At 36.1% G+C, this 57,671-nt stretch carries 54 protein-coding genes and 3 pseudogenes (2 of these 57 only partly in view); 49 read left to right on the forward strand and 8 right to left on the reverse strand.

Features of this window, described 5'->3' with window-relative positions; translation table 11 throughout:
- From Ami3637_RS17685 to Ami3637_RS15400, 17 genes and pseudogenes are all read left to right on the forward strand, one after another.
- Positions 1-375: the 3' end of a hypothetical protein gene (locus tag Ami3637_RS17685; protein ID WP_243158040.1), read on the forward strand. It extends 447 nt beyond the left edge of the window; the window shows 375 of its 822 coding nt (coding positions 448-822); its start codon lies off the left edge, out of view; its stop codon occupies positions 373-375.
- 2 nt (positions 376-377) lie between these two features.
- Positions 378-890, forward strand: a complete 513-nt coding sequence (locus tag Ami3637_RS17690; RefSeq protein WP_243158041.1) for a hypothetical protein — start codon at positions 378-380, stop codon at positions 888-890.
- An 88-nt stretch (positions 891-978) separates the two neighbouring features.
- Positions 979-1,887, forward strand: a complete 909-nt coding sequence (locus tag Ami3637_RS15330) for a LysR family transcriptional regulator (protein ID WP_162363322.1) — start codon at positions 979-981, stop codon at positions 1,885-1,887.
- 215 nt (positions 1,888-2,102) lie between these two features.
- Positions 2,103-3,409: pseudogene (locus Ami3637_RS15335) on the forward strand (O-acetylhomoserine aminocarboxypropyltransferase/cysteine synthase family protein).
- Positions 3,410-3,543: 134 nt separating this feature from the next.
- On the forward strand, positions 3,544-4,230 hold the full coding sequence (locus Ami3637_RS15340; protein WP_162363323.1) for a DUF3298 and DUF4163 domain-containing protein: 687 nt from the start codon (positions 3,544-3,546) through the stop codon (positions 4,228-4,230).
- 51 nt (positions 4,231-4,281) lie between these two features.
- Entirely contained in the window at positions 4,282-5,034 is a 753-nt protein-coding gene (locus Ami3637_RS15345) for an N-acetyltransferase (RefSeq protein WP_162363324.1), read from the forward strand.
- Positions 5,035-5,086: 52 nt separating this feature from the next.
- Positions 5,087-5,548, forward strand: a complete 462-nt coding sequence (bcp, locus tag Ami3637_RS15350) for a thioredoxin-dependent thiol peroxidase (RefSeq protein ID WP_162363325.1) — start codon at positions 5,087-5,089, stop codon at positions 5,546-5,548.
- A gap of 457 nt (positions 5,549-6,005) precedes the next feature.
- A complete protein-coding gene (locus tag Ami3637_RS15355; RefSeq protein WP_162363326.1) occupies positions 6,006-6,956 on the forward strand; it encodes a GGDEF domain-containing protein in 951 nt (316 codons plus the stop codon).
- 157 nt (positions 6,957-7,113) lie between these two features.
- Complete coding sequence (locus Ami3637_RS15360) at positions 7,114-7,536, forward strand: YjdF family protein (protein ID WP_162363327.1); 423 nt, start codon at positions 7,114-7,116, stop codon at positions 7,534-7,536.
- A 19-nt stretch (positions 7,537-7,555) separates the two neighbouring features.
- The gene (locus Ami3637_RS15365; RefSeq protein WP_162363328.1) at positions 7,556-8,098 is read left to right on the forward strand and encodes a hypothetical protein; all 543 of its coding nucleotides are present in this window, start codon (positions 7,556-7,558) and stop codon (positions 8,096-8,098) included.
- Between the two features lie 141 nt (positions 8,099-8,239).
- Positions 8,240-9,916: a family 10 glycosylhydrolase gene (locus tag Ami3637_RS15370; RefSeq protein WP_162363329.1), complete on the forward strand. Its 1,677-nt coding sequence runs from the start codon at positions 8,240-8,242 to the stop codon at positions 9,914-9,916.
- Positions 9,917-10,041: 125 nt separating this feature from the next.
- Positions 10,042-10,530, forward strand: coding sequence for an RNA polymerase sigma factor (locus Ami3637_RS15375; protein ID WP_162363330.1), 489 nt, complete (start codon positions 10,042-10,044; stop codon positions 10,528-10,530).
- 16 nt (positions 10,531-10,546) lie between these two features.
- On the forward strand, positions 10,547-11,581 hold the full coding sequence (locus Ami3637_RS15380; protein WP_243158042.1) for a DUF4179 domain-containing protein: 1,035 nt from the start codon (positions 10,547-10,549) through the stop codon (positions 11,579-11,581).
- A gap of 108 nt (positions 11,582-11,689) precedes the next feature.
- Positions 11,690-12,826 (forward strand): exonuclease SbcCD subunit D, encoded by a 1,137-nt coding sequence (locus Ami3637_RS15385; protein WP_162363332.1) that lies wholly within the window; start codon positions 11,690-11,692, stop codon positions 12,824-12,826.
- A complete protein-coding gene (locus tag Ami3637_RS15390) occupies positions 12,823-15,594 on the forward strand; it encodes an AAA family ATPase (protein ID WP_162363333.1) in 2,772 nt (923 codons plus the stop codon). The genes Ami3637_RS15385 and Ami3637_RS15390 overlap by 4 nt, the downstream gene beginning before the upstream one ends.
- A gap of 102 nt (positions 15,595-15,696) precedes the next feature.
- Positions 15,697-16,035 carry a hypothetical protein gene (locus Ami3637_RS15395; RefSeq protein ID WP_162363334.1) on the forward strand — a complete coding sequence of 113 codons (339 nt, stop codon included), beginning with the start codon at positions 15,697-15,699 and terminating at the stop codon, positions 16,033-16,035.
- Positions 15,984-17,099, forward strand: a complete 1,116-nt coding sequence (locus Ami3637_RS15400; RefSeq protein ID WP_162363335.1) for a S8 family peptidase — start codon at positions 15,984-15,986, stop codon at positions 17,097-17,099. The genes Ami3637_RS15395 and Ami3637_RS15400 overlap by 52 nt, the downstream gene beginning before the upstream one ends.
- A 57-nt stretch (positions 17,100-17,156) precedes the next feature.
- Here the strand turns inward: Ami3637_RS15400 and Ami3637_RS15405 are convergent, their stop codons facing one another.
- On the reverse strand, positions 17,157-18,224 hold the full coding sequence (locus tag Ami3637_RS15405) for an HD-GYP domain-containing protein (RefSeq protein ID WP_162363336.1): 1,068 nt from the start codon (positions 18,222-18,224) through the stop codon (positions 17,157-17,159).
- 319 nt (positions 18,225-18,543) lie between these two features.
- On the opposite strand from Ami3637_RS15405, the gene Ami3637_RS15410 reads away from it, so the two are divergent.
- Positions 18,544-19,014, forward strand: coding sequence for a DUF6323 family protein (locus tag Ami3637_RS15410; protein ID WP_162363337.1), 471 nt, complete (start codon positions 18,544-18,546; stop codon positions 19,012-19,014).
- A 12-nt stretch (positions 19,015-19,026) separates the two neighbouring features.
- Positions 19,027-20,274, forward strand: a complete 1,248-nt coding sequence (locus Ami3637_RS15415) for a DUF6179 domain-containing protein (protein WP_162363338.1) — start codon at positions 19,027-19,029, stop codon at positions 20,272-20,274.
- Positions 20,275-20,627: 353 nt separating this feature from the next.
- Here Ami3637_RS15415 and Ami3637_RS15420 read toward each other — a convergent pair whose 3' ends face one another.
- Positions 20,628-22,217, reverse strand: coding sequence for a peptide chain release factor 3 (locus Ami3637_RS15420; RefSeq protein ID WP_162363339.1), 1,590 nt, complete (start codon positions 22,215-22,217; stop codon positions 20,628-20,630).
- A 183-nt stretch (positions 22,218-22,400) separates the two neighbouring features.
- On the opposite strand from Ami3637_RS15420, the gene Ami3637_RS15425 reads away from it, so the two are divergent.
- Both Ami3637_RS15425 and Ami3637_RS15430 read left to right on the forward strand, forming a co-directional pair.
- A complete protein-coding gene (locus Ami3637_RS15425; RefSeq protein WP_162363340.1) occupies positions 22,401-22,871 on the forward strand; it encodes an HD domain-containing protein in 471 nt (156 codons plus the stop codon).
- 36 nt (positions 22,872-22,907) lie between these two features.
- Complete coding sequence (locus Ami3637_RS15430) at positions 22,908-23,627, forward strand: B3/B4 domain-containing protein (RefSeq protein WP_162363341.1); 720 nt, start codon at positions 22,908-22,910, stop codon at positions 23,625-23,627.
- A gap of 31 nt (positions 23,628-23,658) precedes the next feature.
- Here Ami3637_RS15430 and Ami3637_RS15435 read toward each other — a convergent pair whose 3' ends face one another.
- A complete protein-coding gene (locus tag Ami3637_RS15435; RefSeq protein ID WP_162363342.1) occupies positions 23,659-24,270 on the reverse strand; it encodes an amidase domain-containing protein in 612 nt (203 codons plus the stop codon).
- Between the two features lie 168 nt (positions 24,271-24,438).
- Between Ami3637_RS15435 and Ami3637_RS15440 the strand changes: the two genes are divergently transcribed.
- From Ami3637_RS15440 to Ami3637_RS17705, 8 genes are all read left to right on the forward strand, one after another.
- Positions 24,439-24,633 (forward strand): hypothetical protein, encoded by a 195-nt coding sequence (locus tag Ami3637_RS15440; protein ID WP_162363343.1) that lies wholly within the window; start codon positions 24,439-24,441, stop codon positions 24,631-24,633.
- Positions 24,617-25,315 carry a Fic/DOC family protein gene (locus Ami3637_RS15445; RefSeq protein WP_162363344.1) on the forward strand — a complete coding sequence of 233 codons (699 nt, stop codon included), beginning with the start codon at positions 24,617-24,619 and terminating at the stop codon, positions 25,313-25,315. Before Ami3637_RS15440 ends, Ami3637_RS15445 begins: the two co-directional genes overlap by 17 nt.
- Positions 25,316-25,400: 85 nt before the next feature.
- Positions 25,401-25,622 carry a hypothetical protein gene (locus Ami3637_RS15450; protein ID WP_162363345.1) on the forward strand — a complete coding sequence of 74 codons (222 nt, stop codon included), beginning with the start codon at positions 25,401-25,403 and terminating at the stop codon, positions 25,620-25,622.
- Positions 25,623-25,664: 42 nt separating this feature from the next.
- On the forward strand, positions 25,665-27,065 hold the full coding sequence (locus Ami3637_RS15455) for an aminopeptidase (RefSeq protein ID WP_162363346.1): 1,401 nt from the start codon (positions 25,665-25,667) through the stop codon (positions 27,063-27,065).
- Between the two features lie 36 nt (positions 27,066-27,101).
- A complete protein-coding gene (locus tag Ami3637_RS15460; protein ID WP_162363347.1) occupies positions 27,102-28,178 on the forward strand; it encodes a M24 family metallopeptidase in 1,077 nt (358 codons plus the stop codon).
- Positions 28,179-28,357: 179 nt separating this feature from the next.
- Positions 28,358-28,705: a hypothetical protein gene (locus Ami3637_RS17695; RefSeq protein WP_243158196.1), complete on the forward strand. Its 348-nt coding sequence runs from the start codon at positions 28,358-28,360 to the stop codon at positions 28,703-28,705.
- Positions 28,591-29,010: an MFS transporter gene (locus tag Ami3637_RS17700; RefSeq protein WP_243158187.1), complete on the forward strand. Its 420-nt coding sequence runs from the start codon at positions 28,591-28,593 to the stop codon at positions 29,008-29,010. Before Ami3637_RS17695 ends, Ami3637_RS17700 begins: the two co-directional genes overlap by 115 nt.
- A 2-nt stretch (positions 29,011-29,012) precedes the next feature.
- Positions 29,013-29,762: an MFS transporter gene (locus tag Ami3637_RS17705; RefSeq protein WP_243158043.1), complete on the forward strand. Its 750-nt coding sequence runs from the start codon at positions 29,013-29,015 to the stop codon at positions 29,760-29,762.
- 17 nt (positions 29,763-29,779) lie between these two features.
- On the opposite strand, the gene Ami3637_RS15470 is transcribed toward Ami3637_RS17705, so the two are convergent.
- Together Ami3637_RS15470 and Ami3637_RS15480 are read right to left on the reverse strand one after the other, a co-directional pair.
- A complete protein-coding gene (locus tag Ami3637_RS15470) occupies positions 29,780-30,187 on the reverse strand; it encodes a C40 family peptidase (protein ID WP_162363348.1) in 408 nt (135 codons plus the stop codon).
- Positions 30,188-30,256: 69 nt separating this feature from the next.
- Positions 30,257-31,212 (reverse strand): annotated as a pseudogene (locus Ami3637_RS15480) (LysM peptidoglycan-binding domain-containing protein); the annotation flags it as partial.
- Between the two features lie 287 nt (positions 31,213-31,499).
- On the opposite strand from Ami3637_RS15480, the gene Ami3637_RS15485 reads away from it, so the two are divergent.
- The 5 genes from Ami3637_RS15485 (at position 31,500) to Ami3637_RS15505 (ending at position 38,008) form a co-directional block, all read left to right on the forward strand.
- Complete coding sequence (locus Ami3637_RS15485; protein ID WP_162363350.1) at positions 31,500-32,048, forward strand: lytic transglycosylase domain-containing protein; 549 nt, start codon at positions 31,500-31,502, stop codon at positions 32,046-32,048.
- A gap of 221 nt (positions 32,049-32,269) precedes the next feature.
- Positions 32,270-33,007 carry a ZIP family metal transporter gene (locus tag Ami3637_RS15490; protein ID WP_330586698.1) on the forward strand — a complete coding sequence of 246 codons (738 nt, stop codon included), beginning with the start codon at positions 32,270-32,272 and terminating at the stop codon, positions 33,005-33,007.
- 309 nt (positions 33,008-33,316) lie between these two features.
- Positions 33,317-34,285: a helix-turn-helix domain-containing protein gene (locus Ami3637_RS15495; protein WP_162363792.1), complete on the forward strand. Its 969-nt coding sequence runs from the start codon at positions 33,317-33,319 to the stop codon at positions 34,283-34,285.
- Between the two features lie 181 nt (positions 34,286-34,466).
- Positions 34,467-36,254: an ABC transporter ATP-binding protein gene (locus Ami3637_RS15500; RefSeq protein WP_243158044.1), complete on the forward strand. Its 1,788-nt coding sequence runs from the start codon at positions 34,467-34,469 to the stop codon at positions 36,252-36,254.
- An 8-nt stretch (positions 36,255-36,262) separates the two neighbouring features.
- Positions 36,263-38,008 (forward strand): ABC transporter ATP-binding protein, encoded by a 1,746-nt coding sequence (locus Ami3637_RS15505; protein WP_330586699.1) that lies wholly within the window; start codon positions 36,263-36,265, stop codon positions 38,006-38,008.
- Between the two features lie 96 nt (positions 38,009-38,104).
- Here Ami3637_RS15505 and Ami3637_RS15510 read toward each other — a convergent pair whose 3' ends face one another.
- The 3 genes from Ami3637_RS15510 to Ami3637_RS15520 form a co-directional block, all read right to left on the reverse strand.
- Positions 38,105-38,935 (reverse strand): undecaprenyl-diphosphate phosphatase, encoded by an 831-nt coding sequence (locus Ami3637_RS15510; protein ID WP_162363353.1) that lies wholly within the window; start codon positions 38,933-38,935, stop codon positions 38,105-38,107.
- 173 nt (positions 38,936-39,108) lie between these two features.
- Entirely contained in the window at positions 39,109-39,414 is a 306-nt protein-coding gene (locus Ami3637_RS15515; RefSeq protein WP_162363354.1) for an LPS biosynthesis protein, read from the reverse strand.
- Between the two features lie 84 nt (positions 39,415-39,498).
- Positions 39,499-40,464, reverse strand: coding sequence for a response regulator transcription factor (locus Ami3637_RS15520; RefSeq protein WP_162363355.1), 966 nt, complete (start codon positions 40,462-40,464; stop codon positions 39,499-39,501).
- Positions 40,465-40,755: 291 nt separating this feature from the next.
- On the opposite strand from Ami3637_RS15520, the gene Ami3637_RS17710 reads away from it, so the two are divergent.
- The 15 genes and pseudogenes from Ami3637_RS17710 to Ami3637_RS15585 all read left to right on the forward strand — a co-directional run.
- Complete coding sequence (locus Ami3637_RS17710) at positions 40,756-41,190, forward strand: Rossmann-fold NAD(P)-binding domain-containing protein (protein WP_243158045.1); 435 nt, start codon at positions 40,756-40,758, stop codon at positions 41,188-41,190.
- A complete protein-coding gene (locus tag Ami3637_RS17715; RefSeq protein WP_243158046.1) occupies positions 41,184-41,777 on the forward strand; it encodes a Rossmann-fold NAD(P)-binding domain-containing protein in 594 nt (197 codons plus the stop codon). Before Ami3637_RS17710 ends, Ami3637_RS17715 begins: the two co-directional genes overlap by 7 nt.
- A 24-nt stretch (positions 41,778-41,801) precedes the next feature.
- Positions 41,802-43,165 (forward strand): annotated as a pseudogene (locus Ami3637_RS15530) (APC family permease).
- A 29-nt stretch (positions 43,166-43,194) separates the two neighbouring features.
- Positions 43,195-44,289 carry an agmatine deiminase gene (gene aguA, locus Ami3637_RS15535; protein WP_162363356.1) on the forward strand — a complete coding sequence of 365 codons (1,095 nt, stop codon included), beginning with the start codon at positions 43,195-43,197 and terminating at the stop codon, positions 44,287-44,289.
- An 18-nt stretch (positions 44,290-44,307) separates the two neighbouring features.
- Positions 44,308-44,934: an amino acid kinase family protein gene (locus Ami3637_RS15540; protein ID WP_330586700.1), complete on the forward strand. Its 627-nt coding sequence runs from the start codon at positions 44,308-44,310 to the stop codon at positions 44,932-44,934.
- Positions 44,868-45,242 carry an amino acid kinase family protein gene (locus Ami3637_RS19270; protein WP_330586701.1) on the forward strand — a complete coding sequence of 125 codons (375 nt, stop codon included), beginning with the start codon at positions 44,868-44,870 and terminating at the stop codon, positions 45,240-45,242. Before Ami3637_RS15540 ends, Ami3637_RS19270 begins: the two co-directional genes overlap by 67 nt.
- Before the next feature lie 137 nt (positions 45,243-45,379).
- A complete protein-coding gene (locus Ami3637_RS15545) occupies positions 45,380-46,597 on the forward strand; it encodes a MalY/PatB family protein (protein WP_162363357.1) in 1,218 nt (405 codons plus the stop codon).
- A gap of 175 nt (positions 46,598-46,772) precedes the next feature.
- Positions 46,773-46,967, forward strand: a complete 195-nt coding sequence (locus tag Ami3637_RS15550) for a DUF1858 domain-containing protein (RefSeq protein ID WP_330586702.1) — start codon at positions 46,773-46,775, stop codon at positions 46,965-46,967.
- A gap of 77 nt (positions 46,968-47,044) precedes the next feature.
- On the forward strand, positions 47,045-47,599 hold the full coding sequence (locus tag Ami3637_RS15555; protein WP_162363358.1) for a hemerythrin domain-containing protein: 555 nt from the start codon (positions 47,045-47,047) through the stop codon (positions 47,597-47,599).
- Between the two features lie 201 nt (positions 47,600-47,800).
- Positions 47,801-49,492: a methyl-accepting chemotaxis protein gene (locus Ami3637_RS15560; protein ID WP_162363359.1), complete on the forward strand. Its 1,692-nt coding sequence runs from the start codon at positions 47,801-47,803 to the stop codon at positions 49,490-49,492.
- Between the two features lie 151 nt (positions 49,493-49,643).
- The gene (locus tag Ami3637_RS15565; RefSeq protein WP_162363360.1) at positions 49,644-50,774 is read left to right on the forward strand and encodes a hypothetical protein; all 1,131 of its coding nucleotides are present in this window, start codon (positions 49,644-49,646) and stop codon (positions 50,772-50,774) included.
- Between the two features lie 686 nt (positions 50,775-51,460).
- Complete coding sequence (locus tag Ami3637_RS15570) at positions 51,461-53,245, forward strand: C25 family cysteine peptidase (RefSeq protein ID WP_162363361.1); 1,785 nt, start codon at positions 51,461-51,463, stop codon at positions 53,243-53,245.
- 346 nt (positions 53,246-53,591) lie between these two features.
- Positions 53,592-55,028, forward strand: coding sequence for an amino acid permease (locus Ami3637_RS15575; protein ID WP_162363362.1), 1,437 nt, complete (start codon positions 53,592-53,594; stop codon positions 55,026-55,028).
- Between the two features lie 111 nt (positions 55,029-55,139).
- Positions 55,140-57,197, forward strand: a complete 2,058-nt coding sequence (locus Ami3637_RS15580) for an ATP-binding protein (protein ID WP_162363363.1) — start codon at positions 55,140-55,142, stop codon at positions 57,195-57,197.
- Positions 57,182-57,671, forward strand: the 5' portion of a protein-coding gene (locus Ami3637_RS15585) for a sigma-54-dependent transcriptional regulator (RefSeq protein ID WP_162363364.1). Its footprint extends 875 nt past the window's final position; only the first 490 of its 1,365 coding nucleotides appear in the window; it begins with the start codon at positions 57,182-57,184; the stop codon falls past the right edge of the window. The genes Ami3637_RS15580 and Ami3637_RS15585 overlap by 16 nt, the downstream gene beginning before the upstream one ends.

Consider the following 57,671-nt stretch of genomic DNA (forward strand, 5'->3'; position numbering starts at 1 on the left):
GCAGGAGTTGACACAATGGATAACTGTATGGGTGTACTAAAAATTGCTGATGAAATATCTAATAGGACAAAGATCCTTCTTCTTCATGTTACAGCACATGCAAATGTTCTTACCAGCGATAATTACCTTATATCGGCAGACTATTTTGGGGTTGCCCGGGAGTTGCTTGAAAAAGAGTATAGTTGTAAGGCCATGTTGGTTCAGGGGGCTGCTGGCAATGTTAAACCCAGATACCGTCAGCATAATGCTGATTTCCTGGAAATTCATCCCCTGGAAGCAGCAGAAATAAAAATGGATGAAAAAGAAACTAGAAAAATATTTGAAGAAAGTATGATGTCATTAGATAACATGGCCGGGAAATATTTACATCCGTAAATATGGTCTTTAACCAACTAGTACCAGAGCCCATTGATAAAATTACCATGCTTTCAGATTTTCACTACTTTCATGCTGATGTTCCTGGGATGGAGTACGCTGCAAAAATTGCTACTGAAGCCAGAAAAGAGGCAGGAATAGATGGGAAAGAGTGGCTTAAAGAGGTAAAAAGACTCAATGATGAAAAAATAAGTATTCAGTCAGTTAAAAAAGAAATCCAGTATTTTTTTATCAACAACGGATGCATATGCGGTATTTCAGATGAGCCTATGTGTGAAATAGCTCTGGATATTCGAAGCAAAGCAAAGAATCAATACATATTTTTTGGAGGATATATGAATGGCTATGAAGGTTATTTAGCCAGTGCTGAAGAATATGATAAGGGTGGTTATGAAGTATTATGGTCAAATTTAATTTATTTTAAGTATTTTAACAGGGTGATGTCCTTTAACAGAGATACGGCAGGTAGATTAGCGGATATAACAGCCCAAAAGTGCAAAAGATTATTGAAGTAAGAATAGATGATTTATCTTGACAAGAAGTAATTAGGAAGGTAGTATCATATAAAACATATAGAAATACTATGCAAAGGTGGGTGTGACTATGACACTTCAACAAATGAAATATGCAATTGAAATAGCGGACAAGGGTTCAATCAATCTTGCGGCAAAGTCATTATTTATTTCACAACCAAGTTTATCCGGGACTATTAAAGAACTTGAGGATGAAATAGGTATAGAAATTTTCAGCCGTACAAACAGAGGCATTACTATAACTCCAGAAGGAAGCGAGTTTCTGGGCTATGCAAGGCAGGTAGTACAGCAATATAATTTAATGGAAGAGCAATATATAGAAAAGAAGGTCAGAAAAAAGTATTTTAGTGTTTCTACCCAACATTACTCCTTTGCAGTCAAGGCTTTTGTAGAGATGGTTAAACAATTTGGAATGGATGAGTATGAATTTGCAGTTCATGAGACTAAAACATATGAAGTAATTGAAGATGTAAGGTCTTTTAAAAGTGATCTGGGGATACTTTATCTGGACAAATTTAATGAAAAGGTAATGACTAAAATTTTAAATGAAAATTCATTAGAATTTATAGAACTGTTCCCCTGTGACACCTACGTTTATTTATGGAAAGGACATCCTTTAGCTGATCAATCAATAATCAGTATGGAAGAGTTGGAAGAATATCCATGTTTATCGTTTGAACAGGGAAAGAACAACTCCTTTTATTTTGCAGAAGAAGTTTTAAGCACCTATGAGTACAAAAGAATCATTAAAGCTAATGACAGAGCTACCATGCTGAATCTTATGGTTGGGTTGAATGGCTATACCCTGTGCTCCGGAATTATCTGCCAGGAACTGAACGGAAGTGATTATCAGGCGGTAAAATTAGATTCAGATGAAGTAATGCATATAGGTTATATAAAGCACAAAAGGATTCCCTTAAGCATAGAAGGCACAAAATATCTGGAGGAACTAGTAAAATATAGAGAATTAGTGCTATAAACATTAATTTATTCAGGAAGTAGCTGTAAATGAGCAGCCACTTCTTTTTTTGCAAAAAACTGGATGCTTGAAATGCTATAAGTTTAGCTTATAACAGGCTGTATGTTATAAGTATTAACACATTTGAGACAGGTGGAATATAATCATAACCAGAAAAGGCGTTGGAAAAAACAATGATTCTTTATATAAATGATTTTAAAAGTGAGGTAATAATTATGAGCAAGAAAACAAGAGAAAATAGAAATTTTAAGTTTGAGACATTACAACTGCATGTAGGACAGGAAAATGCAGACCCGGTAACAGATGCAAGGGCAGTTCCCATTTATCAGACCTCTTCTTATGTATTCCATAACAGTGATCATGCAGCAGCCAGGTTTGGACTGACAGATGCAGGAAACATTTATGGCAGACTGACAAACCCTACGGAAGATATATTTGAAAAAAGAATAGCTGCCTTGGAAGGCGGCGTTGCAGCACTGGCAGTAGCATCCGGGGCAGCAGCAATTACATATGCCATTGAAAATATTGCAACGCTGGGGATCATGTGGTAGCTGCTAAAAATATATATGGTGGTACATTTAATTTCCTGGAACATACGATTAAGCAGTATGGGGTTGAAACAACTTTTGTAAATCCGTTCAATTATGAAGAGATTGATAAGGCAATTCAGGAAAATACAAAACTGGTATTCATTGAAACTCTTGGAAATCCAAATTCAGATGTGGTTGACATTGAAAGGATAGCGGGGATTGCACACGCCCATAAGATTCCGCTTATTGTGGACAATACCTTTGCAACACCATATCTGGTCAGGCCTATTGAGTATGGAGCTGATATTGTTGTTCATTCAGCAACTAAATTCATTGGTGGACATGGAACTACAATCGGTGGTGTCATTGTTGACAGTGGAAAGTTCGATTGGGAAGCCAGTGGTAAGTTCGCTTCACTGACGGAACCCAATCCGAGCTATCACGGAATCAGCTTTACAAAAGCTGTGGGTCCTGCTGCATATGTTACAAAAATCCGTGCTATTCTTTTAAGAGATACAGGAGCAACCCTTTCACCTTTTCATGCATTTTTCTTCCTTCAGGGACTTGAAACTTTATCGTTGAGAGTTGAGAGACACGTTGAAAATGCCTTGAAAGTTGTAGAATACCTTAACCATCATCCCCAGGTGGAAAAAGTTCATCATCCGTCCGTAACAGATGATTTAGAACAAAAAGAACTATATACAAAATATTTCTCAAAGGGTGGCGGTTCTATCTTTACCTTTGAAATAAAGGGGGATGCGCAAAAGGCAAAAGACTTCATAGACCAGCTTGAACTATTTTCGCTACTTGCAAATGTTGCAGATGTGAAATCTCTTGTTATACACCCTGCATCAACAACTCATTCTCAGATGACAGAGGAAGAACTTCTGGGTTCTGGAATCAAATCCAATACCATTCGTGTTTCCATAGGAACAGAAAATATTGAAGACATCATTGAAGATCTGGATGAAGCATTTAAAGCAGTACAGTAAACTACATAACTATGGCAGAAAAACTCATATCAGAAAAAGGTATGGGTTTTTATATTATCAGGAAAAACAAAGAGTATTATAAATGGTGTCATGAATGACATAATTCATCATAGGATTACTTAGAGGTGATGAAGTTGGATGCAAACATTATATATGTTAAAAATTATGTGATTCAGGATGAATTGAAATATAATGGGGAAACTGTGGTAACTTATAAAATAGAGTATCCCCAATTTTGTTGGTCAAATTATAAAAAGTCATTGAATACCATTAACAAGTTTTATTATAATAAAGCTAAGGAATTTCAGAGATTTTATACAAAAGAACTTTATAAGCCGGCAGTTGAACAATATATATATTCAATAGAAAATGGTTTCCCTGTCCGGGTTTACGAAGGGCTGGCAGTATATCAGATAACTTATAACATGGCTTGCATAATAAGTCTTTTCTATGATAATTACATTTATTTAGGCGGTGCCCACGGAAGCACCATCAGAACTTCGGAAACATGGAATCTGCAGAAAAACAGCATGATTAAACTTGGTGAACTTATGGAATGTCCTACAGATTACAAAGGTTTCATCCTGAAAGCTATAAATGATGAAATAAAAAAAGACACTAGTATCTATTTTGATGACTATGAAGAACTCGCAGAAAAAAACTTTAACAGTAACAACTTTTATTGTATACCAAAAGGAATCGTGATTTATTATCAGCAGTATGACATAGCTCCTTATTCCAGCGGGATAAGAGAATTTCTCATTCTTTATAATGACTGTGTAATAAACCCGTATAAAAAATGTTTATTTCTATGTGATTGATTTTATTATTAAAAGGATAAATTTATATGATAAACAAATGAGGAGGAAAAAATGGACATTATTACGATCACCAAAGATAATCTGGAACAGGAGCATATTTGTTGTGCCCTCTCAGGTAACAAGGATTGTCAGGTTGCTTCAAAGAAGGCGTGGATGCGGGAACGATTTGATGATGGACTCGTATTTAAAAAAGGCAATGTACGGGGAAAATGTTTTATTGAATATATACCCGCAGAAAATGCCTGGGTTCCTATTAAAGCAGAGGGTTATATGTTCATAAACTGTTTCTGGGTATCTGGCCAGCTTAAGGGCCAGGGAAATGCCAATCTGCTGCTTCAGGCGTGTATAGAGGACAGCAGGCAAAAGGGGAAAAAAGGATTGGTTATTCTATCTTCCACAAAAAAACGACCATTTCTTTCAGATCCAGAATTTTTGCGTTATAAAGGATTTAAAGAAGCAGATACTGCAGCTCCTTATTTTGAATTGTTATATTTACCTTTTGATGAAGAAGCTTTAATGCCTGGTTTTAAGGAGCATGTAAAAATACCAGAGACAGAGGATGCAGGATTTGTACTGTATTATACCCATCAATGCCCCTTTACAGCTAAGTATGTTCCTTTGATAGAAAATATTGCAAAGGGAAGAAGTGTTGAATTCAAATCAATCTTTATTGAAACAAGAGAACAGGCACAGAATGCGCCCACTCCATTTACTACATACAGCTTATTTTACAGGGGCAGATTTTTAACAAATGAAATATTATCAGAAAAAAAGTTTGAAAAAATTATAGATGAAATGAAATAAGTTAAAACAAGGGACAAGCTAATTTATAAGTGATGAAAGGAGACTAAATGTTATGTTAGAAGTAGGGAAAAAGGCACCAGATTTTAATTTACGTGATAAGGGCGGAAAAGAAGTTTCATTAAAGGACTTTAAAGGGAAAAAGGTGGTTCTGTATTTTTATTCTAAAGATAATACTGCAGGATGCACAAAACAGGCTTGTGGATTTGCAGAACTATATCCCCATTTTCAGGAAAAGGGAGCAGAGGTTATTGGAATAAGTAAGGATTCCCAGGAATCTCACCTGAAGTTTGCGGAAAAATATCAGCTTCCGTTTATATTACTTTCAGATCCGGAATTACAGGCAATAAAAGCTTATGATGTATGGCATGAAAAGAATAACTATGGAAAAACATCCATGGGCGTAGTGAGAACTACCTATATAATTAGTGAAGAAGGCGTGATAGAAAAAGCTTTTACAAAGGTTAAAGCAGCAGAAAACCCCGAAAAGATGCTGAGTCAACTGGTGTCTTCTTAGTTTGATATTGAAAGATTAATATATGAAAAAAGGAATAGATATAATCGGCACAACTAACTATACAATTGGTACATCTAAAATAAAATGTCTCTAAGAAATTACATTTTTTGCAGTAAAACGAGGTTTTGTGACAGAAAAATTCAAAATTTTTCTATAAAATACAAAAAATATGGGAAAAAATAGAACTTAGGTATATAATGATTGATATTTGCTTTATTTTGGATGAGAGGTGCTACAGATTACCAATATGAACTATATATATAGTATATATAATTTTTTTCATAGAATTTTTCTGAAAAAAACCACGGAAGAGTTTAATAAAAAGAAGTTTATGCATAATAACTTATGTATATTAGCTCTATCTTCTTACTTAACTTTCGAGCAATCGTATTATGGATTTTATACAGCAAAATATGGGGAAATGCTATATAAGATTTATTTTGGTACGGCGCTTATAATGTTATTATATGCTTTATTAAGTGGATATTTTCAAATTAAAAAAGTAAAAAAAATAACAGTACTTCATAAAATATATGAAATCAGTTTTGGGGGCTTTGGTTTTGCTGTTGCCATATCAAGGGCTTTACTTCTTCAAAACAGTGTTTTTGCCATACCTACAATTTATATTGCTGTTATTTATGGATTTGCAGTATTCTTTTATTTTTCTCCTGTCATAAGCTTATGTATGTATAGTATAACTTGTATTTCAATCACAGTTTTATTCCCTGTATTTCATCATGACCTGGTTCAACTGACCTTTGCACAGGATATATTATCCAATAATATTATTGCCTGGATTGCCTGTGTGATTAATTATCAGCGATATGCAAAGGAATATGAATCCCAGCGTATGATTTGTGATAAAAATGAACGGCTTCAGGCTAAAACCAGTAAAATTGAAAAGACAAACCAGGTATTACAATATATTTCAAATGTGGATGCATTGACAAATATTTATAATCGCAGAAAGTTAAATGAAATTCTGGAAACCGAATATGACAGATGTAAAATGCTCAGTAAAAATATTGCTTTAATATTGATGGACGTTGACTTGTTTAAATCTATTAATGACACTTATGGTCACAATGACGGAGACAGGGTCCTTGCCCAGTTAGGGCAAATCCTTAAAAACAACGTAGGAAAAAGTGATAAAGTGGGAAGATGGGGTGGCGAAGAATTCTTGATTATCTGCCCTGAAACAGATATTGAAGATGCATTTAATCTGGCAGAAAGAATAAGAAAAATCATTCAGAATTCCGAATTCAGACTGGGACGAAACATAACCTGCAGTTTTGGTGTAACTGAGAAAAAAGAACCAGACACCATTAATGATTTAATGCTTCGAGCAGATAAAGGACTTTATAAAGCCAAAGAAGGAGGAAGAAACAGAGTAGAGCAGGAGAAATAAATTACTTGACGTAGTTCACAAATTAGTTAGAATATAATTGCGAAGATAAAAACACAGTTCCGGTTGGTAGTCCGGACGCAGCATGCATATGCTGTCAGTAACCTGCCTCCTTTGGTTGTCCGTTCTTTGTGAATTTAAATTTAAAGGAGGATTTAGAATGGACAACAGCATTGTTTCTAAATTTACTGTATTTTTTGAAGAACCCTTCTGGGTAGGAATTTTCGAACGTCATGCAGGGGCAAAATATGAAGTTTGTAAAGTAATATTCGGACCGGAGCCAAAAGATTATACAGTCTATGATTTTATGGTTAAAAATCAGAAGCATTTAAAGTTCAGTCCAGGAGTTGAAGCAGACAGAACGGACAAAAACTGTACCAATCCAAAACGTATGCAGCGTGAAATTAAAAAACAGGTTGCAAATGCAGGAATCGGGACAAAAGCACAGCAGGCTTTGAAACTTCAACATGATCAAACAAAGACAGAAAGAAAAATCCGTAGTAAGGAAATGAAAGAAGCGGAAAAGGAAAGAATGTTTCAAATGAAGCAACAAAAAAGAAAAGAGAAACACAGGGGGCATTAAAAGAACAGGGGAGAGATTAATGATGAAAAAAATTGCAATCTTTATGATGGTTATAGTGATGGCGGGGGTTTTGATTTCAGGATGCGGTAAGGACAAAGCAGTAAGTCAGCGGGCACCTGAAAAGCATGATTATTATAAGATTTCCAATGATTCAGAAGGAAATCTGGCCGCTTTATTTTTCCTTGGATCTGATAAAGAGGAGATTGAAAAGAAAGCAAAAGAACTGATGGATCAATATGATGTGTCTGAAGAAGAAGCAAAAAAAACAGGGTATGAAATGGTTAACGTAGATAATGGCAGCGAATGGTATTTAGTGGTACCCAAATATGAAGGCTCCACCATCCAGATTGATTCAGTGAAATTAACCGAACAGGGAAATTTAGAAACGGACAAAGAGCTGTTAACTACAGATAAACCAGTGGTATTACAATGCAATATAAGTGACATTGCTCCATCTTCACAGGTAACTGTGACATTGAAGGATAAGAAGGTTGTATTTAATCCGGCCATCAGCTTAAAAGACGGGAAAATAGTTAAATTCAAAGGTGTTTATACAGAATAAATGCAGAAGGGGTTGCTTAGCAGCCCTTTTTTTATAATGTTATTAATTTGTAATTTGATTTTAAAGTGGCAAGGGTTGCATATTATGGTATAATTATTTGGAAAGACAAAGTTATTATGACATAATATGGGGGAAAATTGAATGATGAATGAGAAAGGAATTTATTTTAGTCGATTGGCAGGGGAAAAACTAACCATTGCAGCTTTTCTTCTACTGATAGTTTTATCAGTACTTATTTGGGGAATGTCTGCAAAAGCCGTATATGCGGATTCTAATACCAATATTGGAGTAAGCATTGATGGCACAGCTGTGGTACTTGACCAAAATCTGGGTACACCATTTATTGATGCCAATAGCAGAACACTGGTACCATTCAGAGGTGTGATGGAAAAGTTCGGTGGAACAGTTGACTGGGATAATGATAACAGAATTGCCAGTGTAATAAAAAATGGAACAACTGTTAAAGTACCAATTGACCAAAAATATATTCTGGTAAACGGACAAAAAAAGGACAATGATACAGCTGCTGTAATAAAGGATGGACGTACATATTTACCTATCAGAGCTGTACTGGAGGCTTTTGGAGCAGGTGTAGCATGGGACAATACAAACCGTATTGTTGTAATTAATACGGATGGAACTGTTGCACAATTTAACGATTCAGGCAATCAAAAAAATCAGGATACCAAACATGATGGTGAATTAAACGCAATGTGGATTTCATATCTTGAATATATGAGTATGCCAAAGGATGAAGCTGGCTTTAAGGCAGCTGTAGATAAAATGTTTGATCGTTGTAAGAATCTTGGGATGAATGCAGTCATTGTTCATGTCCGCTCTCACTGCGATGCTATGTATCCTTCAAAGTATTATCCGTGGGCTCTCTTTGCCAGTGGAAAACAGGGGGTTGATCCTGGGTATGATCCGTTAAAGTATATGATTGATGCAGCACACAGCAGAGGTCTTGAATTTCATGCATGGGTAAATCCTTACAGAGTGACAGGTTATGGTACTTACTGGAATCAGGTAGCTGCAAACAATCCAGTGAAAGTATGGCAGTCTGACAGTGATACTACAAATGATCGATGGGCTCTTTTACAAAAGGGTGAATATTACTTAAATCCTGCAATTCCTGAAGTTAGAGATATGGTTATTAATGGAGTAAAAGAAATCGTTGAAAACTATGATGTAGATGGGATACACTTTGATGATTATTTTTACCCGTCAGTCAATGACAGTGATCCATCATTATGCTTTGACAAGCCTGAATATGATAAATCCGGAAGCAGTTTAAGTATTGCAGACTGGCGTAGGAACAACGTGAATATGCTGGTAAAGGGTGTTTATTCAGCCATAAAATCTGCTAAACCAAACGTTGAATTTGGCATAAGTCCTGCAGGAAATTTATCTAATTTACGAAAAAACAATGCTTACTTTGTTGATATAGACAGATGGTTATCAGAAGATGGTTATGTGGACTATATCATGCCGCAGCTTTACTGGGGATTTGAAACAAAGGATTCTTCTGGAAACATAGCTCCGTATGCTTATGTAAACAATCTGAATTCTTGGATAAGTCTGGCCTCAAAAGGCAATGTAAAGCTATATGTGGGTCTTGATATGGCAAATGCCGGCACGAATGTTCCAGACAAAAATGCAACCTCGGAGTGGCTCAGATATAATGACATCATAGCAAGACAGGTTACAACTGGAAGGGCAACAGGAAAAGTTAAAGGTTATGCATATTTCAGATATGAATTCTTTAATAAGGATGTTACACAAAATGAAGTCAATAATCTGGTAAAAGTAATTAAATAATAATTCTTAATGTATGCAGATACTTAATGCCGCCGGTAGGCGGCATTTTTTTATCAGTATTTTTATTTTTTCTGTAGCTTTTTGTATGTCTCAGGGGTATTTCAAGTAAAAGGAGGATTTAATTTATGAAAACACAATCATTCAATTCAGATGATTGCATAGAACTTGTTGTAAAAAGGTATACAGATATGGTTTATCGTCTGGCTTTTGCCCAGACCAGAAATAAAAGTGATGCAGATGACATTTTTCAGGAAGTATTCATGAGATACATAAGAAAGAAGCCGGAATTCCAAACGGAAGAGCACCGGAAGGCGTGGCTTATCCGGGTAACAATAAACTGCAGCAAAAAGTTATGGGCATCTGCATGGAAAAGAAAAACTGAAGGACTGGATGAGTCTGCAATTTTCCAGGAACAGGATGAAAAATATCTGTACTTGGAACTGAAAAAACTGCCTGTCAGATACAGAGCGGTTATACATTTATTTTACTATGAAGATCTGAGCATTGAAGAAATCAGTAAGATTTTAAAACGAAAGCCATCAACTGTCAGAACCCAGCTTACCCGGGGAAGATATAAGCTGAAGGAGATATTAAAGGAGGAGTATGATGTTTAGAGAAAGATATAGCAGAATGAATGAAAGAATTTCACCGGAACCAGAACTGATAAAGAACATTATAAATTCAGACAACAAACAGGCAGAACAGATACATAAAAGAAAAAAGCTACAGAGGCCGGTTATTGTAATGGGGGCATTTATTATCTGTCTTTTTACAGCCATGCCTGCATTAGCAGCAAATGTGACTTCAATTTATGAACTGATGTATCTGGTTTCACCCAGTGTGGCCCAGTCTTTTCTCCCGGTTCAGAAATCCTGTGTTAGTAATGGGATAGAAATGGAAGTTATTTCTACATATATCCATGGAAAAACCGCAGAAATATACATTACCATGAAGGATCTGGAAGGAAATCGCATTGATGAAACCATTGATTTAAATGACAGTTACAATCTGCGCATACCTTTTGACAGTATAGCCCACTGTGAAAGAATAGGGTATGATAAAAAAACAAAAACAGCCACATTTCTTATAAGCATAACCAATTGTGAAAATAAAGAAATTGATGGACATAAGCTGACTTTTTCAGTCAATGAATTCCTCAGCCATAAAAAGGAATATAAAGACCTTTTAGTCAGGGATAATTTATCGGATGTGGAAGAAGCCATACAAACACAGAAGGCAGAATTAAGGGGATGGAGTGGCAAAAGCAGTGAAGCATATATAGCTGACAGCGAAAATGTGATAGTGCTCACTCCATCTAAACCCATGAAGTTCCCAGTCCAGGGTATACAATTGACCGGTATGGGCTATTTAGGCGGAAGGTTCCATGTACAGACTTCAGTGGTGAATAATTTATCCAAAGACAATCACGGCTATTTTGTTTTAAAAGATGAAAAGGGGAATGTGGTAGATTCTGATTATAGTGTAGCCTTCTCAAATGATTCAGATAAAAGAGAACGGGTTGATTATGATGAATATGTCTTCAACATTCCCAGAACTGAAATCCACAATTATGCTTTGTATGGGGATTTTGTAACAAGCGGAATGTTTACAGAGGGAAAATGGAAAGTAACATTTAATTTGGAAAAGTCAGAAGATCATAACTGAACAATCCTTAAAAACCCACACCAAAAGGTGTGGGTTTTATGGTAAAATTATAAGTAATTACAAAGAAGATATAACATTTTTTTATAGATTAATGGAACGGAGGCATTTATGAAGTTAATTCATCTTTCAGACCTTCATATTGGAAAAAGAGTCAATGAATTTTCTATGCTGGAGGATCAGGAATACATACTTAATGAAATCATTCATGTGATTCAGGATGAAAAACCTGAGGGTGTCATTCTGGCGGGAGATATTTATGATAAATCCGTACCTTCAGCTGAAGCTGTACAGCTATTTGATGATTTTCTGACTCAGTTATCTGAAAGAAAGCTTTCCGTATTTGTAATAAGCGGAAATCATGATTCAGCAGAGCGTATGGCTTTTGGGGGCAGGTTAATGAAAACCAGCGGAGTGTATATGGCACCTGTTTTCAATGGAAGGGTCAACCCCATAGAACTAAATGATTCTACAGGGGATATAAATATTTATATGCTGCCTTTTATAAAGCCAGTTTATGTGAAGAGATATTATCCAGAGGTTCAGATTGAAACCCATAATGATGCAGTGAAAACGGTCATAGGCAGCATGAAAATTGACACCAATAAAAGGAATATACTAATCTGTCACCAGTTTGTGACAGGAGCTGTATGCTGTGAATCAGAAGAATTATCCATAGGCGGGCTTGATAATGTAGATGCTGGGTTATTTGACGACTTTGATTATGTTGCATTAGGACACATTCATGGACCACAGAAAATCATCCGGGAAACGGTCAGGTATGCAGGAACTCCTCTTAAATATTCATTTTCTGAAATCCGCCATAAAAAATCCCTTACGGTTATAGAAATGGGGGTCAAGAGCGATATCACTGTCAGGACAGTGGAATTAATTCCCAAAAGAGATATGCGTGAAATTAAAGGAAGCTATTTGGAGATTACAGCCAGGGACTATTATAAAAATATGAATACGGATAATTATATGCATATCACTCTTACGGATGAAGAAGATATTCCGGACGCTGTCAGCAGACTGCGGGTCATTTATCCTAATATAATGAAGCTGGATTATGATAATAAGCGTACACGCAGTAGCACAGTAATTTCTGGGAACCATCAGATAGACAGGAAATCACCACTGGAGCTTTTTCAGGAATTTTATGAGAAACAGAACAATCAGGAAATGTCAGAAGAACAGCGCCAGTACACTTCACAATTGATTGAGAACATTTGGGAGGAGGAAGCATGAAACCGACCAATTTAATTATATCAGCATTTGGACCCTATGCAGACAAAGTGGAAATAGATTTGTCCAAGTTAGGGGAAAGGGGCTTATATTTAATAACAGGAGATACAGGAGCAGGAAAAACTACCATTTTTGATGCCATTACCTTTGCACTGTATGGAGAAGCCAGCGGCAATAATCGGGAGGCCAGCATGTTTCGCAGTAAATATGCCCATGAAAATATACCCACTTTTGTAGAGATGACTTTTATATATTGCCATAAAAAATATAGAATAAGAAGAAACCCTGAATACTTACGTCCCGCAAAACGTGGGGAAGGCTTTACTGCAGAAAAAGCTGAGGCAGAACTGGTATACCCGGATGGCAGGATTCTGACTAATGCCAAGAGAGTTACGGAGGCGGTTGAAGGGTTGATTGGACTGGACCGGGATCAGTTTAAACAGATTGCCATGATAGCTCAGGGAGACTTTATGCGGCTGCTTCTGGCTTCTACAAAAGAACGAAGTGAAATATTCAGAGACATTTTCAATACCAAGTTATATCAGAGATTGCAGGACAAATTGAAGAATGAGTCTGGAACTTTAAAAAATGAATATGAAAGTCTGAAGCAAAGTATATCACAGTATATAGAAGGTGTAGTCTGTGACAGCAACGACCCCTTAAATATGGAACTGGACAAAATGAAAACTCAGGGAAATATTGACACCATTAATGACACGGTAGAACTAATCGAAAAAATTATAAATCAGGATGAAAAACTACAGCAGCAGTATAAAAAGATGCTAGATGAAACAGAAAAAAAGATAGAGGTAATGAATGGAATCCTGGCTAAAGCAGAAAAAGAAACCATAGCATATAAAACTTTAGAGGAAGAAGAATTACGAAAGGGTCAAAAGTTACAAGAATTGACACTATACAAAAATAATCTGGATACAGAAGCTTTAAAACAGGCAGAAATTGAACAAATTGTTGGAATTATTCAGACATCAAAAGACAAATTGAAGGAATATGATGAGCTACAGCGTCTTAATGAAGAGATTGAGAAAAAGAATAAACTACTATATTCACATAAAACCAATGTGGTAAACTGTAAGGGGGACCTTGAAAAATCAACAATTATCTTAGATAATTTAAAAAAGGAATCAATAAATTTAAAGGATGCAGGAATAAACATAGAAAAACTTCATCATCAGAAAAAGGATATTCTGGAAAAGCAAAATATGGTGACGATATTACTCAATGCCCTTACTGATTTAGAGCTGTTGAATAAAAAGCTAAGTGAAACTCAGTTAAAATATAAAAATGCATTCCAACGTGCAGAAGACGCCAGAAATCTTTTTAACACCATGGAGAAGGCTTTTCTGGATGAACAGGCTGGCATTCTGGCATCAAGGCTGGAAGAGGGGGAAAGGTGTCCTGTATGTGGATCCTGTGAACATCCCCTAAAAGCACAAATGTCTGAAGCTGCCCCAACTGAAGAAGAATTGCAAAGGGCAAAAACAAATAGTGAAAAACTACAGACAGAGGTGATTGGTTACAGTACTGAAGCAGGAAAATTAAAAGGAAAGGTAGAAGTATCTAGGGCAGAAATAATAAAACAGGGAGCCCTTTTACTGGGAGAAAACCAGTCTGAAGAAATAAAAGACAAAACAATCATTAAAAAGGAGCAGTTAAAGAGCCAACTTACGGAAACGCTTAACCAGATTGCCAATGAAGAAAACCGTCTGAAGAGAAAAGAAAGACTGGAAGAAGAAATACCTCAGACAGAATTGAAAATTAAAGAATATGAAAAAGCTGTTTCAGAAAATCATCAACAGGTTATTTCACTTGAAATGGAGATGAAGGGACTGGAAGAAGCAAAAGATAAGATTCTTAGAACTTTAGAATTTAATTCAAAATCTGAGGCAGAAAAGAATATTAAAGAACAGGAATTAAAAAAGACCATGATACAGAACGCCTTCGAACGTGCCAAGAAGGTATATGAAGAATGTAATCTGGCTGTTGCTGAATGCAGTGCCAAGATAGAAACGTTGAGGGAACAGCTTAAAGATACAGAAAAAGTTAATTTAGATGAAGAAAATGGAAAAAAAGCTGCACTGCAACAGGAAAAAAACGAATGGAACAGATCTGTTACTCAGGTTGTGTCCAGGCTGGATAGAAATTATGTGGCATTACAACGGATTAATGCCCAAAGGGATCATTTGTCTAATGTAGAAAACCGCTGGATATGGATGAAAGCGCTTTCTAATACGGCTAACGGAAATATTTCAGGAAAAGAAAAGGTTATGCTGGAAACATACATTCAGATGAACTATTTTGACAGGATTGTGGCCAAAGCAAATACAAGAATGATGGTAATGACCGGAGGCCAGTATGAATTAAAAAGAAGAGCAGAGGCTGAAAACAGGCAGAGCCAGAGTGGACTGGAACTGGATGTAATAGATCATTACAACGGTACGGAGCGAAGTGTTAAAACTCTTTCCGGAGGGGAATCTTTTAAAGCTTCTTTATCTCTGGCTTTGGGACTTTCTGATGAAATTCAGTCTTCTGCAGGAGGAATTCAGCTGGATACCATGTTTGTAGATGAAGGCTTCGGATCGCTGGATGAAGAATCTCTGAATCAGGCCATTAAGGCTTTAGCCGGATTAACAGAGGGAAACAGACTGGTAGGTATCATTTCTCATGTGGCAGAATTAAAAGAAAAAATCGATAAACAAATTGTTGTCATTAAAGAGAAAACAGGAGGCAGCAAAGTAGAGATTTGCTGCTGAATAAAATTCACATAAATTTCATATTTTGCACACAAATGGATTGGAGCTTTATGGTAATATTAACGGAAAATAAAATAGCTAGCAGGATGGAGTGTGGTTATCTTGGCAAAAAATAATTTTTTAGTATTGTTATCTTCTACGGTTCTGATATCTGGACTTCTTTTTTCTGCCCAGACGGATATCAGTTTTGCCAAAACAAGTAGCAATGCGGTCAGCCCACAGTGTATATATTATGCCACTGGAATAAAAGAGTCAAAGGCTTTAACCAGCGATAAGCTAGTTTCAAGTCAGTGGGCTCTTTATAATGATGGTAGTTTTAAAATGGAAGAAGAGCAGAATCAGTATCCGGTATATGAAAAACCTTTTGATCGGCCAATGAAACCGGGGAAATGGCAGAAACCAACAGAACCCGGTGGGGCAGGAATTCTATGCCCAATATAACAAACAGAAACCAGCAGAAAAACCTGCATCAAAGGCAAAGCCAGAAGGAACGGGATAACAGAGGTTTCTTTCTGCCGTACAGCTTTACCCCAAAGGGAGCGGTTAAGACAGGAAGCATTTCCGCGGTGTCTGGAATCGATATCAATATATCTCCTGCCTGGAACTTATACAAAAGCCAGAGAAATGTGGTTATTGCCATGATTGATACGGGTATTGACTATAACCATGAAGATTTATCCAACGTTTTGTGGACAAATCAGGATGAGATCCCGGGAAATGGCATGGACGATGATGGAAATGGCTATATAGATGACATTTATGGATGGAATTTCTATAACAACGACAACAATATATATGTGGGGCAGGAGGACGATCACGGAACTCACGGGGCAGGTACCATTGCAGCCACCAGGAACAATTCAGTAGGCATTGCGGGAATTGCAGATGAAGATTCTGTGTCTATTATGAGTCTGAAGGCTCTGGGAGGAGAAGATGGCAGCGGGACCACAGAATCCATAATAAAGGCAATTGAATATGCAGAAGCAAATGGTGCATCAATTTGCAATCTGAGCCTTGGTACCACTTCATATGATAAGGAACTTTATGACGCAATGGCTCATTCCAAAATGTTGTTTGTTGTAGCTGCAGGAAATGGAGATTCAAATGGGGGGACAGATATTGATGAAACGCCTACCTATCCAGCGGCATTTGATCTTGATAATATTATTTCTGTCGCAAATATTTCATGTGACGGAAAGCTGTCCGACAGTTCCAATTATGGAGAAAAATCTGTTGATATTGCAGCACCGGGAAGTTATATATTAAGTCTCACTGCAGATAACGGGTATGCTTATATGTCCGGGACGTCAATGGCAGCACCGATGGTTACTGGCGTAGCAGCATTAGTATACAGTTCCAATGCAAATTTAAGTCTTGCAGGTGTTAAGAATGTAATACTGGCTACTGCAACACACCTGGACAGTCTCTCTCAAAAAGTAAGTTGTGGAGGAATGCTAAACGCTGGTGCAGCTGTTCAGAATAGTATAGAACAGACTAAAAAATAACAGAAAAAAAGAGATGATTTAAAAGTCTGAAAGAAGACTGTTTAAATCATCTCTTTTTTAGCTTATCATTTTAACAATGCTGATTTCAGGGGTTACTGCCAAATCCAGAAATTCCCCATCATCAATTTTTACAAGAGGTCTTGATTTAATATTTCTGTTTATCATAATTACTGTGGCTTCTTTTCCATTACTTAAAAGAACCTTTGTATGTAAATATGAATTTAATATCTTATTTATAAATTTCAATACGTATTTTGTTTCAAATTTATGTAATCCTTCTTTTTCAAAATAGTTTACAACAGTAAAAGGACATATTGGCTCCCGATAGGACCTTTCAGAGGTCATAGCTTCATAAGCATCAGCAATGGCTATAATCTTAGAATATTTGTCTAATTCATTGCTGCCAAAATGCATAGGGTATCCCGTTCCGTCACATCTTTCATGATGGAGCAGGGCAACTTTTTTAACACGGTAGTCGATATCGTCAAACTGATTTAAAAGTTCAAACCCCTTTGTTGTATGGGATTGCATGATTTTGTATTCCTCAGGGGTAAGTTTTCCGGGTTTGTCTAAGATTTCTTTGGGGATAAGAAGCTTCCCAATATCATGGAAAAGACCACAAGTCACAAGAAGTTTTATATCATCGTCTGGTAAGTTCAGCCAATGACCCAAGTGACTGGCAATCATACCTACATTTACAGAGTGGGTATATATGGTGTCTGAGTATTCGTGCATACTGTAAACCATATCGATTAGATTAAGATTGGTTTTATTGCTTTCATATAACAAGGTACTTAAATTTTTGACCATATCAATGTGAATATTGTCCGGATCATCCTGTAAAATCTTGTCAAGTGAAGAAGTTAAGCTTTCTTTTGCCTCTGCGCTTTCACTTTGAAAAGATTTAAAACCAGGCGTATTCCTTATATCAAAAATATTTACATCCAACTGATCTTCCAGACCGTCGGGATTCATTTCAACACAACTTATTTTAAATTTCTTCAGCTTTGCCAGTAATTCGGGCGTAACCAATGTATTGTTTGGTGTTATAAGCTGTCCACTTTCTGTGTATAAATCCTGACCTACAGACATACCGACTTTGATGGTTTCTAATGACATTTTCATATCTGATCACACCTCTGCATTATAAATTTAGAAATCATAGAATTTTCTATTTTTTCTGTATACAGTTTATTATAACATAAAAAATTTTTTTACAATTTATTTCAAATAAGGGACATTTTAATAAGAGTAGGTTTTTGGGAGATACACTAAAAAGATAAAATAAAAAGCAGAAAGTTAAGAAAGTAAGAAAAGTAATATTTAGAAATAATTAATAAACTTTTTTTATTTATTATATGTATATATTACCACAAAACGGCCTGAATTTCAAGTCTTGCAATGATATTGTCCAGGGCGTATTGTTAAAATCGGGGGTGATAGAATGAAACAAAATTTTCCACTGGAATTGATTCAGGTACAGAAAATCCAAGCAATGGAGGAGCTAAGAGAATGTAATGAGTTAACCATAGGATATGGATTGCAACTATCAGAGAATCAAATAAAAGAGCTGGTAGAAAAACGCTTTGAAGCTCTTCTGGAAAACGGCCGCATTGAATTTGGTCAGGGTATACTGAAAAAACTGGTCACTGAGTTCTGCGACTCACCATATATTTTCCAGGAAACCTATGAGGATACTCTGTTAGAGCTGCAGGACTGTTTTTACTATTTTAAAAATGAATCGATGGATTTAATTTCAGATGATGAACTTATCTCATTTATGAAACATCACTTTGATGGAAAATGTCAGGGGTCACTGGAATATTTAAGTGGAACATCACTGGAGGAACTGTGCAGAAATACTAGATATGGCTATGAAACCGATGATACAGATATATATGGGCATTCATTTTAGAAAGGACCAGGTATGAAGGAAAAAAATACAAATTATTTAGTATCGCTATTTTACCAGAATCCACAGGAAGAAAGCTTTACTGAAGCAGAAATGAAAACTGTCAGATATAACCTTATATCCCTGCTTGGAGAAAGAACCGACAGATATACCATGAATGAAAGCAGTTCTGTTCCCATAGAAAAGGCGGAGGAACTTTTAAAATCAATCTGTTTTACCATAGGATTAGTAGTTAAAAAACAGGGCAATTCTTCCCTTAAAACAGAGAATATGTCCACACTGCTTAAATCGGGGTGGAATATTATCGAAACCAAGCTTGAAGAAGGAAAAGAACTTCTTAAACAGGTGACAGAGAGCGGAGTAATAACAGAAAACATTTCATATAGGGATACAGTACAGGGAATTGAAAAATTCTTTACAAGATATGATTACCGTTTTTTTGCACATGAGATTCCATGTGACATTGATTATCAGCTTTGTATTCCCTTATCTGACCATGTGATGGGGGTAGAATATATTAATGAATATCTGTTCCGATTATTGATGGAAAATCGCTTCTGCAAACATTTTAAAAAAGAAATAATGGTCCAGCTTCTCCAGTGTTACTGCCCGGATTATAGAGAATTGCTTATCAATGTATTTGAACCTGTTGCTATGAATGCTATGGGGTGCGCCCTGGCAAACAAAGATGTAAGGGATTTGGATATCTCAGATTATGACAGAAAAAACATATTGAGGGTATTAGAAAATTGGCCAGAGGAGGAAGTTGATGAACAACTTAGCAAAGTAGTAGATGTCATTTGTAGTCAGCTTGATATAAAGGATGACCGTCTGCATAATTATTTATACCAGGCCTTGCTTGTTCAGTATCCAAGGGTTCAGAATCAGGTGCACTTAAAGAAGCTGGAAGGGATTTTTTTATCTCTGGCTGGAGAAAATCAAGAAGGTAAAATAACCAGTGAGTATGAAGATGGTGAAATGATGGATGATGAGCAACTGCGAGCATTAATTGATGCCATAAACAACTCTGGGCCTGCTTCAGATAAAATAAAACTAGTAAAACAGCATATTCACAGCCTGAGGGATATGACGGAAATTTTAAATATCTGCTTTTGGGAGGAGGAGATTATGGAACTGCTTCAATCATTCAGTGATACGGAACTGGTATTACTTCAGGAGTATGTTAAGAACAAACCTGCCCTTTGGAAATCTGAAACTGGTTGGGAAATTCAGCTAGAAAACCTGATAAATAATATAAGGTAGTAAACCTGTGGATAACTTTCTATTGACAAGCTTTAGACAAGATAGATATATTGAAAATAGTGAGGTTTAAGGATTGAGGTTGTCCACAGCCTGTATGGGATAAAATTGTATACAATATCTGAAATAGGTGTGGAAAAGTGCTTTGGTGGCTAAAATTACTTTGATATAAGGGTGTGGAAAATAAACTTTATAAGATGATTAAGTTAACATAATATCTAAAAAATAAAACTTCTTTAAAAATTTTTTCTAATAAAGTTGCAGTAATATCTGCTAACATAAAACAAAAGGCCGCTTGGGGCGACCTTTGTTTTTCTTAAAGTTTTCTGTATTCATGCAATATTTGTGGCAGCTTTTTATTTTAATGTGCTGTTTACATTGAGGGCTTCTATTAGTTCAATATCCTTATATCGTTCCACAAAATAATTTAGAGTAAACTGATTTGCAAAAAGTATCAGAGGACGTTCAAAGTGGTCAAACACCAGCATACATCTTGAATCCAGGCAGCTTTTTACATAATCGATATCCGCTGTATTTAACCAGCGGACTACACTGAAGTCCAGATTTTCCATAAGGATATCCGAGTTATATTCATTTTTCAGACGATACTCAAATACTTCAAACTGCAGTGCACCTACCGCTCCGATAATAATTTCATTATATTGATTATGATAAACCTGGATAGCACCTTCCTGTGCAAGCTGTTCTACTCCTTTTTGAAAATGTTTGGCTTTAAGAGAATTAGTTGGTGTAACCCTTGCAAACAATTCCGGTGGGAAGGTTGGCAGCGGCTCAAAATACACGGATTCCTTTTTTGTTGTTAAGGTATCTCCAATCTGGTAGGTACCTGTGTCATATATTCCTATAACATCGCCGGCATAAGCTTTGTCGATGGTTTCTCTTTCATTTGCCATAAGCTGGGTGGACTGACTCAGTTTAATAGGCTTTCCTGTTCGGGAAAGTGTAACCGTCATACCACGCTCAAAAGTACCAGAACATATACGAAGAAATGCAATACGGTCTCTGTGGGCAGGATTCATATTAGCCTGAATTTTAAATATAAAGCCACTGAACTCTTCTTCTGCTGGATCAATTACTCCTTCCGTTGTTTTTCGTGGTCCTGGAGCAGGTGACATAGCTAAGAAATGATTTAAAAATGGAGTCACACCAAAGTCTGCCAGTGCAGATCCAAAAAACACCGGAGATAATTTTCCATTACTTATTTCCTTTAAATCAAAATCATTTCCAGCCCCTTCAATTAATTCAATTTCTGAACGCAGATTGTTGAGGTTATTTATAGTCAGATATTCTTCCAGTTCAGGACCGAATACTCCAGATTCACCAAGTTCAATGGTTTTCCCAATTTTATAAAGATAAACCACATTTTCTAATCTGTCGTAAATGCCCTGGAAGTTCAGTCCACATCCAATAGGCCAGGTCACAGCTACAGAAGGCATGCCCAGAACTTCTTCCAGTTCTTCCATTGATTCCAGTGGATCCATGGCTTCACGGTCCATCTTATTTATAAATGTAAAAATGGGAATACCACGCATACTGCAAACTTTAAAAAGTTTCTTTGTCTGGGTCTCTATACCTTTGGCGCCGTCAATAACCATTACAGCACTGTCTACGGAAGTAAGAATACGGTAAGTATCTTCACCAAAATCGTTATGGCCGGGTGTATCCATAATAGAGATTACTTTTCCGTTATATTCAAACTGCATGACTGATGAAGTAACAGAAATTCCACGCTGCTTTTCAATTTCCATCCAGTCAGAAGTAGAAAATTTAGCATTATGACGGCCCTTTACAGCACCTGCTTCTCGTATTGCACCACCGTGCAGTAAAAGTTTTTCTGTTAATGTAGTTTTACCAGCATCTGGATGTGAGATAATGCCAAAGATGCGGCGTTTTTGAATTTCTTCAGTTAATTGCTTATTTGCCATGAAATAGCATCCTTTCTATGTGTTTATATATCTTTAAAACAAAATGTAAGCGTAAAAAATTGTGCTATATCTATTATTAAGCACAAAAACATTAATTATCATAACACATTTACAGTAAAATTAACAGATTTTTATTGCATACTTTTTTACAAAGCGGTAGTATCTTTATAAGGTGAAAAGGAAATGAGAAACAAGAATGAAAATCTGAACAAAAAAATACATTTTGAATCTTATTTAGAACAGATATGTTCCCACAGGAACTATGAACAATTAAAAAAGTATATTCAGCATGGAAACACTTCTGTTTATGATCATAGTGTAAAAGTAGCATACTACAGTTTAAGAACAGCAGAATCACTGGGAATTAATGGGCATAAAGAGGAATTAGTGCGGGGAGCACTGCTGCATGACTATTTTTTCTATGACTGGCATATCAAAGACAAATCCCACAGAATGCATGGCTTTAAGCATCCATATTCAGCATTAAAAAATGCACAGTGTGATTTTGAACTGACTGACAGAGAGAAAAACATCATCCTAAGACACATGTTTCCACTGGTTCCCATACCACCCACCTGCGTAGAGGGGTGGATTGTATGTTTTGTGGACAAATACTGTTCCTTGCTGGAAACGCTATTTATTAACGACCGGTAATTTGAGGTGTTGCATGTGAAATGGAGGTACTAATTCATGGGTAAGTTTATCATCAAAGAAGATTTCTGGGAGCTGTTTCCCCAGGCAGAAATAGCTATAATTCTGGCTAAAGGGATAAAAAACTCTATGGAGGATAATGAAGATATTTATCCTGACGTGATAGAAATGCTGGGAAAAAGCAACCAGGAGGCCAGAAAATTTCTTACGGAAGAAGTATTCAGCGAAAATAAGGTTATTTCAGTGTGGCGTAAAGCATATCAGCAGTTTAAAACAAAAAAGGGAGTTCGATGCTCTATTGAGGCTTTATTAAAAAGAGTTGATAAAGGGTCTGAGGTGGGACCAATCAATGCACTGGTAGATATTTACAACTCTGTGTCCCTTCGATATGGGCTACCTTGCGGAGGGGAAGATATAGATACTTTTGTGGGTGATATGATTTTAACCAAAGCAGATGGCACTGAACTTTTCCTGGCTTTAGGCGATGAAGAATATGAAAATGCTCTTCCGGGAGAAGTTGTCTACAAGGATGAGGAAGGTGTGGTATGCAGATGCTGGAACTGGAGGGACGGGCAAAGGACCATGCTTACAGAGGATACTGTAAATGCATTTTTAATCATAGAATCCGTAGATCCAGATAGAAGTCAGGATGTAAGAAAAGCCACAGAAGAACTTGCAGATCTTACAAAAAAGTTTCTAGGAGGAACTACGGAAATAACATATATGAATATTAATAACAGAGAATTAGTTATTAAGTAAGTATTTCATTTAATTCTAATATAAATTGATGTTAAAAATATGCTGGAACAAACTTCAAAAGTCTCATTTTGCAGGTTCCTATATCGCAATTTGCATTGAAAGCATCCACTAGTGGTCTGTAACTGAAGTCAGCGGAATGCTGAGCCACGAAGACGCCTTCCATGGAATCCACAATGTTTTGTTTGGTTTCAGATACTACAATGGCTGAATGAGCATATCTTTGAACATCTTCGTGGTAAAACTGAATAACATCCCCTTGTTCAACATCAACATCTAATTCAGTCCAGTGTTTCCCATTATTGTATCCTATGGCTCTGGGACCACTGCTGTCGTTATTGACCACATAATTCCAGAAATCTTCCACACGTATAAATGGCATTGATCCAAATTCCTCAAGAGATTTGAATTCAAGCCCATACCAAAGAGGGGTCTGACGATACATATTGGCAGCTCTGTTTCGGAGTGCTCTTATATCTTCAGGCCTTGACAGTGAATATCCATCTGTGCCCCCATATCCTGCCCAGATACATTGAGATATAAAGTTTGTGCAATCCTCTGTCATTCTTTTAAAAATTCTATTTTCAAATTTAGAACCAAATTGAATTCCATATCTGCTGGCATTTATTTTGTTATATTCTATCATATGTACCTCCATTATTTCATAAAGAATCTCATATATAATATTCCATGTTACCGGAATATGTGAAAACAAGGTTTATATGGATTGCAAGATAGCTCATATCTACTAGTATTCAGCGGATAAATATGGTATAATAACTATAAGTTTAAAAGTATGGTAATGAGGTGAATTTTGTTGAATAAAACCATTGAAAACAGAATAGAAAGAATTAACGGGACTATGGCGATTGAAGGCATGCCGCTGACCAGCGAAGACAGAAAAAGAATCGGAAGGCTTTTAGCTGGTAAAATCTCTTATGAAAAAGGAAAGGCTGAAATTATTGCTCAGATAAACCTAAGGAGAGCCCATAATGGAAGAAATCTATGATTATAGTTTTCAGGATGATAACCAATATTGTTATGCGGGCACCAATGTGCTCCGCAACAGATTTGACATTAAAGATTTAGAGGAATTGCATCAGGCTGAACGTGAATTAACAGCCTTTTCAATTGCTTATCTTGAATTGGATCCAATAAGTGGAAACCTTGATCTGAAGCATCTTCAGAAAATTCATCATGGAATATTTGAGGACATATATGACTGGGCGGGAAAATTTCGAAGAGTAAATATTTCAAAGGGCACTTTATTTTGTTTATATGAGAATATAGAAGAATTTGGAAATCAGATATTTAATCAACTGAAGGCTGAGAACTATCTCTTGAATTGCCCGGAGGATGCCTTTACGGAGAAACTTGCCTATTACTTTGGTGAGATCAACATGCTGCACCCTTTCAGAGAAGGAAATGGCAGAGCTCAGAGACTTTTTATACAGTATCTGGCAGGTATTTGTGGCTACGATGTACATTTTACAGGAATATCCCATCAGGAGATGATAGAGGCCAGTTTTTTAGCTGCGGACTGCGATTATACCATGTTAAAAGAATGTCTGGACAAAAACATTCAACCTATGACTATAGAAGAGCAGACTGAATTTATAAGAAATGTATGTGCAAAAGAATTGTGTACGTATGTATTAAACTTAGTGCAGAATAAACAGAACCAACCATAAAATAATTTGACTAAAAAGGCACCTAAGGGTGTCTTAATTTTGTGAAAAACAATCAAATTAAACTTGATAGCAGAGGTAGAAATAAATGAATACGTTTAAAGTAGAATTTTTCAGGCTGTATGACCGGAAAATAGCATCAGGAGAAATAAAATTCAGTGAACTGGGAATATCGAAAGAAGAGTTCACTATGTTATGTACTGACTCAGATTTTATATTTGGTGAAGATAAAGTCTCAGATTTATGTAAAAGAATGAAGCTGACTCAGGAAGAAACTGAAAGATTAAGGGGAAGCTTACAGAGCATTTAATTAATACATTCATCATACGATAGAATAAAGAAGGAGTTTCTCATGAAAAATATTAAAAATAATAATGAAAAAAAGAATCTAAGAAAATATGGATGGCAGGGTGCAGATGAAGTGCAAAAGTCTATGATAGGGGAGTTCTCAGAAGGGTATATGGATTTCCTTAACAGGGCTAAAACAGAACGGGAGTCTGTAAAGGAGATTGTAAGACTGGCGGAAGATGCAGGATTTGCAAATATATCACAAAAGAAAACTCTTGCCCCGGGAGACCGGGTATATGGTATAAATAAAGGAAAATCCGTTTTCCTTGCAGTTATAGGAACTCAAAGCTTACTGGAAGGTTTTCATGCAGTAGGAGCGCATATTGATGCCCCAAGGCTGGATTTAAAACAAAATCCTCTTTATGAAGATGGAGGTATGGCACTTTTTAAAACCCACTATTATGGGGGAATTAAAAAATATCAATGGACTACTACCCCTCTGGCCCTTCATGGTGTCGTAGCAAAGACAGATGGAACCATAGTGGATATAAAAATTGGAGAAGAGGAGGAAGATCCTGTTTTTCTTATTACTGATTTATTGCCTCATCTGTCAGGTAAACAGAATGCAAAGAAGTTCTCAGATGGTATTATAGCAGAGAATCTAAATATTGTAGTGGGATCCATGCCTCTTGAGGACTCGGAAGAAGAACCTGTGAAATCACAGATTCTGGCTATTTTAAAGGATAAATATGACATCGAAGAAGATGATTTCAGAAGTGCAGAAATAGAAGCAGTACCAGCAGTAAAAGCAAGGTCACTGGGATTTGATAAAAGTATGGTTGCCGCTTATGGACAAGATGACAGAGTCTGTGCGTATACAGGGTTGATGGCAATCCTCAATATGAAACAAACCGATAAAACGGCCGTGGGAATTTTTGCTGACAAAGAAGAGATTGGAAGTATGGGCAATACAGGCATGCATTCAAAAAACTTTGAATTATTTATGATGGACTTGCTGGAAAAGACAGGCATTGTACATCCTTATGCTATGCAGAGAATGTTTTCCGCTTCCTGTGCCCTGTCAGCAGATGTAACAGCCGCTTATGATCCGACCTTTTCAGAAGTAATGGAAAAAAATAATGCTTCAATGATGGGGAAAGGGGTAACCATCAAAAAATATACAGGTGCCAGAGGAAAATCGGGAGCATCCGATGCCAATGCTGAATTTGTAGGTTTTATAAGAGGAGTTTTTAAAAACGCCAGTGTTCATTATCAATCTTCTGAAATGGGTAAGGTTGATGAAGGAGGCGGCGGTACAATTGCTTACATACTGGCTGACAGGGGGATGGAAGTTCTGGATTGCGGCGTACCAATTCATTCCATGCATTCACCCTATGAATCGGCGAGTAAGTATGATATTTATATGGCATATCTGGGATATAAGGCGTTTTTAGAAAGTAAATAAATCATTTTAAGTGTATGAACGGAGGAAAACTTTAAGATGGAAGACAGAATTAAAAAAAGAGGCGATAGTGCTGTAAAGAAATTTAATCAATACGGAATAACCGCTCTGCTTTTAACAAAAGAAGCGGATATTCATTATATGACGGGGATTCCGGGAGATGATTGTGCCCTCTTGATTACTGAAAATAAGCGTTATATTATAACAGATTTCCGTTATATTGAGGCAGTTTCTGTTTTAAAACCAGAATTTGAAGTAGTGGTGACCAAACAGGGGTATGAACTGATTGATTTTATCAGAGAAATGAAGCTTGATAATATAGGTGTTCAGGATGAGCATCTTACTTTATGCGCATATAATGAATTCTGCACAGCGTTCCCAAGGGATAAAATTGTACCTGTAACTGGATTAACAGAGTCAATCCGTTTAATTAAAGATGAAGAAGAAATAAGTTTAATTGAGAAAGCAGAAGCTATTGGAGATCAGGCATTTGAGCATATATTAGGATTCTTGAAGCCGGGGGTTTCCGAAAAGAGAGTGGCTCTGGAAATCGAACACGCGATGAAACTCAATGGAGCAGATGGTTTTTCCTTCAGCACCATTTGTGTATCAGGGGTAAACTCTTCCAGGCCTCATGGTATCCCCAGTGATAAACTTCTGGAAGATGGTGACTTTTTAACCATGGACTTTGGATGCATTTATAATGGATATTGCAGCGATATGACAAGAACTGTGGCAATTGGCCATGCAAATGAGGAAATGGTGAAAGTATACAATACGGTTTTAGAAGCCCAGATTTACGCCTGTGAACATCTAAAGGCTGGAATGCATGTAAAAGATGGGGATTATCTTGCAAGAAAGATTATAGAAGATGCAGGATATGGGGAGTATTTTGGACATGGCCTGGGACACGGGGTCGGCCTGGAAATACATGAAGATCCTTTCCTGAGTTTCAGAGGTAATCATGTTTTAGAAGAAAATATGATTGTAACTATTGAACCAGGGATTTACCTTCCAGGAAAGTTTGGTGTGAGAATTGAAGACCTGGCCATTATTACTGCAGATGGGATTGACAATAAAACCCATTCCTCAAAGGAATTAATCATTATTAAATAAATCATTAACTGAATAAAAAGAAGGGTGAGGATATATAAGAATATTTTCACCTTTTATTTTTTATAAAATGAAATTTATGAAAAAAATTCTCGCATGTGACTATTATAAACAGATTAGCATATGTATAAGTGATTGAAAAAATTATAAGAATGAAAAACGGAGGGGAGGGTGATGAATCTTTGAGCCATAATAAATCAACAAAGTGGTGGATTTTCGCCATTACAAGTATGGCCAACCTGAGTGCTACTTTTGCCATGAACAGTGTGAATCTGGCACTTCCCATCATAGCAAAGGAATTTGGAGTTTCTCAGGGAGATGTCAGCTGGCTGACACTGATATATTCGCTGATTCCCTGCTGCATGCTTCTTATATGTGGCAAAATGGGGATTTGTACGGATATAAAAGACAATATATGGTTGGATTTGGTTTTTTCGCAATATCATCCTTTCTGGCTCCAGTTATTTCAAAAACACTTTTTGTCTTGTTCTTTTTCAGAGCATTACAGGGTCTTGGTTATAGCATCTTAATTTCCATAACTCAGGCAACAATTTCTAAAACTTTTGATGACAGGGAAAGGGGAAAGGCTCTTGGAATCAATTCAATTTTTGTATCAGTAGGGTTTGCGTCAGGTCCTACCATAGGTGGATTTTTATTATTACATTTTACATGGCATGCTGTTTTTTATTTTTCGATTCCTTTTTGTATAGCAGGCTTTATGGCAACTCTTCTGATTATGCCAGAAGATGTGCTTATTAATGACAAAGAGGATAAGCTAAAATTAGACTGGCCGGGGGGATTTTCTTTGCAATTTCTGTTGGTGCTCTGGCAGTAGGAATGAATTTCAGCGATGACTGGGGAATAAAATCCTGTTCTTTTACTTTATGCGTTGTCGTATTTGTTTTGATGATGGGGGTATTTATCTTTTGGGAAAAATCTGCAGCCGCACCTCTTATGCCATTAAAATTATTTCACAACCGGACCTTTTCACTGGCAAATGCTACTTGTGCATTGTCTTATATGACGCAACAGCTGACTGCATATCTTTTTCCTTTTTTTCTGATAAATATTTTGCTTATGGATACGGATAAGGCGGGACTGGTGTTGTTAGCTTCACCTATAGCTATGATGATTGCTTCACCTTTTGGGGGAGACTTCTCAGATAAATACGGAACAAAGAAACCAGCTGTGACCGGGCTGGTATTGATTGCATTAAATTGCATCCTGGTTGGATTTTTCAAAGAAAATATGAATATTCTACTGATTTTACTGGTGCTAATCATGGTAGGGGCGGGGAATGGATTCAGCGTATCAGCTATTAATTCTGCAATACTTGGTTCCGCACCAAAAGAATATTCCGGAGTGGCTTCCGGAATGCTGGCAACCATGAGAAATATAGGAAATACATTTGGAACAGCAGTTGGCAGTGCAATGCTGATTACCAGACAGGCTCATTATGCATCGCAATCAGAATTGAGCAAAAGTGTAATCTATTTATATGCACAAAGAGATACTTTTTTAGCAGGGCTGGGGATAACCCTGTTTGCCATAGTACTTGTCATGAAAATCCCCGAAAATAAACAGTAAATATACTTTTATATTTTTTACTGGGCTATTCTTACAGCACCACAGTAATTCAGGTTACTGGAAGAAAAGCTGCTGATTTTAACATGGTCTCCAGTCTGAGGAGAGTGGATAAACTTTCCGCCTCCAACATAAATTCCTACATGGCTGATGTTGGAGGAATTTGAGAAAAATATCAGGTCTCCTGGCTGAAGCTGTGATTTGTTCACTGTAGTACCGCAGCTATACTGGCTGGCAGAAGAATGGGGCAGAGATGCTCCGAAATTCTCATAGACGTACCGGGTAAAACCAGAACAGTCGAATCCTTCTGGGGTTGAACCCCCGTGACTGTAAGGAACACCAATAAACTTTTCAGCATAGGCAACAATCTGGCTGCCAGAAGCGCTTATAGAAAGAGATCTTTTCTGACCTCTGGTGGCAACATACACAGGCTCTGATTTAGTACCTTTTAACGCAATCTGAGTCTGAGGTTCAGCTGTTGTAATGGATTTAATTATTTTTGTTGCAGTAATCGTTCCATTTTCTTTTGTAATTTCTGAAGTGACATTTTGGAACCATATACACCAGCAGTTTTTATTTTAATTTCACCCTTATAGAGGGAACCTGATTCTTCATAGACTGTGTTAAAATCGATTTTTTCTGTTGAAGAGACTAATTCCCGGGTCTGAACGGTAACATAGGGTTTAAGGGCATATAAATTAAGCTGCTGCCCAATTTTTATCTGATTTGGATCAAAACCTGGATTGGCTTTTTCCAGTTCATCTACTGTAGTACCATTTTCAGAGGCAATGCCCCATATGGTATCTCCGTCCTTTACGGTATAAGATTCAGGCTTCTTTTCACCGGAAAGAAGTACAAGTACGGCTTTATCAGGCTTTACAAGATCAGATACATGTATAGCTGCCTGAGTAATCATAACCTTTTCTTTAAAATTGGAAGCAATTACATTGCTGTCTTTAGTCAGAAAGTGATTTTTTACATTGGCTAGAACAGTTTGGGCCTCTTTTTTAGATGTTACTGCAGCAACTGTTTTGCCACTGATATTAATAGCCCATCCCTTTAATGTGCATATATCTGAAGCAAGGATTTTTTTCTCTAACTTTTTAACGGTTAGAGGTGTTACTGCTTTTTTATCCAAATCAGTTGGTTCACAACTAATTTTATCCGTATTAACTGAAATCTGGGCATTTTTATTTTTATAATCTTTTTTTATCTGTTTTAGGGTGTCATTGATGACAGATTTGTCTGTTATATATCCAGATTTTTTACCAGCGATTAATACTTGATATACATCAGGAGTGGATAGTGTGATTAGAATAGTACTTAGAATAGTACATAGAATTATGCCTGATAAAATAGAAATTTTAGTACGTTTATTTAATTGGGTGATTTTATTATTTATAAGAAATTTATGCTCATTTAAAAATTGTTTTATATTCATTCTGAACCTCATTTATTTAATAGATTGTATTATAATACTATATTGTTGCTTACGAATCAATATAATATCATGAAAAATTCTGAAAAATGCAAAGAGATTATTCACATAAACGTTGAAAATCAAATGAATTACAAGGAAAAAATAAATTTTAAGAGGATAGATCTTTGATAAAGAATAATGATTAATTTGCTGTATGTACAAAGAAAAAATTTACTATTTTTGAGTTTTGACAAATGAGGAATAATCTTTTAAACTGTATAAGTCATGGAATAACGCATAAAAAGAAAAGGAAAAATGGGATGACAAGAAATAGAAAAATTATTGTGTTTTTAGTGTTTGTATTTGCATTATTTATCGCCAGAGAAATCGTTTATAATATTTCTTATCCGATGCTGTATAAGGATTATGTAATGAAGTATTCTAGAGAATATAATATTGATCCGTACTTTTTGATGGCTGTGATTAAAACAGAAAGCAAATTTGATAAGGATGCCACGTCGCATAAAGGGGCGATTGGTCTCATGCAGCTGACAGGTTCAACTGCTGAGTGGATAGCCGAATCTATGAGTGTGGAAGGATTTAACAGAACTGATTTATATAATCCAGAATTAAACATCAAAATGGGATCCTGGTATATTGATAATATCAGAAAAGAATTTGGGTCTACAGAACTGATTTTGGCTGCTTACAATGCAGGCAGAGGTAATGTAAACAAATGGATCAGTAATTCATTGATATCTGAAGATGGAGAAGATATTGATAACATCCCCTATAGTGAAACAGTCAAATACATAAAAAAGGTTAAATTGAACGAGAAAATATATAGGATTCTATATAGAATAAATTAAGAGATTATATGTATTTTTTAAAAGCTGTCTGATAAAATAGATAGCTTTTTTATTTTTATGATATTGATAAATAGTGAAAAAAATGGTAAAGTCAGATTGCAGTTAGCTTATACTAATTCTTCATTTTGATTGTATGAATAAATCATGATAAAAAGAAAGAGAGATTGATGATGATAAATACATTATTATGGGCGACAGGGGGAACGGCATTTACTTTTTCAATGACAACACTTGGCGCGGCCATGGTTTTTTTATTCAGAAATAATATGAACAGAAAGGTTCAGAAAATATTTCTGGGATTTGCAGCTGGGGTTATGATTGCCGCTTCTGTGTGGAGCCTGCTGATTCCGGCAATTGAAGAAGCAGAAGCCAATGGTCAGGTGGGATGGATTCCTGCAGCAGGAGGATTTATTCTTGGCATATTTTTTTTATATGGGCTGGATAAATGGATTCCCCATATGCATCCAGGTACCAATGTAACAGAAGGAATTTCTTTATCAATGAAAAGGACTTCCTTATTGGTACTGGCTGTTACCCTGCATAATATACCAGAAGGTATGGCTGTTGGACTCTCTTTTGCTCTGGCAGCACAGCATGGCTCTGGTGATTATCTGCCGGCTATGATGCTGGCTTTAGGAATTGGCATACAGAATTTCCCCGAAGGAGCTGCCATATCTCTTCCTTTACGTCAGGAAGGTGTAAGCGTAAAAAAGTCATTTGTCATGGGTAGTCTGTCTGGCATAGTGGAACCGATTTTTGGAATATTATCTGTACTGGTTGCCTGGCTGATTTTACCTTATATGCCGTGGCTTTTATCTTTTGCTGCTGGCGCCATGATGTATGTAGTGGTAGAAGAATTAATTCCAGAAGCTCATCTGGGGGAACATTCAAATGTTGGAACCATGGGCGTAATGTCCGGATTCCTTCTTATGATGATTCTGGATGTAGCTTTAGGATGAAATTTATATTAATTAAATAAGAAAACAGAAAAAGAGACAGGCTCGGGGTTATTCTGCCACCAGCCTGTCTCTGCTGTTTTTTGAAAAGCCATATGGTTATTGACAACCGATTACAGTTAGCATATACTAACTGATGAAATGTAGAAATTGAAACAAGAAGAAGGTAATAAAAATGAGTAATGAAATGAAATCACTTTTTTACGGAATTGTATCCTTTACAGCAATAATCTTAATTTTGTATGTATTGACCATTATAAAAACTACCTTAAAAAAATATATCCGGAATCATTATATCAGGAGGTGATTTTGATGCAGCCCACATCACTGGAAAAGTCATTATATGGAGATGATGTAAAAATCCTAAGCCGCAGGGATGACATGGCGGTCTATCTGGTGACAGACAAAACTGGAAGTGCTAAAATGACCAGCTATCAGGTATTTGAAGGAATCGACATCATATACAATGATGTACATATGCAAAAAGTTCACATTGATATAAAACCTTCCCAGGAAATGTTTGAGATTAATCACTGCAATGAGGGGCGGATTGAATGTGAGTTCCATAATGGAGATTATTTATATATGGCTGAAGGAGATTTTTCTGTAAACCGGAAAGACGGATACTGTCATAAGTCTTATTTTCCCTTATCCCACTATCATGGGGTTTCCATTGCCATCACACCTAAAACAGCTCAAAAAGAAATTGATTGTCAATTTGGTGAAAATAAAATTAACATAGAAAAAATCTGCAATAGTTTATGCGGCAGGAAAGGTTTTTTTCTTGCACGACAAAGAGAACGAATCAAACATATTTTTTTTGAACTGTATTGTGTTCCAGAGCAAATTAAAAAGGATATTTTCAAATTAAAAGTACTAGAAATAATATTGATTTTAAGCACGTTAGAAGGGGAATATCCTGAACAGAAAACTTATTTTCCTAGAATGCAAGTTGAAAAGATTAAATCAATACACAAACAGATTACGGAGCACTTAGATAAAAAATATACATTGGAACAGCTTGCAAAAGAACATGACATTGCATTAACTTCAATGAAGAACTGTTTTAAAGGCGTATTTGGAAGTGGTATCTATGCTTATGTAAAAAAGTATCGAATGCATGCGGCTGCACAAATGCTGCTGGAAACAGATCATAACGTTTTAGAAATTGCCAACTGTGTAGGATATGAAAATGGCAGTAAATTTGCTGCAGCGTTTAAAGACATAATCGGAGTCAGTCCTAGTGTGTTCAGAGAAAGTAAAAACGGATATTATATTTGAGGAGCCATTTTTTTAAGGGGTTATATTAATTGTCTGAATGGATTAGCAAATGCTGATTTGGAGTAGATAACAGATCTAAATGGAATTAAAATAAACAGGAAATAAAAAAATAAGCACCTATGAGAGGTGCTTTTAAAAACATAATGGGTTAGCGATAGCTAACGTGCGGAGGTGTCATAATTTGAAAGAAAAGAAAAAAAGAATCCTTGATTTTGCGGGGAAGTATAAATACCTGACTTATCTTGGATGTATACTATCGGGTATCAGTTCTATACTGGTTCTGGTACCGTTTATCTGTATATGGAAAATAGCATATGAAATACTAAAGGTATTGCCTGATGTAACCGGGGCATCCAATCTTACTTATTACGGGTGGGTTGCAGTTATTTTTTCACTGGCCGGGATTTTTATTTATTGTGCAGCTCTGATGTGCACTCATATCGCAGCATTCCGAACAGCCAGAAATATGAGAAGTCAGGCATTGCATCATATGTTAAAGCTTCCTATGGGATATTTTGACTTAAACGGAACCGGAAAATTGAGACGTATTATTGATGAAAGTTCAGGACAGACAGAAACATTCCTTGCGCATATCCTTCCAGATCTGGCAGGAGCCTTAGTAACTCCTGTGGCAATGCTAGTGATGCTTCTGGCTTTTGACTGGAGGATGGGGATAATCAGTCTGATTCCAATTGTAATCAGTGTAATTCTTATGCGGCAAATGATGGGCAATAATATGGCTAATGCTATGAAGGAGTACCAGAATGCTCTTGAAGATATGAATAATGAAGCAGTTGAATATGTTAGAGGAATACCAGTAGTTAAAACTTTTGGACAGACTGTTTTTTCATTTAAAAATTTTTATGAAGCAATCATACGATATAAAAGATGGGCAGTTAATTATACTATCAGTCTGCGTGTCCCAATGTGCAACTTTACGATTGCAGTAAATTGTGTTTTTGCTCTGTTAATACCTGCAGGAGTTTTATTAATAGGGTCTACAGTTAATCCAGAAAAGTTTTTGTCAGATTTTATTTTTTACTGTATCTTTACTCCAATTCTTACTGTTGTAATGAATAAAGTAATGTTTTCCAGTGAGAATCTTATGCTTGCTAAAGATGCTGCTAACAGAATCAACAGTATACTGGAGGAAGAAATTCAGGAGCAGCCAGCAGATGGTGATATAAAACTGCCAGCAGGCTCAGATATAGAGTTTCACGATGTAACATTTTCATACCCAGGGGCAGAGCGTGCTGCAGTTGAGCATTTATCCTTTTGTATAAAAGAAGGAACTACAGTAGCCCTGGTGGGCCCTTCTGGAGGTGGAAAAACTACAGTAGCGTCACTTATTCCGCGGTTTTTTGATGCTGACCTGGGTGAAATTACTATAGGAGGCGTTGATGTCAAGAGAATTCCAATAAAAGAACTGATGAATAAAGTGTCATTTGTATTTCAAAATACAAATTTATTTAAAATCAGTTTATTTGAAAATATAAAATTTTCAAAGCAAAATGCAACAAAAAAGCAGATATTAAGTGCTGCAACAGCTGCTCAGTGTGATGAAATATTTAACAAAATGCCAGAAGGGATAAATACCATTGTAGGAAGCAAGGGGACTTATCTGTCCGGAGGAGAAGCACAGCGTATTGCTCTGGCAAGGGCAATTTTAAAAGATTCTCCCATTGTTTTACTAGATGAGGCCACAGCATTTGCTGATCCGGAAAATGAGTATAAAATTCAGCAGGCATTTGAAGTACTTACCAAAAATAAAACCGTATTGATTATTGCTCACAGGCTTTCTACTGTAAGGCATGCGGATCAGATTCTGGTTATTGAGAACGGTCATATAAAAGAAAAAGGAAACCATGAACAATTATTGAGTCAGGAAGGACTATATTACAGAATGTGGGAAGAGTATCAGACATCTATAGAATGGAAAGTAAAAGAGGGGACGGTGAATGCATTATGATTCAATTTTTGAGAAATAAATTTGCATTAAGTGAAAAAGGAGCAAAAGATTTGCTGAAAGCAATCTTTGCATGCACCTTAACAGATTTGAGTTTTATGTTTCCTGTAGGACTTTTATATATGGTGGTAAAAGCCTTAAGTATCTCTTATACAGGGGGAATAGATAAAGTCCTGCCGGTTTATGTGTATATTGCTATATCTGTTTTACTTCTGGGCATAATCTGGATTTGTGAGCGGAGACAATATAACGCTACTTTTCTGGCTTCTTATGAAGAAAGTGCAGAACAGAGAATTTCCATAGCTGAAAAATTACGAAAAATTCCCCTTTCTTTTTTCGGAAAGAAGGACTTATCTGATCTGACAACTACAATTATGTCAGACTGTGCAGGAGTGGAAACAGCATTTTCACATTTCATACCAGAGCTCTTCGGGGCCATTATATCGTTGCTGTTTGTGAGCATTGGATTATTCCTGTGTGGATGGAAACTGGCGGTATCATTATTGTGGGTAGTCCCAGTAGCTTTTGCCATTACTATTCTGGGAAGAAAACAACAAGACAAAGTTAATAAACTACATGAAGATTCAAAACTGGAGCGGGCAGACAGTATTCAGGAGTGTCTTGAAACAGTCCGGGAAATAAAGGCAAATAATCAGTCTGAAAGTTATCTGGCCAAGTTAGACCAGATATTAAAAGAGTCAGAAAGAATTAATATTTCTGCAGAATTGAATACGGCAATATTTGTTATTTCTTCTCAAATGATGCTAAGAGTGGGAATTGCTACACTGATTCTTGTGGGAGCAAGTCAGATACTAACAGGAAATGCAGATTTTCTAACTTTACTAGTTTTTCTTATTGCAGCTTCCCGGGTTTTTGATCCATTGGCAATTGCGTTGCAGAATCTGGCAGCTATTTTTTCTACAGAACTTAAGATTAATCGAATGAAAGAGATTGAAAATGAAAAAATACAGATGGGAGAAAATCAACCTGAATTTTCCTGCTACGATATTTGTTTTGAACATGTGGATTTCTCCTATGATTCCAAAGATACAGAGAAAAAAGATAAAGTATTGGATGGTATAAGTTTTACTGCAAAGCAAGGAGAAGTCACAGCACTGGTAGGACCTTCCGGTGGGGGAAAGAGTACCGTCTCAAAGCTGGCAGCCCGTTTCTGGGATATACAGTCCGGAAAGATTACTGTTGGAGGTAACGACATTTCCCAGATAGAACCAGAAGAACTATTGAAAAATTATGCCATAGTTTTTCAGGATGTAGTTTTATTTAACAATACTGTTATGGAAAACATACGGCTTGGGAGGCGTGGTGCAACAGATGAAGAAGTTCTCAAAGCGGCTGCAATGGCCATGTGTGATGAATTTATTCAAAAAATGCCAAATGGATACCAGACCATAATTGGAGAGAACGGCTCAGCTCTTTCCGGTGGTGAAAGACAGAGAATTTCCATAGCCAGGGCCTTGCTGAAAGATGCGCCTATTGTACTGCTGGATGAAGCAACGGCATCACTGGATGTGGAAAATGAATCTAAAGTTCAAAAGGCCATATCCAGACTGGTAAAGAATAAGACTGTACTGGTGATTGCCCATAGGATGAGAACCATTGCTGGAGCAGATCATATCGTTGTTCTGAATGAAGGCAGAGTTCACGAGGAAGGAACCCATGAAGAATTACTGAAATCCAGAGGAATATACAATAAATTGTGGAATTTACAGACAAAATCAGCTGAATGGACGTTATAGCTGAAAAAACATAGAAAAATACCGCTGAATGGTAACATCAGCGGTATTTATTTTATAGTATTTAACGGAGATTCAACTGGGTATTGGCTATGATATTTAAAAGAAGTTTTTTACTGAAAAATATGCAAGAACTGCAATACCTAATATGATTCGATACCAACCAAAAACCTGAAAATTGTGCTTCTTTATGTAGCCCATCAGGAATTTGATTGCCAATATGGATACGAAAAATGCTACAACTGTGCCTGTAAGCAGAATAGCCATTTCCATACCTGTAAAATGGAAACCAAACTTTAATATCTTTAACAGGCTGGCACCAAACATTACCGGAATGGCCAGATAAAAAGTGAACTCTGCGGCAACAGTTCTGGATGTTCCGATTAAAATTGCTCCAAGGATTGTTGCGCCGGAACGGGAAGTGCCGGGTATTAAAGCAAGCAACTGGAATATACCAATCAGCAGTGCTGTCTTATAGGTAATCTGAGAAATTGTCTTGATTTGAGCAACTTTGTTTCGATTTCTTGCTTCAATTAAAATAAATAAAATACCATATAAAATTAAAGTGACGGATACAGTCTGATAATTAAAGAACAGTGCTTCAATCTGGTCATCAAACAAAAATCCAATAATTGCTGCAGGTACGCAGGCAACAAATATCTTAAACCATATGGTAATAATATCCTTTTGAATAACAGACCTTTTGCTAAAGGATATGGGATTTAGTTTCCTCCAATATAAAACCACAACAGCCATGATTGCTCCCAGCTGGATAACAACCAGAAACATTTCCTTAAAAGCAGCAGATGTGTTAAGTTTTAAAAATTCATCTACCAGAATCATATGTCCGGTACTGCTGATAGGAAGCCATTCTGTAATGCCCTCAACAATACCTAAGATAATAGCTTTTAATATTTCAATAAATTCCATAAGTTTAATTTTCCTCCTAATCCTGTTTTATTGCTGAAAAAGCCAATAGCTGCATAGAACCCCTTCTAAACATGCCTTATTATTTTAACATAAAAATTTACATAATCAAATAATATATGATGATAATTTCAATACAAAAGCAAGGTTTTTTAATACCTTGCTTTGGACTTCCATTATTTGTTTTTTAATTCATCTACTATGGTGTGTTCTGTTAACTCAGACAGATTTTCTATTTTACGATTTACCATCAACTGAAAACAGTTAGGCAGATGTTCCTGGTGAGCTCTATGTATGGCAACGCACTCTAAGCATTTCCCATGATATTTACAGGGCTTTTGACAGGAACAGTGGTCCTGTGTCTTTATAGCCTCATGCAGGTCTTTGATAAACTCATCCTGAATTTTAAGGCCTTCGTTCCTTTCCCCACGGTGAAAAGCTTCCATGGCTTCTTTTTCTTTTAGATTTCCATCGATTAACATTCTAACCCTCTTTTCTTGCTTATATATTGAATTTTAACATGTCCATTGAATAACTTATTTTTATTACAATTCATAAAGATTGAACTAGCTATCTGCTGCAAGAGTACATAACCAGTCGTTATACACCTTGATTAACTGATTTCTTTTTGTAACTTCCATTTTATGATATATGTTGTGAACGTGAGTTTTAACAGTACCAATTGAAATAAAAAGAATATCACTGATTTCCTGATTGCTTTTATCTTCTAAAAGGTATTTTAAAATATCCTGCTCTCTGGATGTTAGGTTGTGCATTTTAACGAACTGATAGAAATAATCATGATCTGCAGGCTTATCCATAGGGGCAGGTATATAAGTTGAATTGTCAGCTTGCAGCTCTTTAGATAAAAGGCAGATAACAAATAAACAATAAATAATACTTAAAATGTCTTCTGTAACACTTCTATTATTGATTTTTACCAAAAGGTTTGTATAAATATCAAAATTAAATATTACGATACTGTCTTCTATAACGATTAAAAAGGAGAACAAAAGAGTACATAAAAGAATTTTCCTATAATGCTTGATAAATGGAAGGTCTTTTGATATTTTCTTTTGTTTTTTTATAGTTAAAAGTCCATTTGTACTGATATACAAGGTGAAAAGCTGATATGGAAGATAATAAAGCCAAACCATCAGGGCACTGTCCGGCAGTAAAGGGACAAACAAATCCCATAGGGCTAAAGAAAACAGTACGATTCCATCCAATACAGAGACAGTTTTCTGTAGAATCTGTGCATTAATCTTGGTAATGCAAATGGAGGTTACTATGACGATTACTGTTTTAAATGCGGGAACAGACATAAACGAAGTGTTATATCCTTTTGAAAAATCATTAAGAAATTCTGTCATATAGATGACAGTGTTATCGAAAATATAAAATAAAAACAGAATGGTAAGGTAAAAACAGAATGGATATTTTTTTATGCGATAGGTGATAAAACTGTAAATCATAGAGGTTCCGTAAAGTAGAAGTAATGCTATGTTATATAAAAAAATAATGATGTCCATTCAGTATTTCTCCCTCCTGCCATTATAGGTTTAGTATAGCGTAAGAAGAAAATGAATACAAGATTATTTCAATAAACTCAACTAAACTCTGGGTATAATGCGAAAAGTTTAGAAAAGTTTATACGAAAAGTTTACAGGAGATATAAGAGTTATAAAAAAATCCTCCTTTTCAACCGGGGTAATCAAGATTATGGTCAAGTCACCAGGCAGGGACACGAAAATATATAAATGAGTGGCAGCCTGGAAATGTTATCAGCTAAATATTAATCATGAAAAGGAGAAATTAGAGTTATGGAGAAATTTAAGAAGGACTTTATCGACACAAATGATTTTACGAAGGAAGAACTAATGTATATTATTAATCTTTCCTTGAAAATTAAGAAATGTATTAAAGCAGGCTATTATCCGCAATTATTAAAGAACAAATCATTAGGCATGATTTTTCAGCAATCTTCTACCAGAACAAGAATATCTTTTGAAACAGCAATGGGACAGTTAGGCGGACACGCTCAATATTTAGCTCCTGGACAGATACAGCTGGGAGGACATGAAACAATTGAAGATACAAGTAAAGTTTTATCAAGATTAGTAGATATCGTTATGGCAAGAGTTGACAGACATAAAAGTGTTGCAGATCTTGCAGCAAATGCAACAATTCCAGTTATAAACGGAATGTCAGATTATAATCATCCAACTCAGGAAATGGGGATGTATGCACCATGTTAGAGCATCTTCCTGAGGGCAAAAAATTAGAAGACTGTAAGGTGGTTTTCGTTGGAGATGCCACACAGGTGTGTGCTTCTCTGATGTTTATTACAACAAAACTAGGAATGAATTTTGTTCATTTTGGTCCAAAAGGTTATCAGTTAAGAGAAAATCATATCAAAATTGCTGAGGAGAATTGCAAGAAATCCGGCGGAAGTTTTCTTATAACAGAAGATGAAAATGAAGCTCTGAAAGATGCGGATTTTGTATATACAGATGTTTGGTATGGCCTGTATGATGCAGAACTTTCAAAAGAACAAAGAATGGAAATTTTCTATCCTAAGTATCAGGTTACCGATGCAATGATGAAAAAAGCAGCTCCTCATGCTAAATTTATGCATTGCCTGCCAGCAAGCAGAGGAGAGGAAGTAGTAGATGAAGTCATTGATGCACAGTATTCCATTTGCTTTGATGAAGCAGAGAACAGATTAACTGCAATGAGAGGATTACTGGTTTACTTTTTGGAAAAGGTTAAAACACCAGTAGATGAAGAAAAACAGGCACAGGCTAAAGCAGACTTAGAAGTATTCCTAAAAAGAGCACTTTAAGCTTAAGTGAAAGGAGAAAACTCAATGTCTGAAGTTGATGGAAAGAAAAAATTTAGGCTGTTTGATGCCATATTAGCTGTAATATGCGTTGTATTTGTGGCGGAAGCAGCTGCGCCAGTTGCCGCAATAGGAAACTCACAATATTTCTGGTGGTTATTTCTAATTATTACGTTTCTGCTGCCATATGGTTTAATCTCATCTGAGCTTGGAACAACCTACAACAGTGAAGGCGGATTATATGACTGGATAAAAAGGGCCTTTGGAGGAAAATGGGGGCTAGAGCTTCCTGGTATTACTGGATTAATTTCCCGTTATGGATGGCTTCCCTGGCAGTCATGTTCCCGGAAATAATCGGTATGATTTTCGGACATGAATTGGGACTTATACCGAGCCTGATTATTGAACTTATTTTTATATGGGTGATTGTATTCATTAGCTTTTTTCCAGTATGTGACAGCGTGTGGATTCTGGATGGAGCAGCCATTATCAAAGTATTTCTGGCACTGGTAGTCGGTGGATTCGGTATTTATGGAGCCATGACAAAAGGGGTTGCTAATGATTATACTTTAGCTTCATTACTTCCATCTTTTGACCTGAACAGTTTGTCATTTATCTCTGTTATATTGTTCAATTTCTTGGGATTTGAAGTAATATGTACATTTGCTGACAGTATGAATAATCCAAAGAAACAGATACCACAGGCAATTATAGTTGGAGGAATAACTATTGCTGCTATTTACATATTCTCAGCTTTCGGAATAGGAGTTGCCATTCCAACCAAGGACGTAAGTACAAGCAGTGGATTAATCGACAGTCTTCAGCTTCTGACAGGAAAGACAACGGGGATTTTCATTAGTGTAATGGCTGTATTATTTCTTTTGACCTTGTTTGGAAATATGATTTCCTGGTCTTTAGGGGTAAATAATGTGGCAAAATATGCAGCTCTGAATGGTGATATGCCGTCCGTTTTTGCAAAGACCAGCAAGAAGAATGACATGCCTACTGGAGCAGCTATTATGAATGGTATAGTAGCAACCCTGATTGTTACCTTGTCACCATTTCTGCCTAATCAGGACTTGTTCTGGAGTTTCTTTGCACTTAACTTAGTCATGTTCTTAATGGCTTATTTACCAATCTTCCCGGCCTTCTTAAAGCTTCGAAAGATTGATTCTGAAGTAGAAAGACCGTTTAAGGTGGGAGGAAGTAAAACCTTTTTAAGAGTATTAGCTATTTTACCTATGGCCTTGATTATTATTGCTTTAATCTTTTTAGCAATACCATTGAGTTTTGATAAAGAGACATTAGCAGGAACATTGCCAATAACTATTGGCTCCATCGTATTTATTATTATCGGAGAAATCATTATTAAAGTAAAAAGAGTCGGATAAGAAATTTTAATTAGAAAGAAGGAATATATATGAAAACTTTGACTACTACTCCAAAACAGGATGGATTCAGAATGCCGGGAGAATTTGAAAATCATGAAGGCTGTTGGATTATCTGGCCAGAACGTCCGGACAACTGGAGACTTGGTGGAAAACCTGCACAAAAAGTATTTGCGGAGGTTGCAAAAGCTATAAGTGAATTTGAGCCTGTTACTGTATGTGTCAGCAATGCACAGTATGATAACGCAAGAAATATGCTTCCTGATTGTGTAAGAACTGTTGAAATGTCAAATGATGATTCCTGGATTCGTGACTGCGGGCCATCTTTTGTAACTAATGGCAAAGAAATCAGAGGAATTGACTGGACCTTTAATGCATGGGGCGGTTTAGTGGATGGTTTGTATTTTCCATGGGCCAATGATGATCATGTGGCGCGAAAAGTATGTGATATAGAAAGAATAGACCGATATCGTTTAGATGATTTTATTTTAGAAGGTGGTTCCATACATGTTGATGGGGAAGGAACTTTAATAACCACAGAAGAATGCCTGCTAAGCCAGGGCAGAAACTCAGATCTTTCAAAAGAAGAAATAGAAAATAAACTGAAAGAGTATTTAAATCTTGAAAAAATCATCTGGATTCCATTTGGAATTTATAATGATGAAACTAATGGACACGTGGATAACATTATCCATTATGTGGCACCGGGTAAGGTGGTTCTTGCATGGACAGACGACAAGAATGATCCACAGTACGATATTTGCCAGAAAGCTTTTGAGATTTTAAGTAATGAAACAGACGCCAAAGGCAGAAAACTAGAAGTAACAAAGCTTTACCTTCCTTCAAATATTTTAATTTCCAAAGAAGAGAGTGAAGGTGTGGATGCTATTGACGGAACATTACCTCGTATGGAAGGGGACAGACTTGCTGCTTCTTATGCAAATTTCTATATTGCAAATGGCGGCGTTGTATTTCCAATGTTCAATGATAAAAATGATGAAAAAGCAAAGGAAACATTACAGAAATGCTTCCCAACCCATAAGATAGTTGGCGTATATGCAAGAGAAATTCTTCTTGGAGGAGGCAACATTCATTGCATCACACAGCAGCAGCCTAAGATTAAATAGAAGTAAGGAGAAATACATATGTCAAGAATTGTAATAGCACTTGGCGGAAATGCCCTGGGTAATACACCTGAAGAACAGCAAAAAATGATTGAGAATGCAGCACCTTCTCTGGTGGGATTAATTGAGCAGGGACATGAAATCATTATTAGTCATGGAAATGGTCCACAGGTTGGAATGATTAACCTGGCATTTGATACGGCATCCAAGCAGCTTGAAAAGGTGCCTGGAATGGAGCTTCCTGAGTGCACCGCCATGAGCCAGGGTTATATCGGGTATCATCTTCAAAAGGGGATAAAAAAAGAATTACATAAGAAAAATATGCCTTGGCAGGCAGTTACTGTAGTAACACAGGTGCTCGTGGACAAAAATGACACAGCCTTTTTAAATCCGTCAAAACCTATTGGCAGTTTTTATACGGAAGATGAAGCAAATAAATTAATGAAAGAAAACGCTGACTTAATCATGAAAGAAGACTCAGGAAGAGGCTTTAGAAGAATGGTCGCCTCACCGAAGCCCATTGATATCGTAGAGAAAGATTCAATAAAAAGGTTATTGGACCACGAATTTATTGTAATAGCATGTGGTGGGGAGGTATCCCTGTCGTTCTGGATGAAAATGGAGATTATAAAAGTGTACCTGCAGTAATCGATAAGGATTATGCAACAGCAAAGCTTGCTGAACTGGTAGACGCAGATTATCTTTTTATACTGACTGCAGTGGATTATGTAGCCATTAACTTTGGCACTCCACAACAGCGGGATTTAACTGAAATTACTATAGAAGAAGCTAAAAATTACTGCCAGGAAGGACAGTTTGCATCTGGAAGCATGCGTCCTAAAGTAGAAGCCGCCATATCTTTTGCGGAAAGTAAAAAAGGCAGAACAGCCGTTATTGCATCCTTAGAAAAAGCACCCCTTGCTATGATGGGAAAAAGCGGCACTAAAATCGTATAACTTAAACCACTTATAAGAAAAGAAGCAGAAAATCTTTCATAGAAGGTATTCTGCTTCTTTTAATATTGAATCTCCTTTGTTGAAATAATTAGTGTACTATTATATACTTGATGTAATAAAACATAAGGAGGAGAAAGATGCAATATAATTTTGATGAAATCATAGACAGGAAAAATACAAATTCTCAGAATGTCGAAGGGTTCCGATCTTATATTTTTCGCGATCACCCTGATATTGAATTTCCATTTGCTGATGATGAATTTATTCGTATGTGGGTTGCGGACATGGAATTTGCTACTCCGCCAGAAATTTGTCAGGCAATAAAACAGAGAGTTGATAAAAGAATTTTTGGGTATACCATGATATATGATCCCGGTTATTATGAAGCTCTCGACGCCTGGTGCAGGAGACTTTATGACTGGAGCTTTCCCAAAGAAGAACTGGTTTTTTCTCCGGGGATAATTCCGGCATTATATGAACTGGTATCCGATACAGTTGCCCCAGACGAAAAATTGCTGATTACCACTCCTGCTTATGGCTTCTTTAAACGTGCAGCAGAGTTTAACAGCAGAGAACTGGTATGCTCTGATTTAAAATATGAAAAAGGACAATTTTCCATTGACTTTGATGATCTTGAAAAAAAGGCAGCAGATCCCAAAGTAAAACTGTTGCTATGGTGTAATCCCCATAATCCCACGGGGAGAGTCTGGACCGAAGAAGAACTGACAAGGGTTGCTGAGATAGCGAAAAAATATGATCTCTTTATTATTTCAGATGAAATACATTGTGATCTTATAAGGTCGGAAAAGAAGCATATTCCAATGGGAAAGATAATGCCGGATTACATAAAATTAGTAACCTGCATGGCGGCAAGTAAAACCTTTAATATGGCAGGTATGATGTTTTCCAACATTATCATAAGAGACACAAAGCTCCGAAAGACTTTTCGACATAACGACAAGACTCTTGGCTCTATTAATCCCATTTCACTGACAGCTAATCAGACGGCTTATGAAAAAGGTGCAGAATGGCTGGAGCAGCTAAAGATGTATTTAGACGATAATTTCCAGTACCTTGCAGACTTTCTAGAAGAGAAAATTCCTGATGCCGTCTATAGCATTCCTGAAGCTACATATCTTGCATGGGTAGATCTGAATAAGTGTCTCCCGGATATTGAAAATCTTCCTTTATTTTTCGCTCAGGAAGCGGGTGTATTGTTAGAAGGCGGAGATGCTTTGTTTGTAGGAAATGCAAAGGGGTTTGTGAGACTGAATCTGGCCATGCCCCAGTCTATGCTGAAGGAAGGGCTAAAGAGGATTGCAGATGCCATAGATAAATATAAAGGACATAAATAGCAGAAATCATTGTTTAGAATTTGTAAAAACCGAAGCAGGTCCACGTTGGGAAGGATTGGTTTCGGTTTTTTATATAGTCATTTTAAGGTAATATTATGTATGTTTTTATTAAAGTTACGGATAATATAAAGTTAGCAGACATACTGCAAAAGTTATTAAATTTACGGAGGTTGCAATGATGACAATAACAAAAGATATGACTATTGGAGAAGTGGTAAGGAACCACGGAGAAACGGTTAAAGTTCTGACAGAGTTTGGTATGGGATGCATAGGCTGTCCTTCTGCACAGGCTGAAACCCTGGAAGAAGCTGCACAGGTTCATGGCGTTGATATAGACAAGCTGCTTGACAATCTAAACAAAGCCCTGTAAGAACTTTTAAATTCAGGGGGAGCATTAAACAGGGAAGTAAAACATATCATATAAGGAATAAGGGGAGGGTAAACCAAATGAAATATATCGAAATGATGGTGGAAGAACATAGAAATATTGAAAGATTGCTTACAGTAATCCGAAAATATTGTTATAAAGTCTTACAAAATGATGAAATGGATTATGCAGACTTTTTTACATTAATTGATATTGTAAGGAATTATGCAGATAAACACCATCATGGTAAAGAAGAAAAACTGCTATTTGATATAATGATTAAGGAACTTAGCCCAATTGCCGAAAAGATAGTGAAAAATGGTATGTTAGTGGAACATGATCTGGGAAGATTGTATATTCAGAATCTTGAAAGCGCCGTGAATAGTGTAATAGCTGGAGATGATGAAGCAAGGCTTGATGTTATTGCTAATGCTATTTCTTATACAAAATTACTGGAAAGGCATATTGAAAAAGAGGATAATGTCATCTATCAGTTTGCACAAAAAAACTTATCAGAAAGAACTCAGATTAAACTTGAACGGGAATGTAATTTATTTGAACTGGAGGCCCAGGATAAAAATGTACAAAAAAAATATCTGGATCTGATTGCACAATTTGAGAAAAAAATAAAATGATTTGTTATAAATAATTAGCTATTTTAAAAGTCCTTTTTATAGGACTTTTTTATTTTTTTAATCTGTCTATTCTTACGAAAAAATATTTGTAATATTCTGTAAAATTAGAAAGAATTTGATTGACAAGTATTTTATAATATGCAACAATACACTTAAAAAGTCGATTTATAACTAAATATTGGGTGCGAAGGAGAAAAAGCCATGCTGAAGAATTTAAAGATTGGAAAGAAATTATTTGTTCTGGTTGTAAGTTTATTAGTCTGTTTATCCATTGTGGGAGGGTCGTCTATCGTATTAATGAAGCAAATTAATGGGGCCAGTACACAGATAACAGGTAACTGGCTTCCTTCCCTTGTACTTGCCGAAGAAATGAATAAAGGCATCTCGGATTACAGAAATTATGAAACAGATCATATTTTATCTCTGGATAGTGCATCCATGAAAAAATATGAAGATAAAATGGCTGCCCTGAAAGAAGAAATGAATCAAAAATTTACTGCCTATGAACCTTATTTTGTCAGTGATACAGATAGAAAAAACCTGGAGCAGGCTAAAACAGCATGGGAAAAGTATTTACAGACAAGCAGTAAACTGATTGAGCTTAGTAAAAAAAATCAGACACAACAAGCGTATGCTATTCTTACAGGAGAATCCAGTGACTTGTTTGAAAATGCCTCTAAACAATTTCTTACAATAGTTGAGTTTAATAAGACTGGAGCAGAAGATGCCAGCAACTATGGAGATTCATTATTTAATTTTTCCATGATTGCCATCAGTATTATTTTAGTTGGAGCAATTATTCTGTCTATCTTACTTTCTTCATACATCGTTAGATTAATTGTAAAACCAATTAATGAAATAAATCTGGCTGCAAAACAAATTGTTGAAGGAAATTTTGAATCTACTCTCAGCTACAATTCAGATGATGAGGTAGGGATGATGGCAAAGGCATTTGCTCAGATGACAATAAATTTGAAAACAATGATAGACGATATCAAGTACCTTCTGGGTGCATTAGCAGCGGGGGATTTTACAGTTACTTCTAAATGTGTTGAATTCTATGTTGGTGGATATGAAGAAATTTTAACCGCCATGAGAAGCCTTAGAGAAAATCTTAGCAGTACCCTTCTTCAAATAGATATTGCCTCCAAACAGGTAGAAACTGGTTCGGATCAGGTTTCCAGCGGAGCTCAGGCTCTTTCTCAGGGGACTGTTGAACAGGCTGCTGCCATAGAACAATTATCTGCTACAATCAATGAAGCATTAGCAAATATTAAAGGAAATGCTCAAAGCGCTCAGGAAGCCAATGAACTGGTTATTCATTCAGGAAATGGTGTAAAGAAGAGTAATAAATCCATGCAGGAAATGATTACTGCAATGGATACCCTTGCAAACAGTTCAAATGAGATTGAAAAAATAATAAAGACCATTGAAGATATCGCTTTCCAGACAAATATTTTAGCTTTAAATGCAGCGGTTGAGGCTGCCAGAGCTGGAAATGCAGGAAAAGGGTTTGCTGTAGTAGCGGATGAAGTACGAAATCTGGCTCAGAAATCTGCAGATGCAGCCAAAACCACAACATTACATATTCAAAGCGTATTAACTGCTATACAAAACAGTACAAATATGGCCAATGACACTGCCGCATCTCTTGAAACCGTTGTTCAGGATACGGGGGTTGTTGCTGAAAAGATAAAAGATATAGCAAGTACTTCGGAGCAGCAGGCAGATTCTATGGAGCAGATAACAATTGGTATTGATCAAATTTCAAGCGTGGTACAGACCAATTCTGCCACAGCAGAGGAAAGTGCGGCAGCAGCAGAAGAACTGAACGGACAGGCACACATTTTAAAAGATCTGATTAATCAATTTCAGTTAGGTGAAATGAAGTAACACTGTCATTTTGCAAAACGGCATAGATATTTACAAACCCTGATTCAGTATTTACCGGATTGGGGTTTTAAATTGCCATAAAAATGGATGTATAGTATAATGTTGACAATATTAAGGATGCAATAAGGTATAAAATATGAAGAATTATAAAATGATAAATTTAATCCTGGGCATATTTATAACACTGTGTCTAACCGGTTGTACACCAGGGACAGAAACAAATAACGTTGTTTATGAAGAACTGATAAACGAAGGAATCCCTGGGAATGTAAGGGTAATTTTGTTTTATAATCAATATAAAAGTGCCATGGGGATACAACATTCTGCAGCATATGAACTCAATAATGATGGAATTTCTGAAATAAACCAGCGTTACATAATGGGAGGGTATAATATTTTCCCAGAACAAGAATTAACCCTTTTGTCAGAAAATGTGGGTTACAAAAATTCAGACGATTTAATTCGACATTTTGGACAGCCTTTTCTCTATAAGAGTTATGAATCTGGTGAAATCTTTCTGCTGGAAGGGGCTACTGCCGGTAAAGATATTTTTACGGTATTCTTAAAAGTAGATGATAAATATAATATGATTAAAATCCAGCATACGGTGGGGGATACTGCTATTGGCATTTATCATGACAAAAATAACATGTATGTACTTTCCTCCAGTGGGGATCAGTCACAAATTGTATTATATGAAATAGATACCACTGATTTCAGTTTGACAAAGTACGTTATACCCGCAGCCGGTTTTGGTTTGGACAGAGTGGCTTTATATACAGATTCTAATCTGATATACAATAATATGTTATATGTAATCCCTAAATCCTCAGATGGTCATACCTCAAATATATTAATGTATGATCTAAAAACAAATGTATGTAAAAAGGTGATTAATAAAGAAGGGGTATCATCAAATATTTTTAACGAAGGGGATAAGCTTATGGTCTTAAATATAGGCAAGAGAAAAATTTCCAACCATTCAGACAGCCTTTACATTGATTATTATGACTATGAACTGAATTATTTGTCTTCAGAAGGCATCCCCATAGATATCGTTAATCCCACAGAATTTAAAACGAGAAACTTCTGCTATTTTTATGATAACAGAATAATGGGGTCCATCAACATTAAGAACAGAGAAAAGATGAACTGCATTTTTATTTATGACATCAGTAAAAAACAAGTGTTGTATCTTTCACGTTTAACCCATGAACGAATGATTTTAAATGATGATTTATTTATGTATAAAAAAGATAATGATTATTATCATATTTTTTAATACAAAAGAGCAGGACAAGATTGTTCATGTAAAATCACATTTCATGCTCCCCAGACAACATTTGATGCAGAAGGGGTTGAAATAATTATTCTTACCGTGTAGAACTTATATTATAAAGATAGAGGCAATTTATCAGAAAAATTGCTGAAAGTAGTACGAAATAAAAAAGACGTTATAATGATATTTAGAAGGAAAGGAGCAGGATATTTTCTCAGAATTTCAGAAGGGTAAATATATATAGGCATTCAGAGTTATATTTAAGCCAATATAACAGAAGAAGTATTGGTTTGCATAGAAAATTTTGTAATATTAAGGTAAAATAAGGGAAAAATGAAACGAATTGTGTGAAGTGAAAGATAAAAGGGGAAGGGGGAAAGAAAGAAAAATACGATTTATGAACGATGTACACAATTGTTTTAAATAAACAAAAAAGAGGTGAGGATATGAGAATCTGCGTGTAAAATGACAGTTCAAAGCGGAATAGTACGGAAGCATATGAATCTGTTATTGCAGATGGAGCAGTTCATAATAAACAAAGAGTAAATTCAAATGAATACGGAGTTGGAATCATAGGTGTAGATGAAGCATTGCATAAATGACAGAATCATAAGTGAATAGCTTAGAAGATCTGACAAAAGAGAGATCCAATAATTTATAGTCACAAATAGATTAAAGGAGGGATTTTTGTGAAAAAAATCTTTAAATTAAGAACTTTAATGTTTATGCTTATATTTATTATGATATGTACACAATGCAGTTTTGCCTTGGGAGAAGATCAAAACAACTCTGCAAATGAACCTGGTGACAATATGAAAGTAAGTGAAAATAGCGATTTGGACGGAGTAAATGCCACTGTTTTGGAATCTGATGATGATCATACCATAATAAAATTTGATGTGGGTAAGTTTGATAAAAATGCAGTGGATATAGATAATTCACAGTATTTTAATCTGGATTGCAAAGGGACAAGCTTTGTGGAAGAAGAAGGGTTCCCTGAACTGCCACGTATATGTCGCAGTATCACAATACCTTTCTCTGCAGATGCCAAAGTAAGTGTACTTACATCAGAATATACCGATTATCAGGAATGCCCTGTGGCACCATCTAAAGGAAGCCTTACACGTGATGTGAATCCTGAGGACGTTCCATATACATTCGGAGATGTTTACCAAAGAGAAGGATGGTATCCTGCGGACGAACTGGCTTCACTAAGTGATTCTTTCATTATGAGAGACCTGAAAGCGGTTACCGTCAAAGTCAATGCTTTCCAGTATGAACCTTCTACTAAAACATTGAGGGTTTATGATTCAGTGACTGTAGAAGTTAAAAATGGAAATAACAGTATGAAAAGCAATTATAGCTTAGATAATGCTGCTCCAGCTCATACCACTGATGCATTTGAAGCAGCATATCAAAACCTTTTTATAAATTATAATGGCAATCAGAATGTAAGAGGTATAAAAGCTCCGTCTGAAAAGGGCGATATGCTCATCATATCATATGACAAGTTCAGCAGTGCTATGACTCCTTTTATAGAGTGGAAGAATTCAAAAGGTATCAACACTACACTGATAGACATATCAAAGGTTTCATCTAGTAATAATCCGAATGAAATCAAAAAATTCATAAAGAATTACTTTAACCAGCATCCAAATTTGGTGTATGTACTTCTGGTTGGTGACTATCAACAGATATCATCACCAAAGTATTCCAGTGGAGTTTCAGATCCTGAATATACTAAAGTAGCAGGAAATGATAATTATCCGGATATCTTCGTAGGACGTTTTTCTGCTGAAAGTGTTGCAGATGTAGAGACTCAGGTACAGCGAACCATTGATTTTGAGAAAAATGGGGGTAATATGGCAGATTGGTATAAGACCGGTATAGGCATTGCGTCTGCTGAAGGAAGTAATGAATCTGATGCAGAGCATATAGATAATATTCGCAACAAGCTTTTAAATTCCGGATATACACAGATCGACAGAATATATGATCCGAATGCAACTGCTTCACAAGTTACAAAGAGCCTGAACCAGGGCCGAGGTATTATAAATTACTGTGGTCATGGTGCACAGACTTATTGGGTTACTACACGTTTCAGCAACAGTGATGTTGCAGCACTTCAGAATCAGGGTCAACTGCCATTTATAATAAGTGTATCCTGTGTCAGCGGAAAGTTCCAGTCAGGAACATGCTTTGCAGAAGCATGGCTGCGTTCTCAGGATAGCAGCGGAAATCCTGTAGGGGCAGTTGGCACTTATATGTCTACTGTAAACCAGGCTTGGAGACCTCCAATGGTAGGGCAGGATGCTATTATTGACCAGATTTGCAATAAAACAAAAACCTCTTTTGGAGGTCTGTGCTACACAGGTGCAAGTAAAATGTTGGATAATGGAACTTCCAGTGATATAGAGACTTTCAATACCTGGACTGTTTTCGGAGATCCATCTCTGCAACTGATAGCAAATTAGAAATGCATTTCTATAATTAAGGACTTAAACCCTGAACTCTTTGAAGTTCAGGGTTTTTAATTCTTGTTTTTAGATACAGAGTCTGAGTTATATAGTTTTGCAAAATAAAACAATATTCAAATTTGAAATTATTTTCAGTCAACTCTGAAAATAATTTCAGAAAAATTAGAGGGAATCTTCAGATTATTCATTTTAAATACAAAAAACGGTCCGAATTTTAAAGTTTTTTTCTTTTTTCTTCTAAAACATTATATGGCATAGTTTTTGCTGTATATAAGAATGTAAGCTTAATGTAATAAGTTTTTCTTTATATTTATATAAGGAAAGAGCTGTTTAGGAGGGAAAAATGAGTAGTGAAAAAAATGAAAAGTCTGAAGTACTTCAAGGAGAATTAAACCGCTCACTGAAATTAAGACACATGAATATGATTGCTATCGGAGGTGCTATAGGAACAGGACTTTTTCTTGCATCTGGATATACAATCAATACAGCGGGGCCAGGAGGGGCGCTGCTTGCGTATGGTGTAATGGGAATCATGGTTTACTTTCTTATGACCAGTTTAGGAGAGATGGCAACTTATATGCCGGTTTCCGGGTCTTTTGAAACTTATTGCAATAAATTTGTGGATCCCGCTCTTGGATTTTCTGTAGGTTGGCTGTACTGGCTGAACTGGGCTCTGACACTTTCTGTTGAAATGGTAGCTGCTGAAATCATTATGAAATATTGGTTCCCTGATGTTCCAGGATGGATATGGGTCATTACATTCACAGCGATTTTAAGCATTCTTAATGCAATTTCTGTGAAGGGATTTGGCGAAACAGAATTTTGGTTTGCAAGTATCAAAGTTGCTGCTATTATCATTTTCTTAATTGTAGGTGCCTTAATGATCCTGGGAGTTATAGGAGGACATGGAGCTTATGGTGTGGCTAATTTTAAAGATGCATTTCCAAATGGATCATGGGCAGTAGCTGTTGCAATGTTTTCTGCTGCATTTTCTTTTACTGGAACAGAGTGTATTGGAATGGCTGCAGGAGAATCTGAAGATCCGGAAACCAATGTTCCTAAAGCAATTAATACTGTATTCTGGAGAATTCTGATTTTTTATATCGGAGCGATTTTTGTTATCGGCTGTATTATTCCATGGCAGAGTGCAAGTGTTGATACCAGCCCTTTTACCCTTGTGTATGAAGCCAGCAATATTCCGGTTTTCTCAAAAGTAGCAGCAACCATTATGAATATCGTTGTACTTACTTCTGTACTTTCCTGTGCGAATTCAGGATTATATGTTGGAAGCAGAATGTTATGGTCTATGGCACGTGAAAACAAAGCTCCGGCTTTTTTAGGCAAAGTAACAAAAAACAGAGTACCTGTTAACGCACTAGTATTTACAATTATTTTTGGACTTCTGGCATTGACTACTCAGCTTTGGGCAGCATCCACTGTATATGTTGCACTTTTTGCTGCTGTAGGGGTTTCAACACTAATTGGCTGGTTAGGAATTTCTATTTCACATATACGCTTTAGAAAATGGTATTTATTGAAGGGATATAAGCTGGAGGATTTAAAATATAAAGCTTTGTTTTATCCATTCGGCCCTATTATTTCGCTGGTTTTATGTATTATTGTTATTGTAGGGCAGGCATCTGATCCGACAGCTGCATTGTCGCTTATTTATGGCATTCCAGTTTTCATCATTCTCTATGTTTTTTACAAAGTTAAATATAAATCAAAGCTTGTTAATCTGGAAGAAGTGGATATTGATCATTTGAAACATAAAGAGTAATTTTATAAATGAAATAGTATAATTTTTCAATAAGATTGCTTCAGTATACAAATGATGCTATACTAAAATCAGGGTATTTATTACCCTGATTTTAGTGTTTTTGAGGTTAAAATGAAAAAAAGAATTGTTGTTCTTATCTTTGTAACTTTAATTTTTCTGACAATATACGTTAACAAGTTTTTGGAGCTTCAGTATAATGTGAACATAGCAGAATATATTCACTATCAATCAGACTATACTGCCCAGGAACGAAAAATTTTGAAAAATTATAGCCCGCTGATATATGGGGGTAATATTAATGAACCACCCCTGGGTATTTATTATGAAAAATACAATCAATATACAGGAATAGTGGTAGACTATATTAATGCTTTATCTATTGAACTGGGTGTTGAAATTATGTCACAACCTATGATATGGGATCAGGCTTTAGAAGAATTAAAATCTGGAAAAACCAATCTTTGTGATATGATTCCTTCCCAATCAAGAAGCCGATATTATTTGTTTTCTAATCCTCTGTATACTTTACGAGGAATTATTACAGTAAAAAATGAAGATTCAACTCTTCTTCAGATTGATGATTTAAAAGGAAAGAAAGTTGCTGTACAAAGTGGTGATATTATTCTTGACCCGATTAGGAAGATTAATGGAGTCAAAATTGTTGAGACGAATAATGTTGAGGAAGCATTAGAGCTTTTAAAACATAACAAAGTAGATGCAGTGGGAGGGGACGAACCTGTCATTCGTTACTATTTAAATGAATTATCAAATGTGCATGATTACAGAATTCTGGAAAGTCCTTTGTATGAAAGCTCATGCTCTCTTGCCGTACCTAAAAATCAGGCAGAGCTAATCCCAATTTTAAATAAAGCGATTTTTCATATGAAAGAAAAGGGAATTTTAAATAATATAGAAAGCAAATGGGCGGGCCCATACACTGGATTCATGAATCAAGACAGTGAAATCCAGAAACAGAGGCTTATCATAACTTTGATTATTTTTATGGCAGCCGTTATTGGTTATCTGGTTTATTTATGGAACAGAAGCTTGAAAGTTTTAGTGGATTCCAGAACAAAAGAACTGAGTTTCATGAAAAACGAACTGGAAATTACATTTAATGGTATTAAAGACTTTATGGTGATTATCGGAAGTCAATATGTGATTAAAAATGTTAATGAATCTTTTCTTGAGTATTTAAAAATGAGCAGAGGGACAGTAGTGGACAAGCCTGCTAATCAATTTCCCATTTTAAAAGAATTTGAAGAGAAACATAATAATCAGATTCACAGAATCTTAAATTCAGACCACCAGCAGCTACAGACATATAATCCTCAAACCAAGCTGGAATTGAAATATGAAAGGCGTATCTTTGAATTTTCTATTTATCCATTGCCTATTGAAACTAAAACTCAATCAAGTGTACTTGTGATGATTTCTGACATTACTCTTTCAAAAATAGAAGCACAGAAATTGATTCAATCAAATAAAATGGAGACAATCGGACAACTGGCAGCAGGAGTTGCCCATGAATTAAAGAATCCTCTTGGAATCATAAGAAATTCTATTTATATATTACGTGAAGATTATGACAAAAAAGATCGGTATAAAACGATGGCACTGGATGGTATTGATCATTCGGTTACCAGAGCCAGCAATATAATCGATAATTTATTGAGATATTCCAAATTAACTGGAGAAAATAAAGAATGGGTGAATCTCTCCCATACGATTCAGATAATGCTGGAATTAAACAGCAAACAAATCAAAGAGCAGCATATACTTGTAAGAGTATGCTGTGAACAATCTAAACAAATTTATATGAATCGCGCATCGCTGGAACATATTTTACTTAATCTGATTAAAAATGCGTTGGATGCCATGCCGGAAAAAGGAGAATTATCTATTGTCTGTTCGGAAGAAAATGACCAGGTGATTATCCAGATTAAAGATACGGGGTCTGGAATTGATGAAGGCGTTTTGGAACGAATATTTGATCCTTTCTATACGACAAAACCGTTAGGAGAAGGGACTGGCTTGGGATTGTACATCGTTTACTCAGAACTGGAAAGTCTGCATGGAAAAATATGGGTAGAAAGCGAAAAAAATAATGGCACAACATTTAATGTTAGTATACCGAAAGAGGGTTGGCAAATATGGCAGGAAGATTAAGATTATTATTGGTGGATGATGAAGAAGAATATCGAAATTTACTTCAAATTATTTTAGAACGATCCGGATATACAACGGATACTGCGGAAAATGGAAAACTGGCTATACAAATGCTTTCGGAATATGATTATGATGTTGTCTTAACAGATATGAGAATGAATGGTATAGATGGGTTACAGCTGCTTGATTATATAGGAAATTTGCATAAAGATATAAAATGTATCGTCATTACAGCTTATGCTAGTGTTGAAAATGCAGTAGAAGCTATGAAAAAAGGGGCATTTTCTTACTTTATCAAGAGCAATGATCCTCAGGAACTGGTTCTAAATCTTCATAACTTAGAAAAAATGAAGAATTTAAGCGATCAGAATACCATGTTAAAGAATTCCCTGACCAAAGATAATTTCATGGAATCACAAAGCCCAGAATTCCAAAAGGTTCTTGATTATGCCTTTAAGGTGGCTAAAACTAATG

The sequence above is a fragment of the Aminipila terrae genome, from assembly GCF_010120715.1.
Lineage (GTDB): Bacteria > Bacillota > Clostridia > Peptostreptococcales > Anaerovoracaceae > Aminipila > Aminipila terrae.

Bases quoted from the DNA above. Each gene is read 5' to 3' on its own strand.
- Ami3637_RS15545 (WP_162363357.1), top strand. From the start codon at position 45,380: ATGCAATATAATTTTGATGAAATCATAGACAGGAAAAATACAAATTCT.
- Ami3637_RS15575 (WP_162363362.1), top strand. From the start codon at position 53,592: ATGAGTAGTGAAAAAAATGAAAAGTCTGAAGTACTTCAAGGAGAATTA.
- Ami3637_RS15565 (WP_162363360.1), top strand. From the start codon at position 49,644: ATGATAAATTTAATCCTGGGCATATTTATAACACTGTGTCTAACCGGT.
- Ami3637_RS15410 (WP_162363337.1), top strand. From the start codon at position 18,544: ATGAAACAAAATTTTCCACTGGAATTGATTCAGGTACAGAAAATCCAA.
- Ami3637_RS15485 (WP_162363350.1), top strand. From the start codon at position 31,500: ATGACAAGAAATAGAAAAATTATTGTGTTTTTAGTGTTTGTATTTGCA.
- Ami3637_RS15550 (WP_330586702.1), top strand. From the start codon at position 46,773: ATGATGACAATAACAAAAGATATGACTATTGGAGAAGTGGTAAGGAAC.
- Ami3637_RS15360 (WP_162363327.1), top strand. From the start codon at position 7,114: ATGGACAACAGCATTGTTTCTAAATTTACTGTATTTTTTGAAGAACCC.
- Ami3637_RS17705 (WP_243158043.1), top strand. From the start codon at position 29,013: ATGAATTTCAGCGATGACTGGGGAATAAAATCCTGTTCTTTTACTTTA.
- Ami3637_RS15495 (WP_162363792.1), top strand. From the start codon at position 33,317: ATGCAGCCCACATCACTGGAAAAGTCATTATATGGAGATGATGTAAAA.
- Ami3637_RS15375 (WP_162363330.1), top strand. From the start codon at position 10,042: ATGAAAACACAATCATTCAATTCAGATGATTGCATAGAACTTGTTGTA.
- Ami3637_RS15400 (WP_162363335.1), top strand. From the start codon at position 15,984: ATGGCAGAAACCAACAGAACCCGGTGGGGCAGGAATTCTATGCCCAAT.
- Ami3637_RS15520 (WP_162363355.1), bottom strand. From the start codon at position 40,464: ATGGACATCATTATTTTTTTATATAACATAGCATTACTTCTACTTTAC.
- Ami3637_RS15430 (WP_162363341.1), top strand. From the start codon at position 22,908: ATGGGTAAGTTTATCATCAAAGAAGATTTCTGGGAGCTGTTTCCCCAG.
- Ami3637_RS15385 (WP_162363332.1), top strand. From the start codon at position 11,690: ATGAAGTTAATTCATCTTTCAGACCTTCATATTGGAAAAAGAGTCAAT.
- Ami3637_RS15510 (WP_162363353.1), bottom strand. From the start codon at position 38,935: ATGGAATTTATTGAAATATTAAAAGCTATTATCTTAGGTATTGTTGAG.
- Ami3637_RS15370 (WP_162363329.1), top strand. From the start codon at position 8,240: ATGATGAATGAGAAAGGAATTTATTTTAGTCGATTGGCAGGGGAAAAA.
- Ami3637_RS15345 (WP_162363324.1), top strand. From the start codon at position 4,282: ATGGACATTATTACGATCACCAAAGATAATCTGGAACAGGAGCATATT.
- Ami3637_RS15450 (WP_162363345.1), top strand. From the start codon at position 25,401: ATGAATACGTTTAAAGTAGAATTTTTCAGGCTGTATGACCGGAAAATA.
- Ami3637_RS17710 (WP_243158045.1), top strand. From the start codon at position 40,756: ATGGAGAAATTTAAGAAGGACTTTATCGACACAAATGATTTTACGAAG.
- Ami3637_RS15490 (WP_330586698.1), top strand. From the start codon at position 32,270: ATGACAACACTTGGCGCGGCCATGGTTTTTTTATTCAGAAATAATATG.
- Ami3637_RS17690 (WP_243158041.1), top strand. From the start codon at position 378: ATGGTCTTTAACCAACTAGTACCAGAGCCCATTGATAAAATTACCATG.
- aguA (WP_162363356.1), top strand. From the start codon at position 43,195: ATGAAAACTTTGACTACTACTCCAAAACAGGATGGATTCAGAATGCCG.
- Ami3637_RS15445 (WP_162363344.1), top strand. From the start codon at position 24,617: ATGGAAGAAATCTATGATTATAGTTTTCAGGATGATAACCAATATTGT.
- Ami3637_RS19270 (WP_330586701.1), top strand. From the start codon at position 44,868: ATGTGGTGGGGAGGTATCCCTGTCGTTCTGGATGAAAATGGAGATTAT.
- Ami3637_RS15420 (WP_162363339.1), bottom strand. From the start codon at position 22,217: ATGGCAAATAAGCAATTAACTGAAGAAATTCAAAAACGCCGCATCTTT.
- Ami3637_RS15380 (WP_243158042.1), top strand. From the start codon at position 10,547: ATGAATGAAAGAATTTCACCGGAACCAGAACTGATAAAGAACATTATA.
- Ami3637_RS15415 (WP_162363338.1), top strand. From the start codon at position 19,027: ATGAAGGAAAAAAATACAAATTATTTAGTATCGCTATTTTACCAGAAT.
- Ami3637_RS17700 (WP_243158187.1), top strand. From the start codon at position 28,591: ATGGTTGGATTTGGTTTTTTCGCAATATCATCCTTTCTGGCTCCAGTT.
- Ami3637_RS15560 (WP_162363359.1), top strand. From the start codon at position 47,801: ATGCTGAAGAATTTAAAGATTGGAAAGAAATTATTTGTTCTGGTTGTA.
- Ami3637_RS15330 (WP_162363322.1), top strand. From the start codon at position 979: ATGACACTTCAACAAATGAAATATGCAATTGAAATAGCGGACAAGGGT.
- Ami3637_RS15405 (WP_162363336.1), bottom strand. From the start codon at position 18,224: ATGAAAATGTCATTAGAAACCATCAAAGTCGGTATGTCTGTAGGTCAG.
- Ami3637_RS15455 (WP_162363346.1), top strand. From the start codon at position 25,665: ATGAAAAATATTAAAAATAATAATGAAAAAAAGAATCTAAGAAAATAT.
- Ami3637_RS15355 (WP_162363326.1), top strand. From the start codon at position 6,006: ATGTTATTATATGCTTTATTAAGTGGATATTTTCAAATTAAAAAAGTA.
- Ami3637_RS15435 (WP_162363342.1), bottom strand. From the start codon at position 24,270: ATGATAGAATATAACAAAATAAATGCCAGCAGATATGGAATTCAATTT.
- Ami3637_RS15365 (WP_162363328.1), top strand. From the start codon at position 7,556: ATGATGAAAAAAATTGCAATCTTTATGATGGTTATAGTGATGGCGGGG.
- Ami3637_RS15390 (WP_162363333.1), top strand. From the start codon at position 12,823: ATGAAACCGACCAATTTAATTATATCAGCATTTGGACCCTATGCAGAC.
- Ami3637_RS15540 (WP_330586700.1), top strand. From the start codon at position 44,308: ATGTCAAGAATTGTAATAGCACTTGGCGGAAATGCCCTGGGTAATACA.
- bcp (WP_162363325.1), top strand. From the start codon at position 5,087: ATGTTAGAAGTAGGGAAAAAGGCACCAGATTTTAATTTACGTGATAAG.
- Ami3637_RS15425 (WP_162363340.1), top strand. From the start codon at position 22,401: ATGAGAAACAAGAATGAAAATCTGAACAAAAAAATACATTTTGAATCT.
- Ami3637_RS15515 (WP_162363354.1), bottom strand. From the start codon at position 39,414: ATGTTAATCGATGGAAATCTAAAAGAAAAAGAAGCCATGGAAGCTTTT.
- Ami3637_RS15460 (WP_162363347.1), top strand. From the start codon at position 27,102: ATGGAAGACAGAATTAAAAAAAGAGGCGATAGTGCTGTAAAGAAATTT.
- Ami3637_RS17715 (WP_243158046.1), top strand. From the start codon at position 41,184: ATGTTAGAGCATCTTCCTGAGGGCAAAAAATTAGAAGACTGTAAGGTG.
- Ami3637_RS15555 (WP_162363358.1), top strand. From the start codon at position 47,045: ATGAAATATATCGAAATGATGGTGGAAGAACATAGAAATATTGAAAGA.
- Ami3637_RS15580 (WP_162363363.1), top strand. From the start codon at position 55,140: ATGAAAAAAAGAATTGTTGTTCTTATCTTTGTAACTTTAATTTTTCTG.